The sequence below is a fragment of the Neobacillus drentensis genome (genome assembly GCF_021560175.1).
Taxonomy (GTDB): Bacteria; Bacillota; Bacilli; order Bacillales; family Cytobacillaceae; genus Neobacillus; species Neobacillus drentensis_A.
Map to the genome: position 1 here is coordinate 4,966,651 of NZ_CP091110.1, position 57,671 is coordinate 5,024,321.

General features: G+C 40.5%; 45 protein-coding genes, 1 tRNA gene, 2 rRNA genes and 1 pseudogene (2 of these 49 only partly in view). 10 read left to right on the forward strand and 39 right to left on the reverse strand.

What is annotated here, in order from left to right:
- Together L1999_RS23800 and L1999_RS23805 are read right to left on the reverse strand one after the other, a co-directional pair.
- Positions 1-256, reverse strand: a 23S ribosomal RNA gene (locus tag L1999_RS23800) (it extends 2,679 nt beyond the left edge of the window).
- 199 nt (positions 257-455) lie between these two features.
- Positions 456-2,005, reverse strand: a 16S ribosomal RNA gene (locus tag L1999_RS23805).
- The 16S and 23S rRNA genes sit together here, the layout of an rRNA operon.
- Positions 2,006-2,397: 392 nt before the next feature.
- Between L1999_RS23805 and L1999_RS23810 the strand changes: the two genes are divergently transcribed.
- The 4 genes from L1999_RS23810 (at position 2,398) to L1999_RS23825 (ending at position 5,323) form a co-directional block, all read left to right on the forward strand.
- Complete coding sequence (locus L1999_RS23810; RefSeq protein WP_235740790.1) at positions 2,398-3,093, forward strand: MgtC/SapB family protein; 696 nt, start codon at positions 2,398-2,400, stop codon at positions 3,091-3,093.
- 77 nt (positions 3,094-3,170) lie between these two features.
- Positions 3,171-3,243, forward strand: a tRNA-Ala gene (locus L1999_RS23815).
- 203 nt (positions 3,244-3,446) lie between these two features.
- Complete coding sequence (locus L1999_RS23820) at positions 3,447-3,794, forward strand: DUF485 domain-containing protein (RefSeq protein ID WP_430539986.1); 348 nt, start codon at positions 3,447-3,449, stop codon at positions 3,792-3,794.
- Entirely contained in the window at positions 3,791-5,323 is a 1,533-nt protein-coding gene (locus L1999_RS23825) for a solute symporter family protein (RefSeq protein WP_235740792.1), read from the forward strand. Before L1999_RS23820 ends, L1999_RS23825 begins: the two co-directional genes overlap by 4 nt.
- 316 nt (positions 5,324-5,639) lie before the next feature.
- Here the strand turns inward: L1999_RS23825 and L1999_RS23830 are convergent, their stop codons facing one another.
- Positions 5,640-7,052: a DEAD/DEAH box helicase gene (locus L1999_RS23830; protein ID WP_235740793.1), complete on the reverse strand. Its 1,413-nt coding sequence runs from the start codon at positions 7,050-7,052 to the stop codon at positions 5,640-5,642.
- Positions 7,053-7,236: 184 nt separating this feature from the next.
- On the opposite strand from L1999_RS23830, the gene L1999_RS23835 reads away from it, so the two are divergent.
- Both L1999_RS23835 and L1999_RS23840 read left to right on the forward strand, forming a co-directional pair.
- Entirely contained in the window at positions 7,237-7,809 is a 573-nt protein-coding gene (locus tag L1999_RS23835; protein WP_235740794.1) for an RBBP9/YdeN family alpha/beta hydrolase, read from the forward strand.
- 258 nt (positions 7,810-8,067) lie between these two features.
- Positions 8,068-8,952 carry a selenium metabolism-associated LysR family transcriptional regulator gene (locus tag L1999_RS23840; RefSeq protein WP_235740795.1) on the forward strand — a complete coding sequence of 295 codons (885 nt, stop codon included), beginning with the start codon at positions 8,068-8,070 and terminating at the stop codon, positions 8,950-8,952.
- A gap of 63 nt (positions 8,953-9,015) precedes the next feature.
- Here the strand turns inward: L1999_RS23840 and L1999_RS23845 are convergent, their stop codons facing one another.
- The 11 genes from L1999_RS23845 to L1999_RS23895 all read right to left on the reverse strand — a co-directional run bounded on the left by L1999_RS23845 (position 9,016) and on the right by L1999_RS23895 (position 21,917).
- Entirely contained in the window at positions 9,016-10,515 is a 1,500-nt protein-coding gene (locus tag L1999_RS23845) for an acyl-CoA synthetase (RefSeq protein WP_235740796.1), read from the reverse strand.
- A gap of 137 nt (positions 10,516-10,652) precedes the next feature.
- Positions 10,653-11,549 carry an intracellular short-chain-length polyhydroxyalkanoate depolymerase gene (gene phaZ / locus L1999_RS23850; RefSeq protein ID WP_235740797.1) on the reverse strand — a complete coding sequence of 299 codons (897 nt, stop codon included), beginning with the start codon at positions 11,547-11,549 and terminating at the stop codon, positions 10,653-10,655.
- Entirely contained in the window at positions 11,549-12,562 is a 1,014-nt protein-coding gene (locus tag L1999_RS23855; protein WP_235744442.1) for a 3-oxoacyl-ACP synthase, read from the reverse strand. The genes phaZ and L1999_RS23855 overlap by 1 nt, the downstream gene beginning before the upstream one ends.
- A 15-nt stretch (positions 12,563-12,577) precedes the next feature.
- Positions 12,578-12,757: a hypothetical protein gene (locus tag L1999_RS23860; RefSeq protein WP_235740798.1), complete on the reverse strand. Its 180-nt coding sequence runs from the start codon at positions 12,755-12,757 to the stop codon at positions 12,578-12,580.
- A gap of 12 nt (positions 12,758-12,769) precedes the next feature.
- The gene (locus L1999_RS23865) at positions 12,770-13,744 is read right to left on the reverse strand and encodes a branched-chain amino acid ABC transporter permease (RefSeq protein WP_235744443.1); all 975 of its coding nucleotides are present in this window, start codon (positions 13,742-13,744) and stop codon (positions 12,770-12,772) included.
- Between the two features lie 20 nt (positions 13,745-13,764).
- On the reverse strand, positions 13,765-14,634 hold the full coding sequence (locus L1999_RS23870) for a branched-chain amino acid ABC transporter permease (RefSeq protein WP_235740799.1): 870 nt from the start codon (positions 14,632-14,634) through the stop codon (positions 13,765-13,767).
- A gap of 16 nt (positions 14,635-14,650) precedes the next feature.
- A complete protein-coding gene (locus L1999_RS23875) occupies positions 14,651-15,358 on the reverse strand; it encodes an ABC transporter ATP-binding protein (RefSeq protein WP_235740800.1) in 708 nt (235 codons plus the stop codon).
- Positions 15,336-16,109 carry an ABC transporter ATP-binding protein gene (locus L1999_RS23880; RefSeq protein ID WP_235740801.1) on the reverse strand — a complete coding sequence of 258 codons (774 nt, stop codon included), beginning with the start codon at positions 16,107-16,109 and terminating at the stop codon, positions 15,336-15,338. Before L1999_RS23880 ends, L1999_RS23875 begins: the two co-directional genes overlap by 23 nt.
- 87 nt (positions 16,110-16,196) lie before the next feature.
- On the reverse strand, positions 16,197-17,381 hold the full coding sequence (locus L1999_RS23885) for a substrate-binding domain-containing protein (protein ID WP_235744444.1): 1,185 nt from the start codon (positions 17,379-17,381) through the stop codon (positions 16,197-16,199).
- A gap of 427 nt (positions 17,382-17,808) precedes the next feature.
- A complete protein-coding gene (locus L1999_RS23890) occupies positions 17,809-21,057 on the reverse strand; it encodes a winged helix-turn-helix domain-containing protein (RefSeq protein ID WP_235740802.1) in 3,249 nt (1,082 codons plus the stop codon).
- 107 nt (positions 21,058-21,164) lie between these two features.
- Entirely contained in the window at positions 21,165-21,917 is a 753-nt protein-coding gene (locus L1999_RS23895; RefSeq protein WP_235740803.1) for a glucose 1-dehydrogenase, read from the reverse strand.
- A 158-nt stretch (positions 21,918-22,075) separates the two neighbouring features.
- Here L1999_RS23895 and L1999_RS23900 point away from each other — a divergent pair, with 158 nt between their 5' ends.
- Positions 22,076-22,219: a hypothetical protein gene (locus L1999_RS23900; protein WP_215044761.1), complete on the forward strand. Its 144-nt coding sequence runs from the start codon at positions 22,076-22,078 to the stop codon at positions 22,217-22,219.
- A gap of 58 nt (positions 22,220-22,277) precedes the next feature.
- Positions 22,278-24,809: a putative bifunctional diguanylate cyclase/phosphodiesterase gene (locus L1999_RS23905; RefSeq protein WP_235740804.1), complete on the forward strand. Its 2,532-nt coding sequence runs from the start codon at positions 22,278-22,280 to the stop codon at positions 24,807-24,809.
- A 1,040-nt stretch (positions 24,810-25,849) separates the two neighbouring features.
- Here L1999_RS23905 and thrB read toward each other — a convergent pair.
- The 13 genes and pseudogenes from thrB to L1999_RS23970 form a co-directional block, all read right to left on the reverse strand.
- The gene (gene thrB / locus L1999_RS23910) at positions 25,850-26,758 is read right to left on the reverse strand and encodes a homoserine kinase (protein WP_235740805.1); all 909 of its coding nucleotides are present in this window, start codon (positions 26,756-26,758) and stop codon (positions 25,850-25,852) included.
- Between the two features lie 97 nt (positions 26,759-26,855).
- Entirely contained in the window at positions 26,856-28,151 is a 1,296-nt protein-coding gene (locus L1999_RS23915) for a homoserine dehydrogenase (RefSeq protein ID WP_235740806.1), read from the reverse strand.
- Positions 28,152-28,370: 219 nt separating this feature from the next.
- Positions 28,371-29,495 (reverse strand): HAD family hydrolase, encoded by a 1,125-nt coding sequence (locus tag L1999_RS23920; RefSeq protein ID WP_235740807.1) that lies wholly within the window; start codon positions 29,493-29,495, stop codon positions 28,371-28,373.
- Between the two features lie 162 nt (positions 29,496-29,657).
- Positions 29,658-31,079 (reverse strand): NAD-dependent succinate-semialdehyde dehydrogenase, encoded by a 1,422-nt coding sequence (locus L1999_RS23925; protein ID WP_235744445.1) that lies wholly within the window; start codon positions 31,077-31,079, stop codon positions 29,658-29,660.
- Between the two features lie 37 nt (positions 31,080-31,116).
- Positions 31,117-32,485 (reverse strand): annotated as a pseudogene (gene gabT, locus L1999_RS23930) (4-aminobutyrate--2-oxoglutarate transaminase).
- 78 nt (positions 32,486-32,563) lie between these two features.
- The gene (locus tag L1999_RS23935; protein WP_235740808.1) at positions 32,564-33,937 is read right to left on the reverse strand and encodes a putrescine aminotransferase; all 1,374 of its coding nucleotides are present in this window, start codon (positions 33,935-33,937) and stop codon (positions 32,564-32,566) included.
- A gap of 55 nt (positions 33,938-33,992) precedes the next feature.
- Positions 33,993-35,486 (reverse strand): aldehyde dehydrogenase family protein, encoded by a 1,494-nt coding sequence (locus tag L1999_RS23940; protein WP_235740809.1) that lies wholly within the window; start codon positions 35,484-35,486, stop codon positions 33,993-33,995.
- 179 nt (positions 35,487-35,665) lie between these two features.
- The gene (locus tag L1999_RS23945; RefSeq protein WP_235740810.1) at positions 35,666-37,789 is read right to left on the reverse strand and encodes a sigma 54-interacting transcriptional regulator; all 2,124 of its coding nucleotides are present in this window, start codon (positions 37,787-37,789) and stop codon (positions 35,666-35,668) included.
- Between the two features lie 178 nt (positions 37,790-37,967).
- The gene (locus L1999_RS23950) at positions 37,968-38,216 is read right to left on the reverse strand and encodes a biotin/lipoyl attachment domain-containing protein (RefSeq protein ID WP_235740811.1); all 249 of its coding nucleotides are present in this window, start codon (positions 38,214-38,216) and stop codon (positions 37,968-37,970) included.
- Positions 38,217-38,227: 11 nt separating this feature from the next.
- Positions 38,228-38,524, reverse strand: coding sequence for an SAV0927 family protein (locus L1999_RS23955; protein WP_235740812.1), 297 nt, complete (start codon positions 38,522-38,524; stop codon positions 38,228-38,230).
- A 23-nt stretch (positions 38,525-38,547) separates the two neighbouring features.
- The gene (locus L1999_RS23960) at positions 38,548-39,831 is read right to left on the reverse strand and encodes a Glu/Leu/Phe/Val family dehydrogenase (RefSeq protein WP_345790908.1); all 1,284 of its coding nucleotides are present in this window, start codon (positions 39,829-39,831) and stop codon (positions 38,548-38,550) included.
- A gap of 236 nt (positions 39,832-40,067) precedes the next feature.
- The gene (locus L1999_RS23965; RefSeq protein ID WP_275677230.1) at positions 40,068-41,420 is read right to left on the reverse strand and encodes an APC family permease; all 1,353 of its coding nucleotides are present in this window, start codon (positions 41,418-41,420) and stop codon (positions 40,068-40,070) included.
- Positions 41,421-41,750: 330 nt separating this feature from the next.
- Complete coding sequence (locus L1999_RS23970; protein ID WP_235744448.1) at positions 41,751-42,308, reverse strand: cell wall hydrolase; 558 nt, start codon at positions 42,306-42,308, stop codon at positions 41,751-41,753.
- 419 nt (positions 42,309-42,727) lie between these two features.
- Between L1999_RS23970 and L1999_RS23975 the strand changes: the two genes are divergently transcribed.
- Positions 42,728-43,174, forward strand: coding sequence for a Dps family protein (locus tag L1999_RS23975; protein ID WP_235740813.1), 447 nt, complete (start codon positions 42,728-42,730; stop codon positions 43,172-43,174).
- A 265-nt stretch (positions 43,175-43,439) separates the two neighbouring features.
- Here L1999_RS23975 and L1999_RS23980 read toward each other — a convergent pair whose 3' ends face one another.
- Complete coding sequence (locus L1999_RS23980; RefSeq protein WP_235740814.1) at positions 43,440-45,119, reverse strand: ABC1 kinase family protein; 1,680 nt, start codon at positions 45,117-45,119, stop codon at positions 43,440-43,442.
- A 77-nt stretch (positions 45,120-45,196) separates the two neighbouring features.
- Positions 45,197-45,475, reverse strand: coding sequence for an AbrB/MazE/SpoVT family DNA-binding domain-containing protein (locus L1999_RS23985; RefSeq protein WP_235740815.1), 279 nt, complete (start codon positions 45,473-45,475; stop codon positions 45,197-45,199).
- Positions 45,476-45,708: 233 nt separating this feature from the next.
- Between L1999_RS23985 and L1999_RS23990 the strand changes: the two genes are divergently transcribed.
- On the forward strand, positions 45,709-45,795 hold the full coding sequence (locus L1999_RS23990; protein ID WP_235744449.1) for a YjcZ family sporulation protein: 87 nt from the start codon (positions 45,709-45,711) through the stop codon (positions 45,793-45,795).
- Positions 45,796-45,874: 79 nt separating this feature from the next.
- On the opposite strand, the gene L1999_RS23995 is transcribed toward L1999_RS23990, so the two are convergent.
- The 10 genes from L1999_RS23995 to L1999_RS24040 all read right to left on the reverse strand — a co-directional run.
- Entirely contained in the window at positions 45,875-46,282 is a 408-nt protein-coding gene (locus L1999_RS23995; RefSeq protein WP_235740816.1) for a disulfide oxidoreductase, read from the reverse strand.
- Position 46,283: 1 nt separating this feature from the next.
- Complete coding sequence (locus L1999_RS24000; RefSeq protein WP_235740817.1) at positions 46,284-46,988, reverse strand: DsbA family protein; 705 nt, start codon at positions 46,986-46,988, stop codon at positions 46,284-46,286.
- Positions 46,989-47,125: 137 nt separating this feature from the next.
- Entirely contained in the window at positions 47,126-47,767 is a 642-nt protein-coding gene (locus tag L1999_RS24005) for a YesL family protein (protein WP_235740818.1), read from the reverse strand.
- A gap of 28 nt (positions 47,768-47,795) precedes the next feature.
- Entirely contained in the window at positions 47,796-48,791 is a 996-nt protein-coding gene (locus L1999_RS24010) for a LacI family DNA-binding transcriptional regulator (RefSeq protein WP_235740819.1), read from the reverse strand.
- Between the two features lie 51 nt (positions 48,792-48,842).
- Complete coding sequence (locus L1999_RS24015) at positions 48,843-50,822, reverse strand: glycoside hydrolase family 31 protein (RefSeq protein WP_235740820.1); 1,980 nt, start codon at positions 50,820-50,822, stop codon at positions 48,843-48,845.
- 40 nt (positions 50,823-50,862) lie between these two features.
- Positions 50,863-53,142 carry a glycoside hydrolase family 127 protein gene (locus tag L1999_RS24020; RefSeq protein ID WP_235740821.1) on the reverse strand — a complete coding sequence of 760 codons (2,280 nt, stop codon included), beginning with the start codon at positions 53,140-53,142 and terminating at the stop codon, positions 50,863-50,865.
- Positions 53,143-53,257: 115 nt separating this feature from the next.
- Positions 53,258-54,157 (reverse strand): carbohydrate ABC transporter permease, encoded by a 900-nt coding sequence (locus tag L1999_RS24025; protein ID WP_235740822.1) that lies wholly within the window; start codon positions 54,155-54,157, stop codon positions 53,258-53,260.
- Between the two features lie 79 nt (positions 54,158-54,236).
- Positions 54,237-55,175, reverse strand: coding sequence for an ABC transporter permease (locus L1999_RS24030; protein ID WP_235744450.1), 939 nt, complete (start codon positions 55,173-55,175; stop codon positions 54,237-54,239).
- A 114-nt stretch (positions 55,176-55,289) separates the two neighbouring features.
- The gene (locus tag L1999_RS24035) at positions 55,290-56,909 is read right to left on the reverse strand and encodes an extracellular solute-binding protein (RefSeq protein WP_235740823.1); all 1,620 of its coding nucleotides are present in this window, start codon (positions 56,907-56,909) and stop codon (positions 55,290-55,292) included.
- 634 nt (positions 56,910-57,543) lie between these two features.
- A protein-coding gene (locus L1999_RS24040; RefSeq protein WP_235740824.1) for an IclR family transcriptional regulator crosses the window boundary here: on the reverse strand, positions 57,544-57,671 show its final stretch. It continues 658 nt past the right edge of the window; the window shows 128 of its 786 coding nt (coding positions 659-786); its start codon lies off the right edge, out of view — the gene reads right to left on this strand; its stop codon occupies positions 57,544-57,546.

Consider the following 57,671-nt stretch of genomic DNA (forward strand, 5'->3'; position numbering starts at 1 on the left):
CGCTCGCCGCTACTTAGGGAATCGCGTTTGCTTTCTCTTCCTCCGGGTACTTAGATGTTTCAGTTCCCCGGGTCTGCCTTCAATACCCTATGTATTCAGGTAAAGATACTGTTCCATTACGAACAGTGGGTTCCCCCATTCGGAAATCTCCGGATCAAAGCTTACTTACAGCTCCCCGAAGCATATCGGTGTTAGTCCCGTCCTTCATCGGCTCCTAGTGCCAAGGCATTCACCGTGCGCCCTTTCTAACTTAACCTAAAAGGTTTTACTCTAATTAATAGAGAGAAAAAACTAAAATGGCGATTTTACTCGGTTTTTACTTGGTTTCTTCTATACGATTATCTAGTTTTCAAAGAACGAAATTTTTTGAGAGATTGTACTCTCAAAACTAAACAAACAAAAAACCATCAAACAAACGTTTTTGTCTGGCTCATAAGTCCAGCTTATATCCTTAGAAAGGAGGTGATCCAGCCGCACCTTCCGATACGGCTACCTTGTTACGACTTCACCCCAATCATCTGTCCCACCTTAGGCGGCTGGCTCCTTACGGTTACCCCACCGACTTCGGGTGTTACAAACTCTCGTGGTGTGACGGGCGGTGTGTACAAGGCCCGGGAACGTATTCACCGCGGCATGCTGATCCGCGATTACTAGCGATTCCGGCTTCATGTAGGCGAGTTGCAGCCTACAATCCGAACTGAGAATGGTTTTATGGGATTGGCTAGGCCTCGCGGCTTTGCTGCCCTTTGTACCATCCATTGTAGCACGTGTGTAGCCCAGGTCATAAGGGGCATGATGATTTGACGTCATCCCCACCTTCCTCCGGTTTGTCACCGGCAGTCTCCTTAGAGTGCCCAACTGAATGCTGGCAACTAAGAACAAGGGTTGCGCTCGTTGCGGGACTTAACCCAACATCTCACGACACGAGCTGACGACAACCATGCACCACCTGTCACTCTGTCCCCCGAAGGGGAAATTCCTATCTCTAGGAGTGTCAGAGGATGTCAAGACCTGGTAAGGTTCTTCGCGTTGCTTCGAATTAAACCACATGCTCCACCGCTTGTGCGGGCCCCCGTCAATTCCTTTGAGTTTCAGCCTTGCGGCCGTACTCCCCAGGCGGAGTGCTTAATGCGTTAGCTGCAGCACTAAGGGGCGGAAACCCCCTAACACTTAGCACTCATCGTTTACGGCGTGGACTACCAGGGTATCTAATCCTGTTTGCTCCCCACGCTTTCGCGCCTCAGCGTCAGTTACAGACCAGAAAGCCGCCTTCGCCACTGGTGTTCCTCCACATCTCTACGCATTTCACCGCTACACGTGGAATTCCGCTTTCCTCTTCTGCACTCAAGTCCCCCAGTTTCCAATGACCCTCCACGGTTGAGCCGTGGGCTTTCACATCAGACTTAAAGGACCGCCTGCGCGCGCTTTACGCCCAATAATTCCGGACAACGCTTGCCACCTACGTATTACCGCGGCTGCTGGCACGTAGTTAGCCGTGGCTTTCTGGTTAGGTACCGTCAAGGTACCGGCAGTTACTCCGGTACTTGTTCTTCCCTAACAACAGAGCTTTACGACCCGAAGGCCTTCATCGCTCACGCGGCGTTGCTCCATCAGACTTTCGTCCATTGTGGAAGATTCCCTACTGCTGCCTCCCGTAGGAGTCTGGGCCGTGTCTCAGTCCCAGTGTGGCCGATCACCCTCTCAGGTCGGCTACGCATCGTCGCCTTGGTGAGCCGTTACCTCACCAACTAGCTAATGCGCCGCGGGCCCATCTGTAAGTGTCAGCCGAAACCGACTTTCAGCTTTTCCTCATGAGAGGAAAAGGATTATCCGGTATTAGCACCGGTTTCCCGGTGTTATCCCAGTCTTACAGGCAGGTTGCCCACGTGTTACTCACCCGTCCGCCGCTAATCAACAGGAGCAAGCTCCTATTGATTCGCTCGACTTGCATGTATTAGGCACGCCGCCAGCGTTCGTCCTGAGCCAGGATCAAACTCTCCATGAAAGTTGATTAGCTCATTTTGTTACGTTGGCTTCATTTCGTAAGAAATGAATAGTATTGTTTGTTGACGTTTTTGTTTGTTTAGTTTTCAAAGAACAATCGACTTGCATTTTTTGTATCGCTCAAAATCGACCCTCATAATATATCATATCTTCTAACTCGATGTCAACAACTTTTTTTGAATTAATTTTTAGCTGCGAACCTTCTCGCTGAGGACGAGATTTAATATATCATGATAAATAAATGATTGCAATATAATTTTAAAACTTTTTTAATTTTAATTATCAAATCAAAAATGAAAACAAATGACTTTCTGTTCTTCCCTTTATTCGTACAAATAGTTTAGAATCATATTAAGTACTACACCAAACAACTTTAGTATCGGAAGTGATGAGATGAGTACTACAGACGTTGATATATTGATTAAATTGGGAATTTCAGCAGTATTTGGACTTATTATTGGTCTTGAACGGGAACTTAAGCGTAAACCAGTAGGACTGAAAACAAGTCTTGTTATTTCGGTTGTAAGCTGCTTATTAACGATCGTATCCATCCAATCTGCGTATATGTTTCCAAACACAAATGATGTGAGAATTACCATGGATCCACTGAGACTGGCAGCACAAATCGTTTCAGGAATTGGTTTTTTAGGTGCCGGAGTTATATTAAGAAGAGGCAACGACAGTATCTCAGGTTTAACTACAGCAGCTATGATTTGGGGAGCGGCAGGTATTGGGATTGCAGTAGGAGCCGGCTTTTACCTTGAAGCTTCTGTTGGTGTAGCTCTATTAATTATAAGTGTTGAATTAGTACCTTTTTTAATGAAACTATTTGGTCCAAAACAATTACGGGAAAAGGAAATCAATCTCCAACTATTTATAAGGGACCAAAAGCAAATAGAAACAGCCATTACTTTTTTAATGAATAAAAAGTATATTATCCGCAGGCTGCGAATTAAAGATTTAGATAACGGAGACCATCTAGTGCAAATTTTAATGGCAGTAGATTATCGAGAAAAAACAACTGATGTTTATGCTGTGGTGTCTGAATTAGATGGGGTGCAAAAAGTGGAAATTGAAAGCATAAGTTAAAAAAATCACTTATTTATAAAATTTCCTCTTGCAAGATTAATATCATACAGATATAATTTGTCTTGTACCACATACACGGGGGCTTAGCTCAGCTGGGAGAGCGCTTGCATGGCATGCAAGAGGTCGTCGGTTCGATCCCGATAGTCTCCATCTTAAAACCTTTGCAAATGCAAAGGTTTTTTTGTTTATCTTACATAGAAATGGTAAAAAATAACTATTTTTATTATTTTTCTTGCCTTCTTACTAATAATCTCACTATAATTAAAACGAAATTATAATTTTCAGAAAAGTCATTTTTGAGAGGAGGAACATTCGATCGATAGAGATTACCCTTAATTACATGTATGTTTTAGATGAAAGGGGGCTTCCCGTTGGAGGCACAAAAAACAAATACAAATCTTGAAAGCGATTACACTTCAATTGTTCAATCAGCCGCATTTCAAAATTTACTCTCCGAAAAGAAAAAGTTTATCATTCCCATCACGATTTTCTTCTTTTGCTTTTATTTTGCACTTCCTATTCTAACTTCCTACTCAACCATCCTAAATCATAACTTTATCGGCAGTATTACTTGGGCATGGGTATTTGCTTTCCTTCAATTTGTTATGACATGGGGCTTATGTATGCTTTATTCCAAGAAAGCAACTAAATTTGACAAATTAGCAGAAAAAGTGATCCATGAAGGAGGAAAGAACGGATGAATACTCCTGCCTTTCTAATGTTTCTTGGTATTGTTTTCGTAACATTGATTATTACCTACTATGCTTCTAAGAAAACCAAAAATGCAAGTGAATTTTATACAGCAGGGGGAGGACTAACAGGGTGGCAAAATGGAATGGCCATAGCAGGTGATTATATGTCAGCTGCATCATTCCTTGGAATTGCCGGAGCAGTTGCATTAACTGGGTTTGACGGTTTTTTTTATAGTATCGGCTTCCTTGTTGCCTATTTGGTGGTTCTTTATTTGGTAGCTGAGCCGCTAAGGAACCTCGGAAAATATACTTTTGCAGATATGATTGCAGCCCGCTTTGATGCCAAAAGGATACGCGGATTTGCCGCTATGAATACCATAGCCATTTCTATCTTTTATATGATAGCCCAGCTTGTTGGAGCCGGTGCCCTTATTAAATTATTATTAGGCTTAGACTATACAACTTCCGTTTTAATTGTTGGGGTCTTAATGACTGTTTATGTTATTTTTGGCGGTATGCATGCAACGAGCTGGGTCCAAATCATTAAGGCTATTCTATTAATGGGCGGTACCTTCTTAATTTCTATTATTGTTTTAGCGAAGTTTAATTGGAGTATCATGGATATGTTTGATCAAATGAAAACGGCCACACCTTTAAAAGAATCGTTTTTAAATCCTGGTGTTAAGTACAAAGTCGGTCTTGATACCATTTCTCTTAATATGGGGTTAGTACTTGGCACAGCCGGGCTCCCACATATTCTTGTCCGTTTCTTTACCGTTAAAGATGCAAAAACTGCCCGTTCTTCGGTCGTGTATGCAACGTGGATTATCGGAATCTTTTATGTAATGACGATCTTCCTCGGTTTCGGTGCAGCAGCCTTTGTTGGGAATTCTGAAATTGTTGCAGCAAATCCTGCTGGTAATATGGCCGCTCCACTTTTAGCAAAAGCAGTTGGTGGAGATATGATGTTTGCTTTTATTTCAGCTGTAGCTTTCGCAACAATCTTAGCCGTCGTAGCAGGACTTGTCTTAACAGCAGCATCTGCATTCGCCCATGATTTTTACAATGAAATTTTACGTAAAGGGAAAGCTACTGAAAAGCAGCAAGTCAGTATGGCACGCTGGGCTGCAATCGGTGTTTCTATTATCTCTATCATCCTCGCTTTAGGCGCACAAACCCTTAATGTGGCCTTCCTTGTTTCACTTGCATTTGCCGTCGCTGCAAGTGCAAACTTGCCGGTTATTATTTACACGATTTATTGGAAACGATTTAATACCACTGGCGCAATTTGGGCCATGGTAGTAGGTCTCATCTCAGCAGTAGGGTTAGTTTTAATCAGTCCAAATGTTTTCAGCCCTGAAGTCGGAAAAGCTATTTTTGTTGGCAATCCTATTTTCCCATACACTACACCTGGGATTGTTTCGATACCACTCGGATTTATTGCTGGGTATTTAGGAACCATCTTCTCAAGTCAAAAATCAGATGTGAAAAAGTTTGAGGAAGTACTTGTAAAATCCAATACTGGAATTGGTATTTGAGGAAAGTCAAAAAGAAGGTGTCCCAAAAGTATAACTTTTAGGGGCACCTTCTTTTTCTATACATTGAACTAGTCTGTTGATTTCCACTCCAGGCGCAAGCGGTTCGCGGGCGGTACGGAGAGCCTCCTCGTCGCTTCCGCTCCTGCGTGGTCTCCCCTGCCCCGTACTCCCGCAGGACTTTGAATTTGCATCTTCGAATCCGCCCACGCACGAAGGAAATGCGATAGCATTTTCGAGGAGTCTGCGCGCCTTCCGCTCCAATCAACAAAGTGTCCAAAAGTATTCATCAACCACCTTTTGGGTCAGCTTCTTTCTTTTAGCGTTTCCTGCTGCTTCTAGCAGTTGTTGGTTTTCCGCTTCCTCTATCAGGCTTGCTCGAAGCAGAAAAATTTGTCCGTTTCCCTCTACTATCCTTCATCACACTAGATCTATTCGTGCCCTCTTTTTGAGCACCTCTGCTTGAGCCTTCAGACCTTCTGTCATTTCCGTTTTTATCCTTATTACCGTCTTTTCGAAATTTCTTCTGCGTTTCTCTTCCATAACCACGTGTTTTTGCTGGACTAGTGTGCCGTCTTTCTGACGTGCCCTCTTCTGAGCTATTTTTTTCATTTGTTGAATTCCCATCGCTTTGTTTTGGGATGGTAATCGAAAGTTCCTTTTCAATTTGCTCAAGCGCAGGCCGGTCAGCAGACGAATAGAATGTTACTGCCAGTCCGGTCATCCCTGCCCTTCCTGTCCTCCCAATCCGATGGACATAGCTTTCCGCATCTTGCGGGATATCATAGTTAAAGACATGGGTGATTCCCTCGACATCAAGACCTCTTGCCGCGACATCGGTTGCGACCAGCAATTGGATTTCGGCATCCCTAAAGCGTTTCATGACTCTTTCCCGTTTAGCTTGAGACAAGTCACCATGTAACTCATCACATGAAAAGCCTTGAGCTTTCAGAGCGTCATATAATTTACTAACCCTTCGTTTTGTCCGGCAAAAAATAACGGCTAAAAACGGGCGGTAGGTCTCAATTGAAGAAATGAGGGCTCCCTGTTTTGCCCTGTCGGTCGTATGAATCCCCAGTTGTTTCACACTAACAGCGGGTCCCTGTGTTTTTTCAATCTGAATATATTTTGGATTGCGCAAATGTTTTGCGGCTAATTGTCTAATTTCCGGCGGCATGGTAGCTGAGAATAACATAGTTTGTCTTGTAGCAGGTGTTTCCCTTATTATTTCCTCTACCTCGTTAAGAAAACCAATATGGAGCATCTGGTCTGCTTCATCTAATACAAGGAAATCTGTTTCACCCAGCCGTACTGTCTCTCTACGAATATGATCTAACAGACGTCCAGGTGTTCCTACTACTATTTGTGGATTCCTTTTTAACTTTTTCAACTGTTTGTCTACATCTTGACCTCCGTAGACTGCTAAAACAGCTAAACCTTGAATATCTGTAATCATTTTTTCAATTTCTTCCGTTATTTGTAAGGCCAGCTCCCTTGTTGGAGCGACGATTAGCGCTTGAACATGGGCAGCATTTCGATCTATTTTTTCAATAATGGGTAAGATAAAAGCAAAAGTTTTACCTGTTCCGGTTTGAGCTTGAGCAATCACATCGTCCCCCTTCATTACAAATGGAATAGCTTGTTGTTGTATCGGTGTTGGGACGGCGACACCATAAGTCCGCAAATGCTCGGCAAGTTCATTCGATATACCTAACGATAAGAAATCTGACAAAAAATACCCCTACTTTCTAATTTACCTATTCACTAATAATGAGTGTTTATCGTGTTAATTGCAATTATACATTTTCTATTTGTAACAAAAGCTGTTGCCATTTCTATTTAAAAACTTTATAATTATCCATAATACCAACTTAATCAATCGGAATAATGTATATTAAATCCACAGGAGGGATTGGATGAACCAACAACAGTTTCTTATTATTCATGGGTTAGGCGGAAGCGGCCATGACCATTGGCAAACTTGGCTGGCAGATACTCTAACGAACAAAAATTATCAAGTGAGTTATCCCACTTTTTCAAAATTTGATTCACCAAATCTAAACGTCTGGTTAGAGGAATTGCATCTCGCTATTCAAACAGTTCCGGCCGATTCAGAACTTACCGTTATCACTCATAGTTTAGGCTGTCTCCTATGGCTTCATTATGCAGCAACTCAGGACAAAAAGTTAGCTAAGCGTGTCATTCTCGTTGCGCCGCCATCTCCAGCGATCACACTTACGGAAGCAGAAACCTTTTTTCCAGTACCATTAAACAGTAACCATTTATCTAGAACAGCAGACGAGATCTTGTTTCTCCATTCCAATAATGATCCCTATTGCAATATTGAGGATACGAAAATTTATTTAAATCTAGACCATCCTTCTGTCGTGATACCCAATGCTGGTCATATTAATCCAGCATCGGGTTATGGAAAGTGGCCGTCAATCCTTGATCTGTCTCTAACAAACAAAATACCAATTCTAAATTAACGTAAGAAGTGATGTTCAACCATCGCTTCTTTTTTTACACATTAAACTAATGGCGTGTTAAAGGTTATTATTGTTGATTTTAAGCATGTTGATTGGAGCGGAAAGCGAAGCCGCCTAGAGCGGAAATCAACATTCAAGATTAACACAGCCAAAATAATTACACCAGATTAACTCTTAAATGTGCATATATGATAAGCTACTAATTATCTAGATCGTCTATTAACAGTCATCTATTTTATCAATTAAGGAGAAGATATAATGGACTTGCACCAACTCTATGTATTTACAAAGGTTGTTGAGCATAAAAGCTTTTCCAAAGCTGCGGAGGATATCTTCTTAAGTCAATCAACGGTCAGTTCCCATATACAAGGACTCGAGAAAATGCTGGGAGTGAGATTATTTGACCGGGTGGGACGGGAAAGTATCCTTACACCACATGGAGAACGATTGTATCATTGGGCCCTCCAGCTTTTACTTATTAAAGATCAGGCATTACTCGATTTAAAGGAAGGAATGACCACACTTCGAGGAATGATTCGAATCGCAACAAGTTCGGTTCCAGGGCAGTTTATGGTTCCAAGGATGATTAAACAATTTAGGGAGCAATACCCTGAGGTTATCTTTCATATCAACCAATCTTCCTCAAAACATGTGGCAGAAAAGGTTCTAAATGGTTCAGTAGACATGGGGGTGTTAGGTCAGAAATTCGAAAATGATAAGCTGCGCTATATTCCCTTATTAAAGGAAAAACTCGTTCTCGCTGCATCTAATGAAATAAGCTTAACGGAACCTGTAAACATAAAAGAAATTATACCCTACCCGTTTATCATGCGGAACTCGGATTCAGGAACGAATGCTTTATTAGAAAGATTTTTGAAAAAAAATAAAATTACCAAGGACCAGTTAAATATCGTTTCCTATATTGAAGACGGGCAGAGCTTAATCCAGCTAGTGATTGAAAATGTTGGTATTTCCATCATTTCAGAAGTAGCGGCGCGTGAATATTCCCGACATAACATGCTTAAGATGTATAACATCCAGAATTTTGATGATGAACGATATTTTTACCTTGTTTATAATATTAACAAAACCCAATCGATTGTTTCTAAATTATTTATTGAAACTGCGGCTGAATTAATTTAGGCTTGATGGATTTGGATCTATCAACAAAAATAAAGCAAGGGAGAACGAATTTGTTCCCCCCTTTTATCTTTTCATTCCTATTTCTTTTAATTTCTTCTTATCAATTTTGCCAACGTGGGTTTTAGGCAATTCCTCTAGACGAATAAATTGTTTAGGAATCTTATAACGGCCCAATTTCGGCTCACAATAATTTTTTAATTCTTCGTCTTCTAATGTAAAAGGATTTAATAAGGAAATGAAGGCTGTGACAATCTCACCCCATTTTTCATCAGGAAGCCCGATGACAGCAGCTTCATTAATCGCAGGATGCGCAGTAAGCCAATGTTCTATTTCGAGCGGATACACATTTTCTCCTCCAGTAATGATCATATCCTTTTTCCGTCCGACAATATAAAAATAACCATCCTCATCCTGTTTGGCTAAATCACCCGTATGAATCCACCCCTCTTTCATGGTTTCTTGGGTAGCGGTTTCTTGATTCCAATAACATGAAAAAGAATGTTTGCCGCGAATTAAGATTTCTCCAACTTCGTTAGCCATTGTCTCAGAACCATCCGATTTTAACAATTTGATTGAATTAAATAACATTGGTTTCCCGACAGAACCACGCTTCATTTTTGCATCCTCAGGGCTAATATAAAAATTATTCGGTCCTGCTTCCGTCAGCCCGTACCCTTCTTTAAAGGCTAAACCTTTTTTGTGAAAAGCTTCATAAATTTGGAGCGGACAGGGGGCTGCTCCCGATAAAAAGACTTTCATATCAGGAAATTTGCTCTCATCGAACTCTCTCGTTTGGATCATCGTCTGATACATGGTTGGAACGAGGAGGACAATCGTACATCGATACTGTTGTAAAGATTCGACGGCTTTCTCCCCAGAAAAATGATCTCCCATAACAACGGTTCCGCCACCCATCAAAATGGGAATGCTTAAGGCATTTAAGCCTCCCGTATGAAACATTGGTAAATAGTTAATCGTTGTATCCTCCATTGATAAACCCCAGCTGATAATCGTGTTAAGGGCATTCCAGAAGATGGCTTGATGACTTAACACGACACCTTTTGGTTTACCGGTCGTTCCGCCTGTATAGATCATCGCCAGAGGATCTGTTTCGGATATTGGCTCTGTTAAAACTGTATGGATGGAATAAGAGACTAGTTTTTCATAGCTCGCCTCTCCTACTAAAAAGGAGCTTAGACCATCGCTGATTAATTGTAGACCAAGCGTTTCAAAAGTTTGATGGATCCCTATTAAAACGGGCGTACAATCCGCTAAGATTTCCCTTAATTCAAGCAGGGATAGACGCCAATTCAACGGTACCAAAGTCGCGCCGATTTTGGCGCAGGCAAATAATAAGTCGAAATAGCTAATATGATTAGGGGATAATAATGCGATCCGATCGCCTTTTCGTATGCCCCGGCCATTAAGCCAGTTTGCGGCCGCACATGCACGATTATTTAATTGTGAATAGGTCCAAGTCTTGTTACTTTCTTCCTCAATAATGGCATTCTTACTAGGGGTTATTCTTGCTCTATGCTCCAGCCAATCCATTTCCCACCTCACCGAACAATCGCTCCTTCTCTACTAAACAAGATAGCTCTATTTTAACGGTTTTTGGTTACATCGGAGTTACAGAATAACAAATTCATAAAAAAAAACGACCCTAATAAGGTCGTAACATGAAAGAACACTTTTTCAGGCTATTCATCCAAAAATTGTGTTATGGCTGATAATAACTGCGGTAAATCATCTACCAACGGAGAATGCCCACAATTCTTTAATTCGATAAACCTTGCCTTACTACCTAAATCCTCTAAAATTTCATTAGTCATTTCCGCTGTTACCACATAATCCCGTTCTCCCCGCAATACCAGGACAGGGACATTTATGTCATCAACTTTTCCATTGCCTTCAACAAGCCCGTTGTGATGGTGGCTAATATTAAACGTATTATTGGAATGATGCACCTCTGCTAAATTCCGCTGCGTTCTCATATCCTGCAGATACTCCTCATATAGTTCTGGAGACGGCTGCTTATGGGTATAAATCACGGCATTCCAAATTAACTTCAGCAATTCCGTATTATTGGTATCATAAGCTATCTGAACAGGAATCGTTTTAGTTACGTCCTTTTTGATCTCTTCATGTAAAGCAAACCGGCGCGGTTCATCATTTTCATGTAGTTTGCCATCAAATGGATAGCCTCGCGTTGATTCCGATGCTAATAAAATCAGTTTGTTACAGTAGCCCGGGTAATCAGCCGCAAATTGCATGGCCACTGCCCCTCCGGTTGACCAGCCCACAATGGCAAAGTCCTTTAAGCCAATCGCATCAACGAATAACTTGACATCTTCGGAAAAATCTTTAATCGACGTAATTAGATTGTGATACGTTGACTGGCCAAAGCCTCGTAAATCAACGGCGTACAGCTTATATTTGGCGTCCATATTTTCATAAACTAAATCCCAGTGCTTTGATGATGTCATATTTCCGTGAATCAGCAATACCTTTTGTTCCCCGCCCTCACGTTCTCTGTAGGCAAGTGTCTCACCATTCGACAAATGAACTTCTTTCATTGTTACGTTTACCACTTCCATCACCCATTTCCCCATTTAATCGTCGTTGCTCCCCAGGCATAGCCGATGCCGGCACTGACCAGCACAACAACGTCTCCGTCCTTTACCTTTCCTTCCTTTAGGGCAAGCTCTAATGATAGAATCTGATCGATTTGACCGATATGCCCATAATCTTCAAGATAAATAGATTGTTCAGAGGACAATCCCAGCTCTCTTAAAACATATTCATGGGCTGACTTTTTCATGTGAAGAATGGCTAAATATGCAATATCACTTACCCGAAAACCACTTTTCCGGACAGATTCCCTAATCACTTTCAAAAAGTTAGCCATTGACTTTTGTTCGAGACGAGTCTTCATGCCCTCTGGATCGAGAACATCAAGCCTATTAAGCCGCTGTTCAAGCGCCTCTTTCGTTATCGGGTTCTTTGTTCCTCCTGCTACTACGACAACATCCTCGGAAAAAGAACCATCCGTGATTAGTTCTGTTTCTAACAATCCATTTTCACGATGATCCTTTTTTAATAGAATAGCACCACCGCCGGCACCCAGATTATACATAAATCGGGTCCTAGGATTCTGATAATCGATAAAGTCACCATTACGATAACCGCCTGCAAGCAAGACGGTCTGGATTCCCGGGTCCGCAATCATCAGGCTTTTGGCCAATTTTAAGGCCATTACGGTCGTACCGCATCTTAATGCTGCATCAAATGCCCAGGCATTTAGTGCCCCAACCTCTTGCTGAAGCTTGATTCCCGCTGTCCAAAGTGGATATTCCTTATGCTCCTCACCAATATAAATCACAAGGTCAATATCCAGGGGATTTATTCCGGCTTTTGCTATCGCCCGTTTGGCGGCGATAATCCCCATTTCACAGGTATGGTCTCCCGCTCCTGGAACATACTTTTTCTTAATACCCATTTTTTCTTCAACAATATGCTCCGGGATACCTGCCATTTTGGCAATCTCTTTACCTGTCACGTAATCCTCCGGCAGATAAATTCCTGTACTAAGAATACCAATGTTCAACAGCTGCACCTCCTAAACTTACGCTTGTTCTGCCATTTCCTTCATATATTCCATCGCTTCCTCCATACTTTCAAATAATGTCTCCCTATCCAGTTGGACATGTGTCACTTTTATTCTCCAATGTTTTTTTGCAGTGTCTTTTTCAACCGCTGCCAATTGAAACCGGACGACGAAGGAAGCAATCTGATTACTCTCCATTAGTTCCTCCCTCTATCCTGCCACTTTTTCTTTACTTTTTACAGCAGTCTGTTTTTTTCGTTTCCACGTATAGGTGCTTAACGTCCCGACAATTCCTTTTGGAAAAAACATTACCACTAAAATATAAATAATCCCGAAGAAAATAATCCAGCGTTCGAAGATGACATGCTCCTTGGCAAGCTCCGTCAGCCAGTCATGAGCAAATTCAATTAACCCCGCTCCAATGATGGCCCCGACTAATGTACCAACCCCGCCAATAATCGTCATTAGCAATGCGTCTAATGTAATATCCATAGAAAACACACTAGTATTCACATATCTTAGCGAAATGGCATATAAAATCCCCGCTATACCAGCGATCACCCCGGAAACGACACTAGCCGCAATCTTATAATGCAACACTTGAAACCCAAGTGATTCGGTTCGTTGTTCGTTTTCCCTGATCGCTTGGAGCACCCGGCCAAGCGGAGAATTGGTGAACCGTTTTAAGAATAAAAATATGGCCACCATGAGGCAAAGGCTGAGCCAATAAAAATGAGTCCGGTCAATCAGAAATTCAGGAACTCGGAAGGTGAATCCATCGTTTCCAAATGTCATCGACCGCCATTTTTCCGCCAGCACTAAAAATAGCCCCGAAAGCGATAAGGTTAACATCGCATAGAAATGACTTTTTAGACGGAGAGTCAACAGACCGACAATAAAGCTTACCAATCCGGTAAGAACAATCGTCGACAAAACCGCTAGGAGAAAGTAAGGAATCGTCGGTTCAAATTTTTTCATAAAAATCCCCATTGAATAGGCGCCAATCCCAAAAAACATCGCATGACCAAACGAAACAATCCCAGTAAAACCGATTAACAAATCATAACTCATCGCAAAAATAGCAAAGACAAATATTTGCGTTAATAAGATGAATAGATTTCTAGACTCATAAACAAAGGGTAGAAGGATCAGAAAGGCGGCGATGACTAAAACAAAAATGGTCATTTTATTTCCTTGAATCACTCTCAACTCCTCACCCCTCCCGCACCAAATAAGCCCTGCGGCCGAATAATTAATACGACTGCCATTAGAAGCATATTGACTGCCAGTGATAAATCCGGGACAAAGTACGCCATGAATGATCCGGATAATCCTACTAAAATAGCGGCTAAAACGGAGCCCTTAAAATTACCCATGCCTCCAATCACAACGACAATAAACGCTAAAATGGCAAATTCCATTCCCATTCCAGCATGGATCACACCCGAATAGGGGCCGAGCAGGACACCGCCAAGGGCCGCCATACCTGCACCAATCATAAACACAAACATAAAGACCTTTTGAATATTAATCCCGAGTGCTTGAACCATTTCTTTATTCATTACACCAGCCCGGACAACAAGACCAATCTTTGTCTTCTTCAAAATAAATTGTACGGCAGCAAAAATAAACAAGCCGACTAAAATAATGAAGATTCTATATTTAATTACAATGACCCCGCCCAGTTCCCAGCTGCCCTTTAAATAGTCAGGGGGTGACGCCGTTAGTTGATTGGGTCCCCAAATTACCTTTAGCATTTCTGATAAAACAAGCATAAGACCAAGGGTAATTAAAATTTGCTGTACATGATTTCCATAAACGGGTTTAATGATCCATTTCTCTGTGATGATGCCGAGCATACAGCCAGTAATGATGGCCCCGGCGATGCCAATGATAAAACTGCCCGTTTGCTGATAAACCCACAGTCCGCTGTAGGCCCCCCAGGCAAACAGCCCGCCATGCGCAAAATTTAACACATCCATCAAACCGAAAATGAGCGTTAACCCCGCTGCAAGTAAAAAGATGAGCATCCCTGTTGCCAGGCCATTTAAGGTTAAATTGATGATTAAGTCCATTTGACGGTCCTCCTTTCTAAGCGATGCCTAAATATTTTCGTTTCATTTCTTCATCTTCTTTTAATTGTTTCATCGTGCCAGAATTAACTGTCCGCCCATCATCAATAATGTAAAAACGGTCACCAATGGTGCTCGCCATCATAAAATTCTGCTCCACTAAGACGATGGTTGTTTGGTTCTTCATTTGTAAAATCGACTCCATTACTTTCTCCACAACAATGGGTGCCAAGCCCTTGCTTGGCTCATCAATTAACAACAATTCATTCTCATTTACATAAGCTCTGGCAATCGATAACATTTGTTTCTGTCCGCCGCTTAAATAGCCGCCGGGTTTATTCCAAAACTTCTTTAGGTCCGGAAACAATTCTAGAATCCAATCCATGCGTTTCGCTGTTTTCTCATTTTCCTTTTGAATGGCCACTTTCATATTTTCTTCTACCGTTAAACCCGCAAAGATTCCCTGATCTTCCGGGACATAGCCGATCCCCTTTTTAGCAACCGTATAGGTTGGCAAGGCTTGTATTTGTTCTCCCTTAAAGGTAACTCTGCCTTTTGATGCAGGATTTAATCCCATAATTGTGCGTAAAGTAGTTGTTTTTCCAGCCCCATTTCTTCCAAGCAGAACTGTAACTTCGCCTTTCTTTACCTCGAAGGAGATCCCTTGGAGAATATGATATTGACCAATATGTGTCTCTACTTGCTCAAGCTTCAACAGGTCGTTCATCAAAATGACCTCCTATATAAGCAGACTGAACCGTTTCATTTTTCATAATTTCTTCAGGAGTGCCATTGGCAAGCAGCCCTCCGTTAAATAAAACCATTACGGAATCCGATAAATCTAAGATCATATCCATTTTGTGTTCGATAAGGAGTATAGTCCGGCTGCCTTCATTTTTTATTCTTTTGATTACTTCTAAAATAGCAGGCACTTCCTCTAACGACATGCCGGCTGTAGGTTCATCGAGTAAGAGGACCTCTGTTTCCAGTGCCAGCAGCATGGCAATTTCAAGCTTCCGTTTCTCTCCATGGGCCAGGTTGATGGCAAGTGAATTCTTTTTATCATCTAAGAGGACGATCTTCAGCCATTCCAACGCCTTCTCTTCAAACACCCGGTATTTTTTATGATGAAACAGCATTTGGTAACGAACTCCTGCTTGTGATTGAACAGCCAGCCTAACATTTTCCAGTACGGTTAGATTCGGAAAGACATTGGTAATTTGAAAGGAGCGGCCAATCCCTGTCCGCGTCCGGAGTGTCGGGGAGAATTTGGTGATATCTTTTCCTCGAAAATAAACTTTTCCGTTTGTTGGAGTTAATTGGCCGCTAAGAAGATTAAAAAAGGTCGTTTTTCCGGCTCCGTTTGGCCCAATGATCGACATAAAATGTTTTTCGGGAACGGCAATGCTGACAGCATTTACGGCGGTATGGCCGCCAAAGGTAATTGATAAATCTCTTGTTTCAATAAGGGTTGACATTTGTTTCACCGCCCTGATTACTTATCGTTAAAAAAGGAAGAGGGCGACCTCCATTATGGATTGGTCGAACCCTCCTGTTTTAAAATTCTACTTGTTCCGGATTGGTGGAGCTGTTTCCTCAGGAGTTAGTTCTCGAATCAGAACTGGCACTGGATATGGAACACCATCCTTCTTTTCCAGTTTAATGGCATACAACGATTGCAGAGCCTGGTGGTCTTCTTTTCGGTAGGTCATTTTCCCTTTTGGTGTCTCAAAGCTCATCCCTTCCATTGTCGTGATTAATTTGTCAGCATCAGCGTTCCCATTGGTCTTTTTCAATGCCTCAACAATGGAAATAGCTGCACTCATGCCGCCAGGCGTAAATAAATCAGGTACATCACCGTTAAACCGCTTTTTATGTTCAGCAACAAGCCAGTCGTTAATTTTATTTTTTTGCAGGTCATGGTAGTAAACGGTAAAGCCTTCCATCCCAATCAGCGGCTCCATTGTGGAGAGGGCAGCAATATCTGGTGCACCAGTTGAAATCTTTATGCCTTTTTCTTGGACCTTCATGTCTGAAAGCTGCTTCCAAGGAGAGTTTGCTCCGGCCCAGACGACAAATAAATAATCTGGCTTAGCATCGATGATTTTTTGAATATTGGAAGTAAAGTCTGTAGCGGCAGGATCTGCATATTCTTCTTTTACAATTTCAGCTCCAAGCTTTTTCGCTGCTTCTTTAAACGCTGCCACGCCATCACGGCCAAACGAATAATCTGGTGCCAGGGTGGCAATCTTTACTCCCTTTTTAGCAATTGCCGCTGCACCAGCAACCGCGTCTTGGGAGGAGTTACGAGCGGAATGGAAAATATATTTATTAAATTCTGAACCGGTAATACTATCAGCAGCAGCCGGTTCAACGACCATTACTTTTTGGTATTCTTCTGCAAGCGGTAAAACCGCTAACGTATCGGCGGAGCTGGATGATCCGACTAAAAAGTCGACATTATCTTCTTCTAATAGCTTGGTAGCTTTTTGAACAGCGACTTCTGGCTTTGTTTCTGTATCTTCGACAATAAACTCAATCTTTCGGCCGGCCACTTCACGTTTACCATTTGTGGCATAATCAAGGCCAAGCTCAAAACCTCTTAATGTTTGTTTTCCATATGCTTCAAGAGCGCCTGTTTTGGAGGCAAGGACGCCAATTTTAATCGGTTCCTTTTTATCTGTATTTGTGCCTCCCTTTGATTCTGATGATGATTTGTCCGAGCTGCAAGCGCTCGCGAAGACCATCATAAAAATAAGTAAGCCTATTAATCCCCATTTACCCTGATACCCCTTCACTCTTTTTCCCCCTTAATATGTTTTCAACACCTGTAAAGCTTTAAATCTATGATAGGAGATAGTAGTTACAAAAGAGTTACAAGAAAAGCGGAAGCGCCTTGAACAGCCCCGACAAGCATAAGACAAGCCGGCCGAAAGGTTGCTTTTTAACCTTTTGGTCGGATTGGCTTATGACCTCGAGGGGCTAGGCGCTGAAGCTAGACAATAAGAAAAGCGGAAGCGCCTTGAACAGCCCCGACAAGCATAAGACAAGCCGGCCGAAAGGTTGCTTTTTAACCTTTTGGTCGGATTGGCTTATGATCTCGAGGGGCTAGGCGCTGAAGCTAGACAATAAGAAAAGCGAAAGCGCCTTGGGTGACGCAAAAAAACAGCCTTAATCTTAAGGCTGTTCCATCGAATTTAAGATACTTTCGGATTCTATGATCATTTGATACATGTGCTTAGTTGGTTCCAATGGTGTGACACCGAGTTCTTCCTCGAGAACCTTTTTACATCTTTGATACCATTTCATCGCTTGCGGGCGGTTATTTTTCCGATAATAACAATACATTAATAAGCGGTAGGCCTCTTCCCAAGTTCGGTCCCGCTCTAAGATTTTTTCACACCAATTGATTGCAGCATCATATTTTTCAGAGCGAACCATTAACTGTGCCATTTTCTCCGCACCTCGTAAAAAATATACGGCCATGCTCTCTCTTTTACTAATACACCAATCATCATAACGACGGTCGGGAAGATAGTCACCATGATAAAAGGATAATCCTCTTTCAAGAAAAGGAATAGCCTGATCCGGTCTGGTTTCTTCAAGTCCGGCTTCAATTAATTCTTTAAATGGAGTGTTATCCATTTCAATGACTGCATCTGGGTTTAATCCATAAAACATCCCTTCTCTAATGATGAAAAAGGGGGCTGCACGGGCCTTACGGTGGGGTTCAAGCACATTATGAAGGCAATTCAGAGCCACCTTAAAATCACGGTCTGCGCTTTTTTTCTCCTGATTAGGCCAAAGGAGTCCCATAATTTCATCCTTAGCCATGAATTCACTCACTGTAATCAATAATTGGAAAAGCTCCTTCGCCTTTTCTCTTTGCCAGTCTTTGTCGCCCACTTCTTTTTCACCAAGCCATAACTTGAAGTGCCCCAAGGTTTGAACTCTGATAGAATAGCCCGGATGTGAATCATGAGCAGTTATTCCCATATCTTGAAGAATCTTTTTGACATAGGACGGCTGAATCTTTTCTCGCAAACATTCAATCAACAATGGCACAAAAATTTGCAGATCTCGTGGGCCAAATACCGTCCTTTTGTGAAAAAAGAACTCATATTCATTAATCTGGACCAAATTTAAAAACGCATTTATTGCTTCTTTAAACAAACCTTGCTGTTTTTTAAGATAATAAACGTAGGCAAGCCAAAACTTCCCTACCATTTGTCCATAGCTATCCTCACACTGCCCAAAGAGGGCATCAGCTTTAACTAAAAAATCATGTCCCTTAGGAACCCGCTCATTATATAGGCAGGTGATTCCCATACCAAGTGTTATAAGCGATGAAAGCCACGCATCATGTACTTTTTCAGTCTCCATCAGGGCTTTCTTGCCAGCCTCTAGTGCACGTTCGCATTCTCCCCTTGTCCCATATAAAATACACAAGCCCATAAGCGGTTCTGCTTTCCCACGATTAACATGGATTTGTTCCATGATTTCTAATGCAGTTTGATAGCAGCTTTCTGCTAAACTCGAATCATACTTATTCAATATTTGTACGGCATGACCCATGCGAATCCAGCCGCAGGCTTCTACATAAGGGGACTTATAGCTAATTCCCTGCTGAATCCCTGCCTGGGCAAGTTCCTTTGCTTTTAATCCTTCTCCCATAAAAGCTTCGATTAAAGCGAGTAATAGATCGGTTTCGCGGTGAGATTGCGGCAGTGTATGGATGGTTGAATCCTTTAATTCCTCTTTTTTCAGGAAAAGAACCTTCTTTGCATCCTCAAAACGGCCCGTTCTTAAGTATAATCTCGCTTCTACGTTCCCATTATGATGAAATCGTTTTGCTTCCTTCGCTTTTTGAATCCAGTTCTCCGCCTCAGATGCCTTTCCAGAGTTTAGTAAATTCTCCGATAACAATTGGTATAACTTCCCTTTTTCAGCATCATCTCCTAACGTTTTTTCTCGATGAAAAATCGCCTCATATAAAAGTTTTTCTGCCTGCTGTGGTTGGATGGTATCCAAGAATATCTTTGCTTTACCCTCTAACGCTAAGCTCATTCCAAGATGGTCTTGTGTTTTTTCCGCACCAGCAAACGCCCTATCGTAACATTCCTGGGCCTCTTGATATTGTGACCGATAGCGATGAATTTCCGCTTTTAAATAATAGAGAAAATAATAAAGCCCCATTTCTGCTTCTGATAGGAGGATTAATTGATCGTACAAGCTTTCCAATTTACCGCTTTCGAGCATCCGCAGACCATTTTCTTGTAAAATCGAGCAAATTGCCTTGTGGTGATTCATTTTTTTATAGTGATGAAGCGCTTTCTCCCATTGTTTTTTACGCTCATAATAACGGGCGCAGCGTTCGTGAAGACCCATATAAGCAGTTAGATTATTCTTTTGAAAAATATCTTCAAGGAATTCTTTGAATAAGGCATGGTAACGATATTGGGTTTCGCCAATCTTTTGGATAAATAAATTGCGGTCTTTCAGCTGCTCTAGTAAACTTGCGGATCCGTTAATTCCAATCACTACATCACAAATTTCTTCCTCTATTTCCTCAAAGATGGAAGTTTGTTCGAGAAATTGTTGAATCATAGGCGGCTGTTTCGAAAAGACTTCCATGACTAAATACTGAAAAAAATCTTGGAGGGATTGAGAGGAATGTTTAAAAAGCTTAGGTTTGTCGTTTTGTAATGGTATTTGCGTGGCAATCATGCAAAGGGCAATGATCCAGCCCTCTGTTATTTCATAAATGGACTGCAGATACTCTGCCTTCATCTCTAATCCATAAAGGTCCTTCAACAATAATTCCATTTCTTCCATCGTTAAAACTAAATCGTCCCTTGTTATTTCAAGTAACTGGCCACACACTTTCATTTTGGTTAAAACCCTCCAATTGGGACGGCTGCGGCTGGAAATAACCATATGTAAATTAGCTGGGATATGCTCGATCAGTTTTTCCATCCAACTATTAATCGTATAAGAATGTTCAATTTGGTGGAAATCATCCAAAACAAGCGTAATCTCGGTCTTGCACTCGATCATTTCATTTATAAAAAGGGAACATAAAATACTTAGTTCCTCTTCACGAATATAATGGTTCATTTTGTCCATATAGACTGATAACGTTGTTCCAAAAGATGGAGCTTCCTGCCGGATCGTTTGAATCAGATAGGATAGGAAGGTTAGGATGTCGTCATCTAAGGATGAAATGGAGTACCAGCATCCTGGAAGCCTTTCATCCCTCAAAAACAGGGCAAGTGCCGTACTCTTACCAAAACCAGCGCCGGAATGAAGGAGAGTCAAGGAATAGTCCGGTATCTTTTGCAACTTCCGGGTAAGCTGTGCCCTCCTAATAAAATCATCCTTAACAGCAGGGATACTTAACTTTGATTGAATAATCGGCAGCTTCATCTTTGACCCCCTTTCTTTTTTCTTACTATTTACACTATTTACACTATTTTACCATATTTAGAACAAGCAGGGGACACTCTTTTCGGAAGGGAACTGCAGGGGGGTTGTTATTCCTCTACATAAATCATTTTCCTGGTCATTCCTCCATCAACGACCAAATTAATGCCAGTTACAAAATCATTAGTGGGATTCGTTAAATAGTGACATGCCTTGGCAATATCGCTAGGTTTTCCAACTCGTTTTGATAAATGCTGCTCATGGTCAGCATGTGAAAGTTCAGCCTCATCACCATTATGGATCCAGCCTGGAGAAATGGCATTTACCGTTATCATATCTTGACTAAATGAAGCAGCCAGTGCATGAGTAATCGCGACGATTCCCCCTTTAGAGGCTCCATACGCTTCGGAGTTAGGCTCTGACATTAAGGCACGGGTTGAGGCAATGTTCACAATCGCTCCGCCAGTTGGATTTTTCCTCATATATTTTGCTGCTTCCCGTGAGCAAAGGAAAACACTGCGTAAATTGGTGTTGAGACAATCGTCCCACTCCTCAATGGTTAACTCATAGGGTGATTTGAATACACCTTTTCCCGCATTATTGATCAGAATGTCAATTCGGCCAAATGTCTCTATGGTAACCTCCATCAGTTGAATAATGTCGGTTTCACTTCTAACATCTGTTTTGACATAAAAAGCCTCTCCCCCCTGCTTTCTAATTTCTGTCACGGTTTGTTCACCTGCTTCAGGGTCTACATCTGCCAAAACGACTTTTGCCCCTTTTATGGAATAGGCAGTAGCTACTCCTCGGCCAATTCCTTTCGCTGCACCAGTTATTACGACAACTTTATTGAGAAAATCCACTAAATTTTACCTCCTTATTAAGCTCTTACACTTTCTTTATAGCATAGTCAGAAATATAGACACAAAGTTTTTGAATGTAATGGATGATTTTCCCAAGTAATAAAACCTCTAAACCGGAAAAAACTACAAAAAAGAAATGAGATGAAAGGAGACGGATTATGGCTGAAAAATGTTTTTATTGTACAGAGGACATTGAGGAAAGGCAATTACACTATGTCCCCTTTATTTCCATGAATCAAGAAAGAGATGAAGCGCTATGTGATGAATGCTACCGGGAATGGCTGCATGGGATAAAAGGGTGACTACTAACCATAGGTTTGTTATGATCCTTTTAAAGTCAGGTACTGGAGTGTTGCATCCTTGTCCATTAAAAAAAAGCTGCCGTTAATTTTCTTCCTGCTCGTTTTGTTTATCTTACTTGCGAATAATACCTTTCACTATCTTTGGTCAAAAAACCAGCTGCTGGAATATAACGAACGGGAAATCTCCGTCATAACCAATGAAGTGTCATTCCAAGTGGAAAAGACTAGAGAGGGTTCCTTATATGTAGAGAATATTCTAGGGAGAGACTTGAGAATTGCATCTCTTGCAATCAAACAATCTCTTCCTCCAACCTATCAGCAAATTTCCAACGATCAATTAAAAAAACTAGCGAGTGAGGTCAGGGTATCTCACATCACCTTATTAGCGAAAACTAGGGACGATATTATTGGAGTCCGTTCATCAGACCCTGAAGAAATCAACATGTCAACAAAAGGCTGGGGCTACTGGTATGACGCCTACCAACAATTATTGGCCCTAAAACCTGTCAATGTAGGAAAAGGGTTAACGCTGCCGCACTATTGGTCTGGCCCAATTGAAATTGCCTCATCCGATCCTGATCATATTGATAAATGGGGCTATTATTATGACGGGACAACGAACTATATCATCAACCCCTATTTTCGGGATAACGAAGTTTTAGAGTTTGAGCAACGATTTGGTCCTGGGAAAATCATCGAAGGTTACACCAAGGAACGAGGCATTTTAGAAATATCCGTATTTAATCCCAAAAACTTTGGGAAAAAGAGTGAAGTGGTTCACCTAAACGGAAATAGTTATATTCGCATTTCAGCTAGACCGATTTGGTATGGTTCTTATAAATTCCGCAATATCGAGACAGATGCCGCCTATATTAAGAAAGCAATCAAAACAAAGAAAGTGCAATCATACAATGATACCCTTAACAAGAAAAGTGTTTTAAAAACATTTGTTCCTGTGTCCCCGAAATCAGGTCAGCCCTTTGTTATTGGCCTTGTCTATAATTATGGCCTTATTCAAGATGAGCTTCGACACGAACTATTTATGCATATCCTCCTTTCGCTTGTTATCATGCTGATTGTGTTAATTGTCAGTTTTATCTTTTCCCGTTCCATTACAGAGCCAATTGGCTATATTGTTGAACAAGTGAACGAGATTGCTCAAGGAAACTTCGGGAAGCATTTACACGTAAACAGAAAAGATGAATTAGGACTTCTTACCGAAAATGTGAATGCGATGTCGACCGATTTACATCGATATGTGGAGGACTTACAGCAAAGTAAGACCCTGATAGAATATCAGGCAAATCACGATCCATTAACCGGGTTATTAAATAGACGGTTTTTACAGGAAAAGCTGAACAGCATCATGATTGAAGCAGAGGAAAATAACGAAGCCGTATCAGTTTTGTTCATTGACATGGATCGTTTTAAACAAGTAAACGATTCCTATGGACATAACAAGGGTGACGAGCTCTTAAACATGATTGCCGCGAGAATAAAAGATGGTCTTGATTCGGATAACAGTATCTTAATAAGACAAGGTGGAGATGAATTTATTATCCTTCTCCTCCGCCATAATCACGAGGAAACAAAAGCGGCTGCCGATAGGTTAATTGATATCTTAAAAAAACCTTACATGATAGATGGTAATGAATTTTACCTTGGCGCCAGTATAGGAATTAGCCGCTATCCAGAGCATACATCCAACATGGATACACTGATCAGCTATGCGGATATGGCGATGTATAATGCTAAGAAGAATGGCGGAAATAAGGCCATCTTCTATTCAGAAAAATCGATGCATTCAACCATTGATCGACCACGGCTTGAAGCCCATCTAAGAAGGGCAATTGAGAATAAAAAGATTGATGTATTTTATCAGCCTAAAATTAAAGTAGATACAGGGGTCGTTTTTGGGGCAGAAGCTTTGGTGAGATGGACAGATGAGGAATTTGGAAATGTTTCACCGGTCATTTTTATCCCTATAGCTGAGGAAACTGGATTTATCCAGCCGCTTTGGGAGCTTGTCATGACTAAGGCCTGTGAACAAGTGAGTAAATGGAATCAAACTCGTTCGCATCCTTTAACGGTCTCGGTCAACTTTTCAGCCCGGCAATTTCAAGAACCAGACTTAATGCTAGAGACAGTTAAGAGGATTCTTGCTGAAAAAAATCTTCCGCCGCACCTTTTTGAGATTGAAATAACGGAAAGCATCTTGTTAAATAATTCGTCTGAGATTGTCCAATCACTTCAAACACTGCAAAACCAAGGTATCTCCATTTCGATTGATGACTTTGGAACAGGCTATTCTTCGCTAAGTTATTTAAAAGATCTTCCGATTAACACATTAAAGATTGATCAAACCTTTATCCAGAATATTAATGAGAGCTTAGAAAATACAGAAATCCCTGAGGCAATTATTAGTTTGGCCCGCGGCCTTCATTTGGATGTGATTGCAGAAGGTGTTGAAAAAGAGTATCAAAAGGAATTTTTACTTTCAAGAAATTGCGTCCTTATGCAAGGGTATTTGTTTAGCAAGCCTTTAAGCAGCCCTGAGTTTGAGAAGTTTCTTGTCGATTTTGAAAAATAGTAATCAAGCCAAATAAAAAGAACAGCTCATAAGCTTAAGTAGTTCAGATATCGAGTAGAAAATTAAAATGCACAACTGAACTATCAAACTGATTAAAACTGCTTTTGTACGAAAATTAGCAAGTGAATTAGCAAAAAACGCTTGGGAAACCGAGTGTTTTTTTATAGCGTGTCGGAAAACTTATTTGTAAGAAGATTTCCTGACCTCGGACAGAACTGATGTAATTTAGCCATTTGCTGTCCGAAGATACCTCGACTTTGGACAGGATTGAAGTAATTTAGCTATCTGCTGTCCGAAGATACCTCGACTTCGGACAGGATTGAAGTAATTTAGCCATCTGTTGTCCGAAGATGACTCGACTTCGGACAGAACTGATGTAATTTAGCCATCTGTTGTCCGAAGATGACTCGACTTCGGACAGAACTGATGTAATTTAGCCATCTGTTGTCCGAAGATGACTCGACTTCGGACAGGATTGAAGTAATTTAGCCATCTGCTGTCCGAAGATGACTCGACTTCGGACAGAACTGATGTAATTTAGCCATCTGTTGTCCGAAGATGACTCGACTTCGGACAGGATTGAAGTAATTTAGCCATCTGCTGTCCGAAGATGACTCGACTTCGGACAGGATTGAAGTAGTAATTTAGCCATCTGCTGTCCGAAGATGACTCGACTTCGGACAGGACTGAAGTAATTTTTCTTCACTGTTCAAAGCTGCCCTATTTTCCGACACTTTTGCCCGTCTGATGTTTTGAGTAGCAAGCGGAAGTTAAAATTACTTATCATTCACCTTATTTGAATCATAACTAGGAAATTAGCATTACGTTTGTCGCATCAAATAACATATCACCAATAACTATTGTCCATATACTAATTTATATGCCATTTTTATTGCTAGTTTAGATATAACTCCATACAAACCGTGATATCAACAAAAATGAATAGTCCAATTCTATTGCGAATTGGACTAAAAAATACAGTTATAATTTAGTTTATCTACCTTAAAACTGAACTACTTATCATAAGCTGCCCTTTTCTTTTATTTTACTAATTCGATCACACTGCTGCCAATATAATCGATTAATAGCTTTTTAGCGGTCATTTCAGGAAATCCCGCTTCTAAAGCCTTCACAAGGCCTTCCGCCCTGCCTTTTTCCGTAAAACAAATCATCGTTGGCCCTGCTCCGCTTAATGCAGTCCCGAACGCCCCATTGGCTTTAGCCGTTTGTTCAATCTTATCATAGTCATGAATAAGCGATTTACGATATGGCTGATGGAAACGATCACTTTCCATCATTTTTCCCGCAAGCTCCCAGTTCTGCGTTAATAGGGCACCAACTAATAGGTTGGCCGTAGAAGAAGCTTCAATTGCTTCCTGACGGGTGTAAGTTTCTGGCAAAACATTCCGAGATGCCTTCGTTAATAAGATTTCCTGAGGTATCAGGACAACCACCTCAATTGGAAGGTTTGTAAATGAAAGCATGTCGACCTCATTATCCTTATAACAGCCAATAACAAATCCGCCATAAATCGATGCTCCCACATTATCTGGATGACCTTCCCATTCTGTTGCGTGAAGGAGTTTATCTTGTTTTGTTAAGTTCAGACCTCCCACTGCATCTGCCAGCTCGATCCCTGCTACAATGGCCGACGCACTAGAACCAAGCCCTCTCGCTAACGGAATATCACTCTCAACCTTAATTTTACATGGAGGGAGTTCCACACCATGCTGGGCTGCTGTTTGAAGGGCAACATTAACGATAAAGTTGCCCGGGCCCGTTGGGAAGTCCTTTAACTCCTCACAATTGGAATAGCAATGCCACTCTTTACTTTTCTCTATTTCCAGGGTCAAGTACAAATCAAGCGCAAGGCCCATTGAATCAAAGCCAGGTCCTAGATTCGCTGTACTTGCCGGGACCTTAATCATTATACGGTCATGAAGTGTCATGCGTGTACAACTCCTTGAAAATTGTTCTGTAACTGCCCATTAAACGTTAGGGAGTTGGATAAAGTTACTTTATATGCCTCAAGTAACGCTTGCCCTATTATAGTGATTTTCTCACCACTCTATAGGCACTTTTGATTTCTTTAACTGCATGTAGATCATATAATTCTAGCAGAATTTTATCGTAATTTGTTAACGAAGCCTTGTGTGTCACTAGCACAATTTCAGATGTTTCATGTTTCTTAATTGGAAGCTGAAGAATTTTTTCAAAGCTTACACCGTATTTGGCAAATATAGAAGTAATATCTGCGAATACCCCAACTTCATCCTGCACATGAATCCGTAAAAAGTATTTAGAATACTTCTCTTCATTTTCCTTTAGCTTTTTCGGATATTGCGGTGATACGGCGCTCTTACCATTTACACCAAGTCTTAAATTCTTAATGACACCGACTAAATCTGAAACAATCGAAGTGGCTGTCGGCAGGCTTCCCGCTCCTGGTCCATAGAACATTGTTTCGCCTACTGCTTCCCCGTATACATAAACAGCATTGTATTCATTTTGGACAGAGGCAAGCGGGTGATTATTCGATAAAAAGGTAGGGGCCACACTCACTTCCACCTTTTCACCTTCTCTATGGGCAAAACCGATTAGTTTCATCGTATAGCCTAGTTGTTTCCCGTAACGCAAGTCCTCTTCTGTCACGTTAGAAATTCCGCTGACCTTCACGTCGTCTAAGTCAATATGCATCGAGAAGCCAAGGGTCGCAAGAATCGTCATTTTCCTAGCTGCATCTAATCCCTCTACATCAGAAGTTGGATCAGATTCAGCAAAGCCAAGTTCTTGTGCCTCTTTTAATACTTCTTCATAGGAGCGGCCTTCATCGCTCATTTTGGTTAAAATATAATTGGTTGTACCATTGACGATCCCCATCATTTGCGTAATTCGATCAGAAGCAAGACCATCGACCAGCCCGCGTAAAATCGGAATCCCTCCAGCCACACTTGCTTCATAATATAAATCGCAGCCATGTTCTGAAGCAACAGTCAATAATTCTGACCCGTGCAGGGCCATTAAATCTTTATTTGCCGTCACAACATGTTTTCCTTGTCTTAGTGCGGTGATCAAATAATCTTTTGTTTCATGGACTCCGCCCATTACCTCTATGACTACGTCAATATCCTGATCAAAAAGGATCTCATCTGAATTAGATGTTAATAGATTGGGGTCAACATGAACCGGTCTGCTTTTATGTACGTCTTGTACAAGAATTTTTTTTATGACAACCGGACACCCTACTTGGTGAATTAATTTATCTTGGTGATTTTTAATTATTTGTACAACACCTGAACCGACCGTACCTAACCCTAAGAGACCAATCGAGATTGCTTCCATGTTTTCTCCTCCTACCACTGTCTACCCGAAGCGTACAATTGTTTTTCTATTGTAGACATTATATGACTCTCTTTATTTTTTTACAATAGATTTATTTTTTATTTATTTAACTGTAACCGCTTCTGTCCTTGTTGTAAATGGTTTGTTCTAAAGTTGCAAAATTTTTCTGAATAGTGAAGTATCAATAAAGGAGTGGCGGTTGCCACTCCCTTTTATGTTTTATAAAATAGTTTTAATATCAAGGACAGTATCTAGAATAAAATCTGCTTTATGCTGTTCAAAATCGTGTCGTGCATCTTTCCCGGAAAGACCCGTTAAGACGGCTGCAAATTGACAGCCAAGCTGCCTTGCTGCAAGAAGGTCTGCCAATGAATCTCCGACCACCAATACTTCTTTCCCATTCTGAATGGGCAAAGTGGCATTTATGCAGTATAGTGCAGAGGTTCCTTTTCCCTTTAAACCCATGATGTAGGTGAAAGGATGCGGCTTTGATAAGGATTGGGGATCTGTTATCTCTTGTTCCGCTTTGGAGACTTCATCCGCCGTAATAATTCGTTTTTCATCAAAGTATTTCAGCCAATCTAAATGGTGAAAAGGCTGGATTGTTTCTAGCTCTGGCCTTCCTGTACCAATTCCAATCGTGATACCAGATGAGGAAAGCTGCTGAAATAAAGCGGCTATTTCTTGTGCTGGAGCAAGGGTTGTCTCATTGGCAAGGAATCCCTTTTTACCAGTTTGGACTGATGGTCTGCCGGTTGAAGCGAGGACATGTTCGTCGCCTACATACCACTCCTGTGATACATGCTCACAAATGGACCAAAGCTTCCCTTTTTGAAAAATTGATGTTTCTATGTTTAGCTTCTCTCTGGCTAGTACATTCAAGTATTCAAACAATTCCTGTTTTGTCGCATCTGATTGAGAGAATTCGTCTACGAACAAACTAAAGTTCAATTCTACCTGATACTGACTTAATACCGAAGCCATATCCCGTAAGGTTTCATAATCGATTGGATTCGTTAGCCATTGAGCTATTTTGGCAGCTTCATCCTCTTTAATTTGCGATAAAAGATGGATGAGCTGATGGCCGAAGGATAGGTAGATCATATCCCAGTTTGCGTTTAGACCGCGCGATTTCATAAATTTAAGGACCTGGTCGTTCTGGAAGACATTTTCCCGGATGCGGCTGATGTCTGCTTCGGTATATTCGGTTGTAAATTGTTCCGGTGCGAGTGCTAGATAATTGCTGCTAATCAGCATCTCCCAAACAGTCAGGGCAGATGCATCAAAATAGTGCTCTTCGCTCAAAAGCACCCCATCCACATCAAATAAAACGGTGTTAATCAAATTCCCAACCCCCTTGATTCTTGGTTAACTTTTATACGTTATCGTACCACAGCGGGCGTTGTATTTTGAAGTATTTGACTACTATTATTAAAAAAACCAGTGAAAACAATCAATGCTGCTGCAATGAAGGTTCACTGGCTCCAATTTAAAACTCATTTTTAATTAGATATCCAATCCAATCGAAATATACTTTACTTCTAAATACTCTTCAATCCCGTAATGCCCGCCTTCGCGTCCAAGGCCGCTTTCTTTATAGCCGCCAAACGGAGCTTGAACCACTGACGGCAGGGCATCATTTAAACCGATAATTCCATACTCCAGTTGTTCCGTAATCCTAAAGGAGCGGCTTAAATTTTCCGTATAGACATACGCAGCCAATCCGTAGCAGGAATTGTTGGCCCGTTCAATCACTTCTTCTTCCGTTTTGAAGGTCGATATTGGCGCAAGTGGTCCAAAAATTTCATCCTTCATACACTCCATCTCATCATGGATATTGGTAAGGATCGTTGGGGCAAAGAAATAACCCTTTTCATCTGCAGGCTTTAAACCGCTATACGCTACTTTACCGCCTTTTTTAACGGCATCATGAACCAATGATTCTACTTTTTTGTAAGCAGATTTATCAATTAACGGACCGATATCTGTCCCTTCTTCAAGTCCATTACCGACTTTAAGCTTTTCTAATTCGGCCTGAAAAAGCTTAATGAATTCGTCCGCAACACTTTCCTGTACATAGACCCGATTGGTGCAAATACAGGTTTGGCCGGCATTGCGGAATTTTGATAAGACAAGGCCGCTGGCAGCCTTCGCTAAGTTCGCATCATCCATCACGATAAAAGGAGCATTTCCGCCAAGCTCTAACGAAACTTTTTTTACATTCTCAGCTGCCCCGCGCATTAACGTCTTTCCTACCTCTGTCGATCCGGTAAACGTTATTTTTGTTACACGTGGGTCTTTTAACCAAGCATCGCCAATTTCGGAAGATCGTCCAGTAATGACGTTAATCACTCCTGCTGGTATTCCGGCTTCATGTGCCAGCTCCGCCATTTTTAACGCCGTAAGCGGTGTCTGGTTGGCAGGCTTCACGACAGCGGTACACCCTGCTGCAAGGGCCGGAGCTACTTTTCTTGTAATCATCGCTGCCGGAAAATTCCACGGGGTAATCGCCGCGATGACGCCGACTGGTTCTTTTCTTACTAGTATTCTTTTATTTGGACTTGATGCGGGGATGGTCTCACCATAGACCCTCTTTGCCTCCTCGGCATACCAGGAGATAAAGCCATTCGCATACGAAACCTCGCCTAAGGCTTCCTTTAACGGCTTCCCTTGCTCAATGGTCATAATTCTAGCAATTTCTTCTTTATTTTTTTCTATTAAATAGAACCATTTCATCAAAAGCTGATAGCGCTCGTCCGAGGTCCGTTTTGACCAATTTTTAAAGGCCTTATGGGCTGCATCAACAGCCTGTTTCGCTTCGTAGGCGCCGCCTGTTGGAACAGCACCAATCACCTCCTTTGTAGCTGGATTGATGATGTCAGTAAATACCTCGTAGTCGTTCCCCACCCATTCACCATTTACATACATCGGATAAACTTGATAATTCTGCCTAAGAACATCCATATTATTCACCTCCAACAGATAAGGCAGGATTATTTTGATAGACTGCTTCAATGGATTCTTCCAGTATTTGTAACCCTTCTTCAAGCTGCTCATCCGAGAGGGTGATCGGCATAAGCAGACGAATCACATTGCTGTAGATACCGGCACTTAACAGCATAAGACCTCGTTTAGCTGCTTCTTTGACTATTTTTCCAACGGCCTCTTTATCAGGTGTTTTGGAATTACGATCCTTAACAATCTCCATCGCACACATTGCCCCAAGGCCGCGGACATCGCCAATCCCTTCAAAGCGATCGGCTAGGAGCTGCATTTTTTCAATCACTCGCTCGCCAATTAGTCGCGCCCTGTCATTCAATTGCTCATCTTCGATAATATCTAAAACGGTCAGGGCTGCCTGGCAGCCGAGCGGGCTTCCAGCGTAAGTTCCGCCAATCTCACCAATTTCAGGGGTATTCATGATTTCCGCCCTGCCGATGACACCCGAGATTGGAACACCTGCCCCCATCGATTTTGAAATGGTAATTAAGTCAGGAACGACATCAAAATGCTCAATCGCGAAATGTTTTCCTGTTCTTGCAAAACCTGTTTGAATTTCATCAGCAATAAACAAAATTCCATACTGTGAACAGTTCTCTTACCCGTTTTACAAAGGCTTTGTCGGGCACGATGAATCCGCCCTCTCCTTGCACAGGCTCCATCACCACGGCTGCAATCGTTTCTGGAGCGGCTTCGGCAACTAAAAACTGTTCAAACTGCTCAATGATCATGCCGCTATATTGCTGTTCAGTCATTCCTTTTGGACGGCGGTATACATATGGATAGGGTGCCTTATATACTTCCGGGGCAAATGGACCAAAGCCAAATTTATAAGGCTTGACCTTGCTTGTCATGGTCATGGTCATTAACGTTCTCCCATGGAATCCTCTTGTAAACGACACAATCCCTTGACGTTTTGTATACTTGCGGGCAATTTTAACGGCATTTTCAACGGCTTCCGCTCCGCTGTTAAAGAAAGCAGCCTGCTTATCAAACTGACCTGGGGCCAGCGCACAAAGCCGCTCTGCCAAATTTATATAAGATTCATACATCATCACATTAAAACCGGTATGGATAAATTGGCTTGCTTGTTCCTGCAAGGCTTTAACCACTCTCGGGTGTGAATGGCCGACATTAATCGTTCCGATTGCACCGGCAAAATCAATATAATGATTGCCATCCACATCCTCGACCAGTGCTCCCTCTGCTTTTTTTACAAACGATTGGCTGTTGTTACTGATCCCTTTTGGAACAAATTTATTTCTTCGCTCCAAGATTTCTCTCGATTTTGGCCCAGGTATTTCTGTTTGGAGCTTGACAAATTTCCTTTCCAATTCGTACTCCTCCTTTTAAAAAAATAACACCTAGGGGATAAAAGCAATCCCCCTTGTTCATTTCTATATAAAAGGCGATTATCCCTCTACATGCTCTAACACTTCTTTAAAATTTCTGACAACTTGATCAACCTCTTCATAACTAATGGTTAATGCAGGCTCGATTCGAATCGTTTTTGAGTTGATCAAGGTACCCGCCACGAGAATTCCCCTATCAAACATTCCTTTAGAAACCTCATAACCAATTTCATCCTGATGGAACTCGATGCCAATCATCAAACCTTGACCGCGAATTTCCTGGACCTTATCCTCATGACCCTTGGCAGCTTGTTTTAATTCTTTGAGGAAATATTCACCGACTTCGGCAGCCCGTTCAGGAAGCTTTTCTTCAATAAGAACACCAATTGTCGCAATTGCGGCCGCACAGGCTAATGGGTTTCCGCCGAAGGTAGTGGTGTGCATGAATGGATTTGGGAACCAGCTCTTAAAGACTTCTTCCCTGGCCACGATCGCCCCTGCAGGCATAACGCCTCCGCCAAAGGCTTTAGCAAGACAAATAATATCCGGTACCACCTCATATAATTCAGCGGCAAACATTTTTCCTGTCCTTCCCATTCCTGTCTGCACCTCATCAAAAATCAACAAGGAGCCGTATTGGTTACATAGCTCGCGGACTTGTTTGAGATAATTTTCTGGCGGAAGAATGATTCCACCTTCACCTTGAATCGGCTCTAAAATGACGGCAGCCACATCTTCCCCGACTGAAGCACATACTTCAAAGGTTTTTCGCATCATGTCGATATCGCCGAATGGTACATGCCGGAAACCCGGGATCAATGGTAAGAACGGTTTACGGAACATGCCCTTCGCTGTCCCGGATAACGATCCTAAGCTTTTCCCATGGAACGCCCGTGTCGTGGAAATGAAGGTAGTCCGTTCACTGTACATTTTGGCAAGCTTTAAGGCTGCTTCCACACTTTCTGTCCCACTGTTGGTAAAGAAAGCATATTTTAAATCGCCTGGTGTTATGTCAGCTAAAATTTTCGCGAGCATGGCACGAAGTGGATCTAGCAGGTCTTGGCTGTGCAGAGCCTGACGTTTCAGTTGGTCGGTTACCGCTTTTAAAACTTTAGGATGACGATGTCCGACATTGTAGATACCAAAGCCGCCTAGACAATCAATATATTCCTTGCCGTTGACGTCCTTAAAACAGGAACCATTATCAGACCATTCCACTGCGGCAAATTGGCCGTCCTTTGTGACCGTTTTACGGTAGGCAAGGAAACCTGGATTAACATGTTCACGGAATCCATCAACCGTTTCTTTTGTAATCCATGCTGCTTCTTCTTCATTAATTTCCTCTTTTTCTATTAATTCTAGAACCCTATTAATATATTCAGATACCTGTTCATTTTGTTTACTTTTTAACTCCTGCTTATAATCGATACTCATAAAATACTTCCTCCCTTTGTGTTGTTTTTGTCCTAGTTTATTTTTCAAATCCAGATCAGTTTGAAAACCAACCGACCGGTTCTACCTGCAGATTAATATTTATTTGTTTGATTTCTTGAAATTCCTCAAGCCCAAATGTTCCAAGGCTGCGGCCAATCCCACTTTGCTTATAACCTCCCCAAGGAGCTTCGTTATAAGTAGGATGATAAGCATTTATCCAGGTAATTCCAGCACGGAGCTTCTTAATCACCCGTAGTCCTTTAGCGCCATCCTTTGTAAATACACCGCCAGCCAAGCCATAAACAGTGTCATTGGCTAACTTAACTGCTTCTTCTTCATCCTTAAATTTTTGAATCACTACTACGGGTCCAAAAATCTCCTCTTGAACAATTCTCATCTCTTGTTCGACATTGACAAAAACCGTTGGCTCAACAAAGTAGCCCTTCTCCAAGCCATCCGTAACGAGCCGATTTCCACCGCAGGCCAAGGTTGCCCCCTCCTGCTTTCCGAGTTCTATATAATAAAGAATTTTCTCAAGGTGTTCTGCACTGACAAGCGGCCCCATTTCTGTCGAAGGGTCATTTCCAGGACCTACTTTAATATTTCGTGCTCTTTCGACGAAGCGGGCTACAAATTGATCATAAATACTTTCTTCCACGAGAATTCTCGAGCCTGCTGAACAAACTTGGCCAGAGCCGGCATAAATACCGAAAAGGGCATAATCAACAGCCGTTTCAAAATCTGCATCAGCAAAAATAATATTGGGCGATTTCCCGCCTAACTCCAGTGATACTTTTTTCATGGTGTCAGCTGCTGTCTTCATGATGTGTTTTCCTGTTTTGGTACCACCTGTAAATGAAATCATATCCACATCTGGGTGGGAAACAATTTCATTTCCGACCACGGCTCCTGCTCCCATGACCATATTCGCCGCCCCTTTTGGCAGACCCACTTCTTCAAATATTTTAAATAATTTTTGTGGGGTAACCGGGGTGACTTCTGACGGTTTAAAGACAATTGTATTACCTGCCGCTAAGGCAGGGGCTATTTTCCAAACACTCATTAACAAAGGATAATTCCACGGGACAATTAAACCGCAAACTCCGACAGGTTCCCGGACTACCATCGCCTGCATTGGGTCGGCAACATGATAGGTCTGGCCATCAGGCTTTGTAATCAATCCTGCATAATAGCGGAAACACGCTGCCGCATCGGCCACATCAAAGCCTGCCTCTCGCAATGGTTTGCCGTTATCCATGGTCTCAAGCTGGGTTAATTCCTCTGCATAAGTATCAATTTTATCGGCGATTTTTAATAAATAAGAAGCTCTCTCCTGAGCTGAAATTCCCGACCAAACACCCGTATCAAAAGCTTTGCGGGCGGCATTAATAGCAGCGCGGGCATCCGTAATGGTCCCTTCAGGTGCTTTGGCGATAATTTCTCCATTAGCAGGATTGTAAACTAGTCGTGTTTGTTGGTTTTCCGCATCTTTCCACTCACCATCAAAAAACATCTTCAAGTTTACTACTTGGTTTTTTACTTCGACCATTTTATTTCCTCCTTTTTTACCCTCACTCTAACTATTGCAAGAAGCATGCCAACAGATAAACGCGGCTAATTCTAACCTTTTTTCAAAAAATTGTTTGATGTTATTCAATCCTGCATAACTTTATTTCATTGTGCATAAAAAAAGCTGATTCAGATTTTGGGTCTGAATCAGCTTAAAATTTATAGAGATGAGTAGTTTTCTAATTTACTATTTTTTTCGGTTACTATTTTTTGATATTTCCGGCTGACAGAAGACTGACTAATTCCAAGTGCTTTAGCTGCCTTAGTGGTGGTCTTATATTGATTCATCGCCATCACAATCAACTGCTCCTCTACAAAATCAATCGCTTCCTGTAATGGAATCACCCGAGTAACGACAGGCTTCATTTTTTTATGCTCATATCCAAGTGATAAAAATTGACCGACAAACTCGGCGTCAATTGCAGAATGGTCGGAGGTCACTACTAATCTTTCAATAATATTCTGCAGCTCCCTTACATTACCCGGCCATGAATAAAATTCAAGCACATTAATCGCGTCAGGAGTCAGATGATAATTACGTTCATACTTTTCATTTAATTGCTGAAGGAAATGAAACGCTAATAGCGAGATATCCTCAGTCCTTTCCCTTAATGGCGGGATAATCAGCGGAATGACATTTAACCGATAATATAAATCTTCCCGGAAGGTACCATCCTCGACCATCTTAGCAAGGTTTTTATTTGTAGCGGCAATGATTTGGACATCCACCTTTACCGGTATGGTACTTCCAATTGGAATCACCTCATGCTCTTGGAGGACCCGTAACAACTTGACTTGAAGGTGGAGCGGCATCTCGCCGATTTCATCAAGGAATAAAATCCCGCCGTCCGCTTGTTTAAAATATCCGTCCTTGCCGTTCTTATCAGCTCCGGTAAACGACCCCTTTGCATAGCCAAATAATTCACTTTCAAGCAAATTTTCCGGAATCGCTCCACAATTTAACTTTAGGAACGGCTTATCGGAACGTTTGCCTAATTGATGAATGGCTTGAGCAATGACCTCTTTTCCTACTCCTGATTCTCCATGAAGCAGGACTGTCGAGGAAAAGTCCGCGATTTTTTTAACCTGATGCATGATTTTTTCCATTTTTGGACTGCAATAAATGAGTTTTTTCAAAAAGCGGTCCTTGGTCCTGAAATCATCTAGTTCTTTCTTATACTTTTCCGATATTTTCCGCATTTCCTGCAGTTCACTCTTTAGCCTAGTTGTTTCTGTTATATCTCTTGATGCCACAATAATTCGATCCAGTTCATTCTGTTTAGTAAAGACCGGATTTCCAACCGCTAAAATTTTTCTACCGTTAAGGGTTTCTTGAACAACAGAAACCTTTTTTTTCTTTTCAATGACCATCCTGGTAACCGATGGAGTAAATAGACCCCGGTCCTCTAGTTCCAAGATGTTTTTACCGATCAGTTCCTTTAAATCTACGTTCCAGAAATCGTGTATAATATTTTCGCTAAAACGGATTAGTTCTCCCTTGGCGTTGACCACAAGAATTTCATCATAAATACTGGACAGAATCGCATTTAAGTCCTTATTCAAATCCTTTATATGTTCAATTTCCATGGCCATCTCTTCTACCATTGGAAGATCCTGAACCACAATAATGACGCCTTCCACTTCATGGTCATAGTTTAAGATCGGACTATAATCAACAAGGACTCCCATCTCATTCGTAATTTCAAGATGATTTAGCAGTGTCTTTCCAGTTGAAAAGACTTGCTGGATGTGCTCCTTGCTAAAAATAGTTTCTGCCGGAAAATTTAGCACTCTCTCAGCTGTAGATTTAATCATTTTTAAACCGGCATCATTACAATTAATAATCGTTTTTTCTTTATCTAAAACGAAAATCCCCATTGGAATCGAGGTAAGAATTATTTTTAATAAGTCAACACTCTTATTTTCCTGTTTAAAGAGCTCTGCGAGGACATCTTCCCGCTGTATGTAACCTGCTGGTTTCCCATCGGCCCCTCTGATAATGGCGAAGGGTTCACCGATAATTTGAAACAAAACAGGCAGGGAAACTTGTTCACTAAGGCAGCAGATACCATCAATTGGTTTAGCATTTTTTAGTAAGACTTCAACTGATGCTGCTTCTTTTTCCTGGCTGCCAATGTGTAAATATGCAAAAAGTTGATTTTGCTTTTTTAAAAATAAAAAGGGTTCTTTCAGTTTATTGATTGTTGCACGAAAGACTTCCTCACTTTCATCCACTGTGACTGATACGATTGGTTTGATCTTTTCTTTTGCCACGGAAAACATCACGAAGCCCCCTTATTCACCTTCATACTATCATACTACCACTTTCTTCAGAATTTTCCTTAAAAATCTCGCTGATTGTCAAGTTACAGAAGGCGAAGATCAAACCGTTCTGCCCTTATGCCTGAAGCCTTTCGGCTAAAAAGGAGATGTGGATTGATCCACATCTCCTTTCCGGCGATTAATCACTGCCGGTGACAAACAAGTCTTCTTTAATAAAAGCAAGCACCATCCCAGGAATCACTTTATCTCCCTCCTGGACTTCTAATGATTCTATTTCACCACTGACATTTGTTTGGATCGTTTCTAGATGGCCTGTTTCTGTTTTGATCATGAATAACGATTCCCATTCATAAATTCTGGCTTCATCTTTAACCGAAATCTTTTCCACCTTTCCATAACAAGGGCTTGTAACTACTCCATAATACATATTTCTCACTCCTACTCGATATATTGTTCCTGATAAGGCTGCGTCTGTAAGACATGGCTGAAGAAATTCTGTAATTCCGTTATATCTTCTTCTTCAATTCCCAAGCGTTTCGCCCAATGCTGCTCTTGACTCGTATCTTCCTGACAGAGAAGGACCATATTTCCTGACTGGAGCGAGGTAACCATTGCCTTACCAAAAAAATAACTCGAGTAACCAATTGTTAAATCATAGCGATGATGATTCGTAATTAAACAAAAATAGTGTAAGAGTTGATTTTCCTTTTGCTCCGATAAAATATCTATTTCCATAAAAGTTCCCCCCTATAGTGTTATTAATATTTCAGCCATCCTCTGAGCCTGGATGATTCCGCTAAATGTTGAATGCCTTCAATATAGGCGGCAATTTTCATATTGACGCTATATTTTTTTGATGTGTTATATACTTTTAAAAAACTGGCTGTGATTTTTTCCTTTAGACGTGAATCAACCATATCATCTGTCCAATAATAACCTTGATTATTCTGACACCATTCGAAATAGGAGACAATCACACCACCCGAGTTGGCCAGAATATCTGGGACAACCAGAATTTCACGATGATCCAGGACACTTAATGCCTCTTTGGTTGTTGGACCATTTGCAGCCTCGATAACAATTTGACAATTTAATTTACTAGCATTGTATTTGTTAATCACTCCTGAGATTGCAGCCGGAATCAAAATATCACAATCTTTCTCAAGTAATTCTTGGTTAGTAATCGAGCTAGTAAATTTATTAGATACGATTCCAAACGAGTCCCGACTTTCAAGCAAATTAGGAATATCTAGACCATTTGCGTTATATAACCCGCCTAAAACATCACTAATCCCGATTACCTTAACACCTAAATCATATAAATACTTCGCAAGATAACTGCCGACATTGCCAAAGCCTTGAATAATGATACGGGTGTCCTTTAATTGCATCTTCTTCAATTCACAGACCATTTGAAGTGTATATAAAACACCTTTAGAAGTTGCTGTTTCCCTTCCAATTGATCCCCCTAAGGCAATGGGTTTCCCGGTAATAAATCCCGGGGAATCAAATTCACGAATATGATCATATTCATCCAGCATCCAAGCCATAATTTGAGAATTAGTATACATATCAGGTGCGGGAATATCTTTTGTCGGTCCAACTAGTTGGCTTACCGCCCTGACATAGCCTCTGCTCAGCCGTTCTAATTCATCTGAACTCATATGTCGAGGATCGCAGACAATGCCGCCTTTAGCACCTCCGTATGGCAGACCGGTTATTCCGCATTTTAAACTCATCCAGCCTGCTAGTGCCTTCACCTCTTCCGGTGTCACGTCTGGATGAAAACGGATTCCGCCTTTTGTCGGTCCTGGGGCATCATTATGCTGAGCACGGTAGCCTTGGAAAATTTCTGTATTTCCGTTATCCATGCGAACAGGGATACTTACCTCTAAAAAGCGCATCGGCTTCTTTAATAATTCAAATACCTGTGCAGGATAATTGAGAATGTTAGCCGCTTCCTTAAGCGTCTCCTGGAACTCAATTAAGGAATTATCTTTTTCCTTACCAGCCTCATTCTTTTTAACCTCTATTGATTTGATTGCCACTTTAACACCTCATTTTTTATTGTTATTATTCTAATAGCAATTTTCGTGCCAACTTCGTTTTTGCGCTCCCTTGCGCTTTTTTTACATGATTCCTCCTGGTTTTATGAAAATATGATTGAATTATTCCGTTTTGCATAAGTGGAGAGGTGATGACTAAATAAAAAACGCATTCGTATATGGAATGCGTTTCATGACCGATATTTTTATATAGAATGACGATTGTTTCGACATTATAAGGAAGACGTTCTTTCAGCATCATCTAAATTTAAATCGGCAATTTTAATCGTAAAGAATCGTGTCTGGAAGAGCATATAAACAATTCCAATTCCGATCCAAACAAGCCCGCCGATTAGAGCGTCTGCTTGCAAGTTATACCACAAAATCCCTGTTAATCCGGCCCCGAGGACTGGCATGATTAGGTAAGAGAAGATATCTTTTGCTGTTTTATATCGCTTGTGTTTGAAGATAAAGTGAGCGATTACGGATAGATTAACAAAGGTAAACGCAATTAAAGCACCAAAATTAATAAAGGAAGAAATTAATTCTAGGCTTGGGGCAATGGCCAGTAACGAAACCACCCCGACAAGGATGACATTAAACACAGGGGTTCGGAATTTTGGATGGACATAGCCAAAAGTTTTTTTCGGCAATACACCGTTTCGCCCCATCACATATAAAAGCCTGGACACACTTGCATGTGAAGCAAGTCCCGAAGCGACTGTTGCTGCAAAAGCACCGGAAAGGAAGATTAATTTAAAGAAGGTTCCACCGACATACAAGCCTATTTCCGGCAGAGTATCATCGGTCACCTTGAAACCTGAAACATTTGGGAATAATGCTTGCGCGAAATAACTACATATGAAAAAGATAGCCCCACCAATAAAGACGGTCATCATGATGGCTTTTGTCATGATTTTTTGATCAATCGCTTCCTCTGCATACATGGTTACTGCGTCAAATCCGATAAAGGAGAAACAAACAACGGTAGCTCCCGTTAGTACGGCACCAAGGTGGACATTAGAGTGGAATAATGGCTGGCTGGTTAAAATAGTCCCTTGCCCCATCCCTTTGGAAAGTTGAACGAAGGCTAATACAATAAAGGCAGCAATTAAGACTACTTCAAATATGACCAGCAAGGAATTTAAACTAGAGGTTTTACCCATGCTCCAGGCATTAATAGCTGTAACGATTGCCACATAAACGACAACCCAAATCCACGCGGGAACATGAGGGAATACAGATACCATATAAATTCGAATAATTAATGCATTTACCATTGGAAGCAAGATATAATCAAGTAATGCCGACCAGCCCACAAGAAAACCAAGATGGGGGCTCATGGTTTCCCGTGTATACGTATAGGCAGAACCAGCGCTCGGATAAACGCTTACCATTTTACTGTAACTAATCGCTGTAAATAACATCACAACCAATGCTGCAATATACGCAAGTGGAACAACTCCATTTGTCTCGTTAGACACGATTCCAAATGTATCGAACACAATCGTTGGTGTCATATATCCAAGTCCAAGCATGACAATTGCCCATAATCCAAGTGACCGTTTAAGAGTGGTATTCTCCAATTTTATCAACTCTCCTTTTCGTTTCAATTAAATTATACAAATAATCAATTAATTAAAAGCGGTTTCATTTTTATCTGATGGTACTTTTAGATCAACAATCAGCTGTTCATCCTTCCCTCCTATCATAAATAAATTACCTACTATTTAGAATAATGCAATTTTTATGCCAGCCTCTACTTTTTATAAATTGCCGTACTAGTAGCCTATTCTTCCACAATGATTTATGTAATTTTGCATAACCTAATCCGAACTGCATAAAAAAAACAGCAAAATTCCCAACGGAATTTTGCTGTTTTTCGTGAATAACAGCTATTTTGTTAGACATACTAATTATCGTGCGAATCTGTGATTTCCAATCGTAACGGTTACAGGACGTGATGTAATCCATGAGCTTGTTGACGTTTTAGGATTGTAAAAGAATAAAGATCCATTTCCTTTACCGGTTAGTGCGATTGCTTCATTAACCGCTCGTTTGGAAGCAGCATCAGCTGGCTGATTAATTTGTCCGTTCTGTACAGGAGTAAAGGCATAATGTCCATTTGCAATTTGATAGATTACACCCTTTACAGTATTAGGGAAATCTGCACTTCTTACTCGATTAATAATAACGGTCGCAACAGCAACTTTTCCTGCATATGGCTCGCCAACTGCCTCAGCATGTACTAGACGGGCCATCAAGTCTTTCTCGGCTGCCGTGTAAGGAGAGTTTGGTAGTAACATATTTCTGCCCGCGTAAAGAGGCACCGATTTATTTGTCGCCATTAAGCTGTTAACGGGTACACCGAACCCCTTTGCGATCTTCCAATAGGTTTCTCCATATTGGATTTTGTGAGTGGTGGTCGCGGCTTCGGTTTGGTTTGTTAAAGTAAATGCTGAAATCGAAAACATTAATCCAGCGGCTACTATTAGTTTTTTTACCTTTTTCAACTATATTACCTCCTAGTAGTCGTTCGTTTGTCTACTATTAGGCTATCAGATGTAATACTTCTATTCATCGTCCAAAATTTAGCAATTCATAATAAAGTCTCTTAGCCATTGCTATCAAACAACTAAACTATCATTAGTTAATATTATCCATCAGCTTATGATTTCCCATAAATATGATGGAAAGGAAAAATATTGTACTATTTTTACAAAAGGTTTCAACGCTGTAACAATCCCTATTTAAATCTAAATAATTACTAAGAAAGCATTTGGGTGTACATTCTTCACCAAATTGCCATCAAGTTCCTTAAAATTAGCAGGATTTCCTTTCAATTCTTTGGTAATAATAAGATTGTAGTTAATTTGAAGGAGGATATTCGATCATGGAAAATCAGTTAGTTAGTGTACTTAATAAGCAAATTGCGAATTGGTCTGTTCTGTATATGAAGTTACATAACTATCATTGGTACGTAAAAGGCGGTCAGTTTTTTACCCTGCATGCTAAATTTGAAGAGTTCTATAATGAAGCAGGCCTTCATGTTGACGAATTAGCAGAGCGGTTACTAGCAATTGGAGGTAATCCGGTCGCAACGATGAAAGAATGTCTAGAACTTTCTTCCATCCGCGAAGCATCTGGCAGTGAAACCGCAGATGAAATGGTTCAATCGGTTATCAATGACTTCTCGATTGTCATTGGAGAACTAAAGGAAGGCATGAGCCTTTCAGAGGAAGTACATGACGAAACAACTGGCGATATGCTGCTGGCGATTCATTCCGGATTAGAAAAACATGTATGGATGCTGTCAGCATTCCTTGGTAAATCCCTGTAAAGTAATAAGATGGTGTCCCAAAAGTATAACTTTTAGGGTCACCTTCTTTTTTTGTACATTAAACTAGTCTGTTGATTTCCGCTCCAGGCACTTCGCTTTCTAGGAGCCTCCTCGTCGCTTCGCTCCTGCGGAGTCTCCCCTGCCCCGTACTCCCACAGGAGTCTTCGTGCCTTCCGCTCCAATCAACAGAGTGTGCAAAAATTATTCATCAGCCATCTTTTGGGTCATCCTCTTTTTGCTTTTCTCATCGTTACAGGAGGAGACGCTAATTCTTTTCCTCGATAAACGGCGGTCTTGGATGCGCCCTTCTTCGCCGTGGAGCAGAGCGTTTACTAACCTGTAACAGGGTAAATAACCCGCCGCCCACCATCATAAAGAGTCCAGCTGTCTCATTTTGCATGTTGATCTGCGAACCAGCGATTAATACTCCTGTTCCCAACACAGCCAATACTATTTTCCTTGTTTGTCCTGCCTGATGATTGAGTATTTGTTTTTCAAACGATTTTGATGGCTGAATCCGAATTTCACCCGATTCAAACTGCTCAACAAGCGTAAATAGCTTACGGGCAGTCGGGATAACCTGAAGGAGTGTATTCTTAACTTGGTCGATCACCGTATCTTTAGCAGGATTCGCACGATTACTGTCCATTATATCTTCCACATATGGTTTAGTATTCGCTACAATATCAAAATCCTTATCCAGACCATTACAAATACTAAAAACAGTCATAATTGCCTTACCTAAAAAAGTCATTCGAGAAGGGATTTGAAACGGCTGCTCGTATAAAAATTCGCGTAACTCTTCGAGGAAGCCTTCATTATTAATCTTCTCAAAATTAAAACTTCCATCAGAAAAACCTGAGAGAATGACTTTAACATTTTTTCCTAATACACCTTTATCTGCATTCTTTCTTAAAAAACCAAGCTCGTTAAAAGCCTCAACCATCCCGCCTGCGTCCTTCAGATAAATCGACATCGCCAGCTTGACCATATTTTCCTTCATCTGATGTGAAATGGTTCCGACCATCCCAAAATCAATAAAACAAAGCGTACCATCCTTTTTTACCAACAGGTTTCCCGGATGGGGATCGGCATGAAAGACACCGTCTTCTAGCAGCTGCTTTAAATAGGAAAGATACAAAATCGATGCTAATCTTTTCTTATTAATAGACGTTCCGTCTAGGTGAGGAATTTCATTAATTTTTACACCTTCAATGAACTCCATAACAAGTACTTTACTCGTGGTCAGCTCCCAATAAACCTTCGGAGTCGTAACACCAGGAAACCCAACGAAGGATGATTGAAATTCCTCGAGATTTTTTGCTTCTTTTTGATAATCAAGCTCCTCGGTAATGACTTCCTCAAACTCTTGATAAACATCCTTTAAATCTACAAATCTGCTAACTTTTGTAAAGCGGCTGGCAAGAGTGGTCAAAACCTTCAATGAGGCCAGGTCTAAAGCTACGATATCTTCTATACCAGGGCGCATCACTTTTACGGCAACGTCCTCACCGTTTTTCAAGACAGCTCGGTGCACTTGTCCAAGTGATGCCGCTGCAACTGGCTCTTGAGTAAACGAGGTAAACAGGTTTAAAACGGTTCCCGACAATTCCGCTTCAATCCGGCTGACTGCTAATTGAGTCGGCACTGGTGCAACGGAATCTTGAAGTTGTGCGAGAATATCTGTATATTCCTTAGGTAAAATATCCACCCTTGAGCTGACAAACTGTCCCAGTTTAATGATTAAACCGCCCATTTCGACGGCAGTTTTAGCAAATTTGGCTGCTTGCGATTTATAGACCGCCTTGTATCTTTTTGCAGAGGTCTCTTTATGTATAAATTTCTTCGTTTTCCCCAGCCACCAAAATTGTATAAAGAACCTCACGAACATAAAAAAGGTGTTCCTAAACCTTTTGTTGAACAGTAAGCGCATGAACTCACGCATTCTTGTCCTCCCCTTCCATTTCTGCCCACGGGACAAGCCTGCGTGGTATACTGACGTTTTAAGAATGAAAAATTATTCTACTCTTCCTTTTCCTCTTCTTCGGCTTCTGTTTCAGTCTTATCAAAAATTTCTTTCGCTATTTTCTCAAATCTTTTCGACTTGTTAAAAAAGAAATTAGCAAACTTATTCATAATTTCTGATTTAACGAGAATGACGGTACCTTTTCTAGCATCACCGAAAACAACAAATTTCTCCCCAGATTTAATCCCTAATTCCTCGCGGGCTTCCGCTGGAATAACAACCTGGCCTCTTTCGCCCATACTAGTTGTTCCAAAAATTTTCCCATGATTCATCATTATCACTCACCTCTCATTTGTAGGATACATCATACTTTTCGTACCACCTATACATTTCACACAATATACATATGGCGATTTTAAGGCAAAAAAGTCCTGCAATGATCCACAGGACTTCCTATTAAAAAGACACATATTCTTGAATTTTTTTAAATTATAAGCACTTGTCCATTTCAAACTTATACGCTGCTTCATAAATTATAATACATCATTAACAAAGGAGGTGGATTACTATGGGACACAACAACAATAACGGCTTCGCTTTAATCGTTGTATTGTTTATTCTTTTAATTATCATCGGTGCATCTTGGATGTACTAATCTTTGATTAAGCTCAATCAAAAGTAAGAAAAAAAGAGCGTAAAAACGTCTCGTTTTTTCGCTCTTTTTTTTTGTTGAATTAAACTCTCGGGCGGCGGGCCAGCATCAGCAAACTGATTGTAATAACTGTAAAAGCAATAAATGCTAACAATGGGATGGTGATAAATCCAAGCCAATTAATGTAATCCTTGGAACAGGGTACACCAGTTGTACACATTTCGAATTGCTGTAAAAAGGGAAGTTTTTGCAAAAGCGTATGATACCCTGAAATAAGCATTCCAATAATGGAAAGCGGAAGAACATACCGATAAATCCCCTGATCATTGCGGTAAAAGGCGATACCCAATATGATCGCTAACGGATACATAAAGATTCGCTGGTACCAGCATAGGGTGCAAGGAATAAAGTGCATGACTTCACTAAAATATAAGCTTCCTAACGTGGCAGCGAGGGCCGCGACCCAGGATAGAAGTAAGGGCTTATTCATTTTATTTCCCCTTCGCTGCTTCATCGACCATTTTCTTTAAATCATCAATGGTTTGACCTTTAAACATCTTCCCGTTCACAAAAATGGTTGGGGTTCCAGTTACACCCAATTTTTCAGCGTATTCCATATCCTTGTTCCACGCAGCCTCACTGTCTTTCGCTTGGAAGTTTTTCACAACCTTATCTACTTCTTGATCGCTGGCAACTTCTTTTAACGTATCTGTTAAGAAATCTTCTGTAAAAACATCCATTTTCTCATATTTAGATTCTGATGGTTGTTTTTGATATAGAAGTTCATGAAATTTCCAAAATGTTTCATTTCCTAATTCCTTAAAGACTGATTCAGCAAATTTAGCGGAACGAATGGAATCTGTATTAATAAAGGAATCATTCATAAAATAAAATTTAGCTTTTCCTGTGTCAACCAACTCTTTTTCAATTACAGGTACCACATTGGTCGCAAAGTTCTTGCAATTAGGACATTTATAATCGCCAAATTCGATAATCGACACGGGTGCTGTCTTTTCTCCTAAAAAGGGCTGGTTGGAATAATCAATCTTATTTGTTACGCTCGTCTCTTGTTTTTTGGTATGATTCCCTAAAAATATAAACGCGGCAATACAGACCACTACTAATCCAATGACCCAAAAGGTAAACTTCGCTGATGAATTACTTCCACTTTTCTCATTTTTCTTTTTATTAGCCATATAGAACTCCTTTATCTTTCACTACTAATGTCAACATCCATACCATTAAATTTTACTAAACTGATACGATAATGCAAATAAAACAGTTTGCTACACAAATGAAAAGAAGCATTCGTCAAATGGCGAAGGCTTCTTTTCTATAAAGGCTTATATTTTTTTCTCCTATTAGACAAATGATTCCGAACACCGGAAAGCTTCATTTTTTGAAAGACCCGATTACACAGGGAAAAATTAATATACGCTCCTATACTAAATAGAATTAAAGTAAAAACAGGCAGGTACATTAGGATAACGACAAGTAAGGCAAACACCCCAATTATAATCAAGGTAATGGGAAAGTTTGCAATCGCCATAAAAAAGGAACTGGTAATGGCTCTCTTCCAAGTAATTTCATAATGGGACATAACTGAAAACAAATAGGCAGAAGTACCTGTAAACAATAAGCTTACTAACAATAAAGGGATTAATATAATGAATTTTGCCCCCGTTTGGTCCTGATTCAAATAAAAATAATTGAAATACAATAATACGGATATGGCAGTCCAGATTAGGCCGATGATAAAACTATGTTTAAAGTTTTCTCTAAAGTATCGAAAGTAATTTCTAACTACACTCGTATCCTGATGCAGCTGCCATTGCCGGACAACACTAAACATAGCTGTTGTTGCAGGTACTATAGTAACAATGGGGAGGCAAGAAAGAATCCAAAAGATATTTAATATAAAAAGATTGGAAAGTCGATCAACTATCGCGTAAAATCTGGTATCTAATATATTCATTTCTACCACCCAATTCTATTAAAAGTTTTTATATTGATTCTCCTGCAACAATTTTATAATTAAGTGTCGCTGACTTTTCAGTTGTAAAGTAACCATGTTCTATTTTATGGACCAAACTTTCGGCTGCTTTATAACCGATACATTCAATAGGATATTCCACGGTAGTTAACTTTGGTGTAATATATTTTAATACATCAATATTATCGTAACCCATTAGTCCAACATCCTCAGGAATCTTCATGCCCTTCCCCTTTAGATAATTCATCACTTCAAGTGCATACAGGTCACAAGAACACACAATTGCTGTCCTATTTTCTATCTTTATTTCAACCTTTTCAAGCGCTTTTAGATAATCATTATGTTTAATAATGACTGGTGGTTCAGCAATGCCTTTCATTGATAAACCTTCTAAGAAACCTTTTAATCTTTCCTCTTGGGTGTACATGTTTGATTTCCCGAGGTATTTTAGGGGTGGGCAAATATAAATGAAGCTTTTATAACCTCGATTCACAATATAATCTGCCACATCCCTCATCGATGCCCGTTCCTGAATCCCTACATATTCCCATTGTTCTGATAAAAAGTTAAAAATAGTAATAATTGGAATCGACAATCCTTTTAAATACTCTTCAAACTCTTTTCCTTGATTGACAGTAAATAAAATAATTCCATCAACTTTATGATTGACTAAATATTCAAGACATTGCTTTTCGTTCTCCGGATCCTTGTCTGTTAAGGCAATATAAAGATGGTAGCCAAGCTCCCTAGCTTTCAACTCAACTGCATTTAAAAGCTGGGCAAACGATCGGTTATACAGATCAAAAAGAACAATTCCTAATGTCATTGTTCTACCTTTTACAAGGCTTCTTGCTGTTAAATCAGGGCGGTAATTTAGTAATCTAGCAGCCTCTAACACATTTTTCTTTGTTTTCAATTTGATACCCGGCCGATTATTTAATGCTCGATCGACCGTACCTGGTGAAACACCACAATACTTTGCTAAATCCTTTATTGTCACTCGCATAGTGAGTTCCTCCGCCATTTGCTGCTATGTTAAACTCTGAAAAGTTTTCAACTATTTATTTGGCGAAATAATCGGAAGATCGGCATTGTTTTTTAAAAACAACGGAATTCTATCCAAAGGAGCATCAACGGTTATCTGCTGCCCGCCTTCGAAAATTTCACCAGAGTAAGGATTGGTCCAGTCTGCTCCTGACGGTAAATATACATTTCGGCTTCTTTGACCTTCATGCAAGACTGGAGCGACTAGTAGATCCGGACCAAACATATATTGATCATCGACATCCCATGAAACCTCATCCTTTGCAAAATCGTAGAAAAGCGGCCGCATTGGGGGCGTGCCTTTTCCATGAGCTTCCATCATTAAACCTGTAATATAGGGACGGAGTCGTTCACGTAAGTGTAAATATTTCTCAAATATTTCATACGCTTCTTCTCCGTAACTCCATACTTCATTGGCTGCACCGCTATGGCATTGCCCTCCGCCAGTGATTCCAATCGGTTTCTTAGCAGGTATTCTATCCCCATGTAGTCTAAACACAGGGCAGAATACACCATACTGGAACCAACGGATAATGCATTCCCTGAATGTAGGATCGTCCGGATTCCCCCCATGAAACCCGCCGATATCAGTTGTCCACCACGGAATTCCAGCAATCGCCATATTTAATCCAGCTTTGACCTGAATACCTAGGACTTCAAAACTGGAATGAATATCTCCAGACCATGCTAGTGCACCATACCGCTGACTACCAGCCCAAGCACAGCGAACCAGATTAATAATATTTGTTTGCCCTTCCTCTTCCATTCCCTCATAGAATGTTTGACTGTATTTGCTTGGATATATATTCCCTACCTGTAAACTTGAGCCAAGATGATAGCGATAAATATCATGGTCATAAACTGAAAACTCAGGTTCCGCTTCATCCAACCAAAATACTTTAATTCCCTTGTCATAATAATTCTTCTTAATAATACTCCAAAGAAATTTTCGAGCATCGGGGTTGGTCGCATCAAATATGGCATTTTGACCCAAAAAATTAAATTGGGTACGAACCCCTCTATCCGATCGGACTAAGTAACCTTTTTCAATCATTTCTTTATAATTTTCACTTTCAGTTTGAACCGTAGGCCACACTGAAACCATTAGTTCAATGCCCATTTCCTTCAGCTCTTTAACCATTCCCTCAGGATTTGGCCAGTATTGTGGATCGAATTTCCAATCCCCTTGATTCGTCCAGTGGAAGAAGTCGATAACGATAACCGAGATTGGAAGCCCTCTTCTCTTGTATTCCCTTGCAACCTCCAACAGTTCTTCCTGAGTCTGGTATCTAAGTTTACATTGCCAAAATCCCATACCATAGTCTGGCATCATCGGAACTGTTCCGGTAACAGAAGCATAAGATTCTTCAATTTCTGCAGGAGAGTCGCCTGCGGTAACCCAATAATCCATTTGCTTGGTGGAAGAAGCCGTCCATTCCGTTACATTAAGATTGAAGTTTACTCTCCCAATTGCAGGATTATGCCATAGGAATCCGTATCCTAGGCTTGACATGACAAATGGAACACTCGTTTGACTGTTTCTATGAGTTAGTTCCAGCATGCAGCCCTTTAAATTTAGAAAAGGCTGCTGATACTGTCCCATACCAAAGAGCTTTTCCTTTGGATTAGACTCAAAGCGTAGTGTCAGACGATAATCGCTGCTCCCTGTATGAGGAATTAGCTCTCTGCCACCGTACTTAAGCTGATAGGTATTTTCCGTTTCTTTTAATAAAACTTCACCTTCCTGATTATAAAAAGTAATCCTGCCTCTACTGGTTACTTCTGCTTTTATTTTTCCATTAACAATGGTTGCACTTTCCTTATTAACTATGATGTTTGATTTTATTTCAGGAGAAGGTAGAAGTGCCCAATAATTTTCTTCCATATTAGTACAGGATGCACGGACACGAAATGCGTTTTCTCCCCAAGGCTCAATCCAAAGCTTCTCTGCATCATATTCCCAGGTTAGTCGGTTTCCTATTGTTTGGAACACAGTAAAACTCCCCCTCCTTTTAATCTCTTTTATAAACTTTTTAAGATATAGTAGAGTTTACAATTCTAACCCCATAAACCCCGCCTGCTGCTTTTCCTGCACCAGATTGAAATCTAACTTCAACTTTTTGCTTGCCTTTTGTCAAACTTAAGGGAATCTCATAGTACATATCAACAAGACCATCGGCATGATTCCCCTCAAGTTTTTGGTCAGCGATTAATTGACCATCAATAAGAATGCTAAAATTACGTTCAAATACCTTACCATCTGTAAAGAGAATCTTATCTCTGCCAAAATAAGTTACTTGCAAATACAGTTGCTTTTCTGGCTCGACTTGCATTTGATAACTGAAAAATCCTTCCCCGCGGCTGTCACGCCATGATCTTTCAACCTCGTTAAAATAACCGGTACTAGAGTTGCTGCTTTGTACACCATGTTCGATCTCAGGCTGCTGTTCACCTGGCTGAACCACATCTACAGTAATGGCTCTTAATCTCTCAAGTTCTTCCTTTTCCTTATCTACAAACGTTTTATAGGCTTCTTCATCCATTAGATTCCAATATAAGGTATAACGCTGATGATGCAGATCATAAAACGGGATGAGGGTCACCTTCCTATTACCAGGCTGGCCGACTTCTGTAGTTTCAAATGTTAGAGTTTCTCCCTTAACAGGTTTGATCCAGTCATTTAAATTTTCTTTATCCGCCACAAGACTTGGCACATCAATTAATGGGTAATTATTTAATTTAAGGTGATCTTCCAAGATATCCGTTTCAGGGAAGTTCTCTCTGCCCAGTGCCCCGGCCAATACGACAGGTCCGTACATAATTCCCACTTTTGTCGGATTATCTTTTGCCGTATAAGTCTGAAGACCAATCGGCAGTGAAAACTCAATTGTATCTCCTGAATTCCAGTTTCTCCCTATGACAAGATAACCATTTTCTTCAGCAGCATCTACTTTAACACCATTCACCAAGACGCTTATGTCACCCTTCACCCAATCTGGAACACGGATATGGACATTTTGATATGCGTCTCTCGCTTCTTCAAAGGATAACCGCACATGATTTGACCTTGGAAAATCTGTTTCTTGTTTAAGTCTGATCTTCTTTTCTTCTATTACTAGCTCAGAAGCAATAAATAAATTAACAAATAAATCATCATGATTTTGATAGAAAATATTTCTTGTATAACGAGCTGGGTTTTCCATTCCTGTCCCTGTGCAGCACCAGAAAGAGTTATCGTGTGAACAATAGACTTTAAAATGACCTGGCTGCGTACTTACAAAGTAGGTCTTCATTCCCGATTCCGGGTCCTGTGAAGCAAGGATATGATTGTAAAGTGCCCTTTCATAGTAATCCATAAATTCACTCTTTTGTTCCCAAGCGAATAAGTGCTCCGTCAGTTTCAACATATTGTAGGTATTACAAGTTTCCGCAGTGGTGATCCCTAGCGTTTCCTTATTAATAGGTCCAAAATGTTCACCGATACTATTTCCGCCAATAATATAGGAACGATTTTTGGTTACTTCATTCCAGAAGAAGACGGCCATTTTCTTATAATCTTCATTTCCTGTAATCTCATATAACTTCGCTGCACCAATGACTTTTGGTATTTGTGTATTGGCATGTTTTCCTTCTAGTTCATCCACATCTCTTGAGAGAGGCTCCAAGATAGCATTGTGGCAGAATCTGATTGCAAGCTTTAAATAATCTTCATTTTTAGTAATGGTATAAAGATCAGCCATCGCCTCATTCATACCGCCATGTTCGCAAATAAGCATTCTTTGGAATTGCTCCTCATTGAGGTTATCTGTCCCTTTCTTAGCCCAATCTGCGAGTCCAGTCACAACTTCCAATGCCTTTTGATTACTTGTTAAGTTATAAACATCTATCAGGCCTGCATAGATTTTATGAATACTGTACCAAGGCACCCAGCCGCCAGCTAGACTGAAATTTTCCACTTCAAAGTCCCCCGTAAAGACTTTATCAAAATAGCTGCGTGTAAAACCGCTCACATATCCACTGCCATCAAGGCTTTGTACGTAAGCTAATTCGTCGACGGCATAGTCCAATTTTTGCTTTAATTGTTCATCTTTTGTGACGGCGTACATTGTAGCAGCGGCTGAAAGCCAATGGCCAATAGAATGCCCGGCGATTGGAGTAGATTCCCAGCCTCCATAACGAGGTTTTTTAGGTGTTTGAGAAGCCGCTTCGTAACAAGGTGCCACCAGCCGGTCAACATCTAAGTAAATCAAATACTCCTTTCCCTTTTCCTGTGACTCTTTAAAAATTCCATTTAATAATGTAACGTTTTTCATTATGTATTCTCCTTCAGTGTCTCTTGTATAGCTATCGATTTAATCGATAGCTATATGTTAAGAAACATTTATTTGATTTCATGCGTTTTGTACCTATCACTTGAAACATTTGAATCTATCCTTTTACTGAGCCAATCATAACGCCCTTTTCAAAGTATTTTTGAATAAATGGATAAACAATTAAAATAGGTAATGTAGAGACAATAATAACTGCATATTTCACTTGGTCTGCATATTTTTGGGCGTATCCCCCTGCAGCCCCGCCAGATCCTGCCCCTTCAGAGAAGACTTGGTTAGAGACAAGAATATCTCTAAGGACAATTTGAAGCGGCTGCAAACTGTAATCACGGATATACACAAGTCCAGTAAAGAAGTCATTCCAATGCCCAACTAAATAATAAAGTCCGACAACTGATATTACTGCTTTTGATAGAGGCAAGGCAACCCTTCCAAAAAATTGAAAATGGGTGCACCCATCCATTTGAGCGGCCTCAAACAGCTCTTTTGGCAGCGAAGATTCAAAAAACGTTCGTGTAATAATAAGGTTGAATACATTCACGGAGAACGGAATGATAAACACCCACATCGTATTTGTCATATGTAAGTCTTTCATTAACAAATAAGTTGGAATTAATCCTCCATTGAAAAACATGGTAATGATAAAGATAAACATGATGACACGTCTTGCTTTAAACTCCTGCCTTGATAGAACATAGGCAGCTGGCAGGGTAAACAATAAATTAACAAGCGTCCCTAGTACGGTGTAAATAATCGTATTCTTGTAACCCACCCAAATTCTTGAATCATGAAAAATTTCCTTATATCCAAACAAACTAAAACCCTTTGGAAAAAGGGTAACTTGACCAGTTGAAACAAGAGTAGAATCACTGACAGAGGCAATCACCACAAAATATAACGGATAGGCAATAATTAAAAACACACAAACACATAATACAAAGATGATAGAATCAAAAATGATATCAGAAGTGGATTTCCCTTTTTTAAAAATCCTCATGACTTTTCCTCCTTACTGGGGTTCGTTCGCAAGTTGATGATTTCCAATTAGGCTCAAATTCTTGAAACGAATTAAACGTTTACCACAGGCTGATATTGGAGAACCTCTTGGCAATAAAATTCATGCCTATTAAGAAAATAAAATTAATAAGTGTATTGAATAAACCAATGGCTGCGGAGTAACTAAATTGGTTAGAAACAATTCCAATCTTATATACGTAGGTTGCAATAACCTCAGATACAGGAAGGTTCAATGGGTTTTGCATTAAAAAGACCTTTTCGAATCCTGTGTTTAGAACATTCCCCATACTTAGAATAAAAAGGATGATCATCGTTGGAACGATAGCAGGCAAATCTACATATCGAATCGTTTGCCATCTGCTGGCTCCATCAATTTTAGCAGAGTCATATAATTGAGGATCAACACTTGAAAGGGCTGCTAAATAAATAATGCTGTTCCAGCCGCAATGCTGCCATATATCAGAAATGACATAGACAGGAATAAATGCCTTAGTTGACCCTAATAAATCAACATCACCAAGGCCGATTGAATTCATTAAATGTCCAATAATACCAGTATTGGGAGACAAAAGAACATTTAACAAACCTACCATTACAACGGTTGAGATAAAGTGCGGCAGGTATACAGTAGTTTGTAAGGTTTTCTTTGATTTCTTCAATACAACCTGATTAATAATCAGAGCCAAAATAATCGGGGCAGGAAACCCCAGGATAATCGATGCTAAACTAATAAAGACAGTGTTCGTCATTAAATCCTTGAACGCATAATTATGGATGAATTGGTCGAAATAATAAAATCCCCGCCACTCTCCTCCCGTAAGTCCCTTTGAAAAATCATAATCACGGAAGGCTAGCTGGATTCCATACATGGGAATATAGTTAAAGATAATGATGACAGCAATAGCCGGCAGGATCATTATCCATAATTGATAGTCTCTTTTTAAGGCATTCAGTAAAATTGATTTCCTAGATAACTGTGCACTTGGTACACTTGGCATATTTCCACTGATTTTCTTGGTTTCGGGATTCAAAAAGGCCACAAAAATGATACCTCCTCTATTTTAAAAGATGCTACACCACTCTATGGTGATCTAGCATCTTCGTATAAATGGTTACTTTTGGCTGCTCATATATTTGTCGTAGTATTTTTGCATAATTTTAAGATTGTCTTCTAAACCTGTTTTCTTAACATTTTTCAAATAGCTATCCCATTCTTTGTCAATACCGCCTTTAGTGATCCACTGTGAAAATTTAGCTTTTGCTAAGGTATCAAGGTTCGTATTATTTAGACTTAATTTGGAATTGTCCTCTTTGCTGTATTTCATAAACATACTTGGTAAAAGGTCTTTCTTCTTATCGACTGAATTTAAAACAGGATCTAGAGGTTCCGTTTGTTTACCTACAGATTGCATATCAGTACCAAGGGTTAGTTTCAAATCATCCGAAATATACATCGGTCCGTTATCAGCCCAAGTAGAAGTCCATTTCCAAGTACCAGGATCCATTTTCGAATCTTGAGGTGGTAATACTTTGTAAGTGCCGTCCCCATTGTCCGCTATATTGGTGCCTAATGAACCAAATAATACCTGCATACTCACCTTTGGATCATATAACTCATTGATAAACTTCAATACAGCATCTTTATGTTGACTTTTCGCAGACACAGTAACCATGTTAGCCCCATAGTTTAATCCATTATAATCATAATCCCAAGATAATTTTGAAGTAGAATCAGCAGATACTTTTAGTTGTGGCATTGAAGTATACTGTGGCGCCAATTGGTTGCCAAATCGGTCTGTCACTTCCCAGCCCCAACTAAATCCAACCTTTGCAACATCCCCTGTTCCGCGGGCAACTGATTGGAATTTCGTATAGTCCTGAGTAAATACTTCCTTGTTAATTAATCCTGCGGCGTAGCATTTGTGTAAAAATTCAATCAATTCTTTATATCGTTCATCTTGAAGGAAGTTTTTAACCTTGCCATTTTCAACAAAGTAACCAAAAGGAGCTGCGTCTGTTAACGTAATCCCTTCACTTCCAAGGAGCATAGAAGGGGTAAAGAAACCGCTATATGACGCTCCAAAGTCCATTGGAATTTCATCTTGTTTTCCATTGCCGTTCGGATCCTTTTCCTTAAACGCTATCAAGACATCATATAATTCATCCCATGTTGTTGGCATCTTCATGCCCACTTTGTCCAACCATTTTTGGTTGATAAACATCCTGGTTGCAGTAGCCGGCCAATATCTTTGATACTTAGGAAGACCGTAGATATTTCCATCCAGCTGCGTGGCAATTCCTTTTGTTTCCGGTTTTTCTTCAAACATTTTCTCAACATTCGGAAGATTTTTCATATCATCAGATAAATCCTCAAATAGTCCATTGTACTGGACAAAGTCTGCATCAGTAATGGCGTTTGGTCCTACAATCAAGTCAGGAATATCGCCGCTGGCAAGTAAAGTTCCCTTCTTCTGATCCCAGTCCGCCGTAACCTGCTCCCACTTAATTTCTACCCCAGCACGTTTTTCTGCTTCCTTTAACCATTCCATTTTTGAAAGATCTTGTGTTAACGGGTGTTTTGTAATAAGTGCCGTTAATTGTACCTTTCCATCCTTTGTCTTGCCGCTTCCTGATGCGGTTCCGCTAGATTCTTTATCATTCGAGCAAGCAGCTAATACGGAAACGGATAACGATAGTGCTAGAATACTAGTTAATACCTTCTTCTTTTTCATGTGGATTCCCCCATTTTTTCATTTTTTGAAAAAACTTATCCTTAAAAAAGCCTAAATCCTATTTTCTGTCACCCCTTTAGAGATGAAAGTTTATGTAACGTGAACGTACACGAATTAAAAGAAAACATTATGCGTTCACGCAATACAACAATGTAAGTTTAAAAACATGTAGATTTTATAAGGATTTATTGTTCGTGTACGTTAACGAAATGAGGAACACGTTTTCAATTAGTTATTAATAGAATACGATTATCTAGTTTAGGAAAGATTGTGTACGTTAACGATTATGAAAAGACATTGAAGCGATGGATTAAATTATGTAGATTCGTAGAGTAGTATGGTTAATGAAAATATTAACTATCATAACTAAATGTTAATGATGATATTTTTATGATAGCGTTTTCTATGAAACCGGTCAACACATTTATTAATACTTTTGTAATTTTATTAATAAAATAGTAAAAGAAACTCACTAAAGAATCCTTTAGTGAGTTTTCTAAATGACTTTATGAATGTCTCTGACCTAATGAAATATTGATGGCATCAAACAGATGTACTATTGTTCCAAATTTCTTTCATAAGGATTGGGCAATTTAGGTTATGGAAGGGGACGGTTCCAACTGTCTCCTTCTTCTTAAATAAAGACATACTTTTGCTGTAATTCTCGCAAAATACTATCCTTCGTTTTCAAAAGTTTTTGGACAATATCCTCTTTTACTTCAGGTGTAATACGATACGAAGGAACACTTACACTAAAGGCTC

Excerpts from the sequence above, each read along its gene's own strand:
- L1999_RS23945 (WP_235740810.1), bottom strand. The coding sequence starts at position 37,789 with ATGTTTTCCGTGGCAAAAGAAAAGATCAAACCAATCGTATCAGTCACA.
- L1999_RS23860 (WP_235740798.1), bottom strand. The coding sequence starts at position 12,757 with ATGGAGAGTAATCAGATTGCTTCCTTCGTCGTCCGGTTTCAATTGGCA.
- L1999_RS23995 (WP_235740816.1), bottom strand. The coding sequence starts at position 46,282 with ATGAATAAGCCCTTACTTCTATCCTGGGTCGCGGCCCTCGCTGCCACG.
- L1999_RS23825 (WP_235740792.1), top strand. The coding sequence starts at position 3,791 with ATGAATACTCCTGCCTTTCTAATGTTTCTTGGTATTGTTTTCGTAACA.
- thrB (WP_235740805.1), bottom strand. The coding sequence starts at position 26,758 with ATGACACTTCATGACCGTATAATGATTAAGGTCCCGGCAAGTACAGCG.
- L1999_RS24025 (WP_235740822.1), bottom strand. The coding sequence starts at position 54,157 with ATGAGGATTTTTAAAAAAGGGAAATCCACTTCTGATATCATTTTTGAT.
- L1999_RS24005 (WP_235740818.1), bottom strand. The coding sequence starts at position 47,767 with ATGAATATATTAGATACCAGATTTTACGCGATAGTTGATCGACTTTCC.
- L1999_RS23915 (WP_235740806.1), bottom strand. The coding sequence starts at position 28,151 with ATGGAAGCAATCTCGATTGGTCTCTTAGGGTTAGGTACGGTCGGTTCA.
- L1999_RS24035 (WP_235740823.1), bottom strand. The coding sequence starts at position 56,909 with ATGAAAAAGAAGAAGGTATTAACTAGTATTCTAGCACTATCGTTATCC.
- L1999_RS23975 (WP_235740813.1), top strand. The coding sequence starts at position 42,728 with ATGGAAAATCAGTTAGTTAGTGTACTTAATAAGCAAATTGCGAATTGG.
- phaZ (WP_235740797.1), bottom strand. The coding sequence starts at position 11,549 with ATGGAAGTGGTAAACGTAACAATGAAAGAAGTTCATTTGTCGAATGGT.
- L1999_RS23940 (WP_235740809.1), bottom strand. The coding sequence starts at position 35,486 with ATGGTCGAAGTAAAAAACCAAGTAGTAAACTTGAAGATGTTTTTTGAT.
- L1999_RS23810 (WP_235740790.1), top strand. The coding sequence starts at position 2,398 with ATGAGTACTACAGACGTTGATATATTGATTAAATTGGGAATTTCAGCA.
- L1999_RS23885 (WP_235744444.1), bottom strand. The coding sequence starts at position 17,381 with ATGATGGTCTTCGCGAGCGCTTGCAGCTCGGACAAATCATCATCAGAA.
- L1999_RS23875 (WP_235740800.1), bottom strand. The coding sequence starts at position 15,358 with ATGAACGACCTGTTGAAGCTTGAGCAAGTAGAGACACATATTGGTCAA.
- L1999_RS24020 (WP_235740821.1), bottom strand. The coding sequence starts at position 53,142 with ATGAAAAACGTTACATTATTAAATGGAATTTTTAAAGAGTCACAGGAA.
- L1999_RS23985 (WP_235740815.1), bottom strand. The coding sequence starts at position 45,475 with ATGATGAATCATGGGAAAATTTTTGGAACAACTAGTATGGGCGAAAGA.
- L1999_RS24000 (WP_235740817.1), bottom strand. The coding sequence starts at position 46,988 with ATGGCTAATAAAAAGAAAAATGAGAAAAGTGGAAGTAATTCATCAGCG.
- L1999_RS23935 (WP_235740808.1), bottom strand. The coding sequence starts at position 33,937 with ATGAGTATCGATTATAAGCAGGAGTTAAAAAGTAAACAAAATGAACAG.
- L1999_RS23990 (WP_235744449.1), top strand. The coding sequence starts at position 45,709 with ATGGGACACAACAACAATAACGGCTTCGCTTTAATCGTTGTATTGTTT.
- L1999_RS23835 (WP_235740794.1), top strand. The coding sequence starts at position 7,237 with ATGAACCAACAACAGTTTCTTATTATTCATGGGTTAGGCGGAAGCGGC.
- L1999_RS23840 (WP_235740795.1), top strand. The coding sequence starts at position 8,068 with ATGGACTTGCACCAACTCTATGTATTTACAAAGGTTGTTGAGCATAAA.
- L1999_RS24030 (WP_235744450.1), bottom strand. The coding sequence starts at position 55,175 with ATGCCAAGTGTACCAAGTGCACAGTTATCTAGGAAATCAATTTTACTG.
- L1999_RS23980 (WP_235740814.1), bottom strand. The coding sequence starts at position 45,119 with ATGCGTGAGTTCATGCGCTTACTGTTCAACAAAAGGTTTAGGAACACC.
- L1999_RS23865 (WP_235744443.1), bottom strand. The coding sequence starts at position 13,744 with ATGACCATTTTTGTTTTAGTCATCGCCGCCTTTCTGATCCTTCTACCC.
- L1999_RS23820 (WP_430539986.1), top strand. The coding sequence starts at position 3,447 with ATGAAAGGGGGCTTCCCGTTGGAGGCACAAAAAACAAATACAAATCTT.
- L1999_RS23925 (WP_235744445.1), bottom strand. The coding sequence starts at position 31,079 with ATGTATGTAAATGGTGAATGGGTGGGGAACGACTACGAGGTATTTACT.
- L1999_RS23970 (WP_235744448.1), bottom strand. The coding sequence starts at position 42,308 with ATGTTTTCGATTTCAGCATTTACTTTAACAAACCAAACCGAAGCCGCG.
- L1999_RS23900 (WP_215044761.1), top strand. The coding sequence starts at position 22,076 with ATGGCTGAAAAATGTTTTTATTGTACAGAGGACATTGAGGAAAGGCAA.
- L1999_RS23870 (WP_235740799.1), bottom strand. The coding sequence starts at position 14,634 with ATGGACTTAATCATCAATTTAACCTTAAATGGCCTGGCAACAGGGATG.
- L1999_RS24010 (WP_235740819.1), bottom strand. The coding sequence starts at position 48,791 with ATGCGAGTGACAATAAAGGATTTAGCAAAGTATTGTGGTGTTTCACCA.
- L1999_RS23880 (WP_235740801.1), bottom strand. The coding sequence starts at position 16,109 with ATGTCAACCCTTATTGAAACAAGAGATTTATCAATTACCTTTGGCGGC.
- L1999_RS23955 (WP_235740812.1), bottom strand. The coding sequence starts at position 38,524 with ATGGAAATAGATATTTTATCGGAGCAAAAGGAAAATCAACTCTTACAC.
- L1999_RS23950 (WP_235740811.1), bottom strand. The coding sequence starts at position 38,216 with ATGTATTATGGAGTAGTTACAAGCCCTTGTTATGGAAAGGTGGAAAAG.
- L1999_RS23890 (WP_235740802.1), bottom strand. The coding sequence starts at position 21,057 with ATGAAGCTGCCGATTATTCAATCAAAGTTAAGTATCCCTGCTGTTAAG.